Genomic DNA, 55382 nt, shown 5'->3' on the forward strand with positions numbered 1-55382 from the left:
CGCGACCGATACCCGGAACCAGCACCATGACCAACAGGCCGAAGGCACCGAGCAGCATCATCCAGCCCAGGCGTTGCCAGGTGGCGATCGGTATCATCATGGTGACAACACACGCACCCAGGCCGATCACCAGGTAAATCAGGTGTCGGATCATGTGATAAAGGGTGTTGCCCGACTGCACGGCCGCCACTTCCGACGACGCGGAGGTGATCATTACCAGGCCCAGGCCCAGCAGCGCCAGACATCCGGCAAGCATCGGGAAGTCCAGGTCGATGCCACGCCCGGTGATCAACGGCGACGGGTACGGCTTGATGATATTCATGAGGCTCATGCCAAGTCCTCCGTCGCCCGAGCGAACAGTTGCCCGCGCTCTTCGTAGTTCTTGAACATGTCGAAGCTGGCACAGGCCGGCGACAACAGGACGGCATCGCCCGGTTGAGCCAGGGCGCGGCATTGCTGCACGGCTTCGTCCAGCGAAGCCACGCGCACCAGCGGCACGGCATCGCCGAGCGCCTGGGCGATCAATTCGCGGTCACGGCCCATCAGCACCACGGCGCGGCAGTTGGCCGCCACCGGACCACGCAGGTCCTTGAAGTCGGCGCCCTTGCCGTCGCCTCCGGCGATCAAAACGAGTTTGCCCTGAATATCCGCACCCAGGCCTTCGATGGCGGCCAGCGCGGCGCCGACATTGGTGGCCTTGGAATCGTTGTACCAGGCCACGCCATCGAGGTCGCGCACCCACTGGCAGCGGTGTTCAAGACCGGCGAAAGTACGCAGGGCCGAGAGCATGGCGTCGAACGGCAGGCCGACCGCATGCCCCAGGGCCAGGGCCGCCAGGGCATTGGCCTGGTTATGGGCACCGCGGATCTTCAACTCACGCACAGGCATCAGGTTCTGGAATTCGAAAGCCAGGTATTTTTCGCCGTTCTCTTCCCGCAACCCGAAGCCCTTGAAATCCGGTACGCCCAAGCCGAAGGACCAGCACGGCAGACCTTCGCTCAGCAACGGCCGGGTCAGGGCATCCTGACGGTTGAACACCACCTGCCGGGCGCCCCGGAAGATCCGGTGCTTGGCCAGGTGATAAGCCGGCAGGCCGCTGTAGCGGTCCATGTGGTCTTCGCTGATGTTGAGCACGGTCGCCACTTCGGCGCCCAGATGATCGGTGGTTTCAAGCTGGAAGCTGGACAGCTCCATCACATACAGCTCGACGTCGTCGCTGAGCAGGTCCAGTGCCGGAGTCCCCAGGTTGCCACCGACGGCAACCCGCTTACCCGCGGCCGCGGCCATCTCGCCCACCAGGGTGGTAACGGTGCTTTTCGCATTGGAACCGCTGATGGCAACGATCGGGGCCTTGGCGTTGCGGGCGAACAGCTCGACGTCACCGGACAATTTCACGCCGCGGGCCGCGGCCGCCTGCAGGGCCGGCGTCGCCAGGGCCAGGCCGGGGCTCACGTAGAGCTCATCGGCGCGGCACAGGAACTCGACGTCCAGCTCGCCACAACGCACGTCCACCTGCGGATAGTCGCGACGCAGCGTCGCAAGCTCAGGCGGATTTTCCCGCGTATCGGCCACGGCAAACGACACACCCCGGTTCGCCAGGAAGCGAACCAGGGACATGCCGCTCTTGCCGAGGCCGACAACGATGCGGAAGTGGTCAGAAGCGATCAGGGACACTCGTTCTACCTCAGCTTCAGGGTGGCAAGGCCGATCAGCACCAGAATCACGGTGATGATCCAGAATCGGACGATCACACGTGGCTCGGGCCAGCCCTTGAGTTCAAAGTGGTGGTGGATCGGCGCCATGCGGAATACGCGGCGGCCGGTCAATTTAAAGGAAGCAACCTGAATGACGACTGACAGGGTTTCCATCACGAACACGCCGCCCATGATGAACAGGACGATCTCCTGACGAACGATGACGGCGATGGTGCCCAGGGCCGCGCCCAGCGCCAGCGCCCCGACATCGCCCATGAAGACCTGCGCCGGGTAGGTGTTGAACCACAGGAACCCCAGGCCCGCGCCGATCAGTGCGCCGCAGAACACGATCAGCTCACCCGCGCCCGGCACGTAAGGGATCAGCAGGTACTCGGCGAACTTCACGTTACCCGACAGGTAGCAGAAGATCCCCAGTGCGCCGCCAACCATGACCGTCGGCATGATTGCCAGGCCATCGAGGCCGTCGGTGAGGTTGACTGCGTTGCTCGAACCGACGATCACCAGGTAGGTCAATACGATGAAGCCGGCGCCCAACGGGATGCTGTAGTCCTTGAGCATTGGCAGGATCAGGGTGGTCTCTACCGGCGAAGCAGCGGTCTTGTAGAGAAAGATCGCGGCACACAGGCCGAACACCGACTGCCAGAAGTATTTCCAGCGGCTCGGCAGACCTCGCGAATTCTTCTCGATGACCTTGCGGTAATCGTCAACCCAGCCGATGGCACCGAACAGCAGGGTCACCAGCAGCACGACCCAGACGTAGCGGTTCGCCAGATCGGCCCAGAGCAAAGTGCTGATGCCGATGGAAGACAGGATCAGTGCACCGCCCATGGTCGGGGTGCCGGACTTGGACAGGTGCGACTGCGGGCCGTCATTACGCACTGCCTGGCCGATCTGCAGGTTCTGCAGGGTACGAATCATCCACGGGCCCAGGAACAGCGACAACGACAACGCGGTCAGCACACCCAGGATCCCGCGCAGGGTCAGGTACTGGAAGACCGCGAAGCCTTTGTGGAACTGTTGCAGGTACTCCGCTAGCAGCAGCAGCATTAATGTGTCTCCGTACGGGTGCCGCACAGCGCCGCGACGATGTTTTCCATCGCTGCGCTACGAGAGCCCTTGATCAATAAAGTGGTGTTCGGGTCTTGCTCGGCACCCAGGGCCTGGATCAGCTCGGCCTGAGTGGTGAAATGCTGGGCGTGCTCGCCGAACGCGGCGACGGCATGAGCCATCATCGGGCCGACGGCATACAGCGCGTCGACCTTGCCACGGGCATAGGCCCCGACGTCGTGATGCCCCTGTTGCGCCCACTCGCCCAGCTCGCCGATGTCCCCAAGGACCAGCACGGTCCGACCGGAAAAGCCGGCCAGGATATCCACCGCTGCGCACATGGAAGTCGGGTTGGCGTTGTACGTGTCGTCGATCACCCGCATGCCGTTGGTGGCCAGCTGGGCAACACTGCGTCCCTTGACCGGTTGCACCGCGTTCAGCCCGGCGACGATGTTGGCCAACGACACGCCCAGTGCGTGGGCGGCAGCCGCTGCGGCCAGGGCATTGGCGACGTTATGGGTGCCGAGCAGGTTCAATTGGACCCGCTCCGCACCGTCCGGGCTGTGCAGATTGAACGCCGGGCAACCGCGGGCATCGCGATCCAGGTCGCTGGCGTAGAAATTCGCGGCGAGATTGCTCAGGGCGAAGGTCAACACCTTGCGCTCGCCCGCCCGGGCCTTCCAGATATCGAATGCCTTGTCGTCGAGATTCAGCACGGCGATGCCATCGGCATCCAGCCCCTCGATGATCTCGCCCTTGGCCTCGACGATTTTTTCCGGTCCGCCGAACTCGCCGACGTGGGCGGTGCCGGCGTTGTTGAGCACAGCGACGTGAGGTTTGGTCAGGCCCACGGTGTAGGCGATCTCGCCGAGCCGCGACGCACCGAGTTCAATAACGGCAGCGGTGTGTTCCGCAGCCAGCTCCAACAAAGTCAGCGGCACGCCGAGGTCGTTGTTCAGGTTGCCACGGGTTGCCAGAACCGGACCGCGGGTGCGCAGGATGCTGGCGAGCATTTCCTTGACGGTGGTCTTGCCACTGGAGCCGGTGATCGCGGCGACCGGCTTGTCGAACGCCGCACGATTCAATGCGCCCAGCCGGCCGAGGGCCTGGCGGGTGTCATTGACCAGCAACTGCGGCAACGTGCTGTTGCTCACTTCCCGCTCGACCAGCGCAGCGACCGCGCCTTTGGCGGCCACTTCGTTGAGGTAATCGTGGCCATCGAAACGCGGCCCGGCCAGGGCGACGAATAATTGACCCGCAGAAATGGCCCGGCTGTCGATGCTGACCCCGTCGAAACTGGCGTCAGCCGCAACGAGGCGCGCATTCAGGGCGTTGCTCAGCTCGCTGAGTTTCAAGGCCTTAAGCATGAGCCACCTCCCACGCGGTCAGGGCATGATCGGCTTCCACCAGGTCGGAGAACGCATGGCGTTCGCCGTTGATCTCTTGATAGTCCTCGTGGCCCTTGCCAGCCAGGACGATGACATCGTCGGCCGATGCGCCGGCGATCAGCTGGGCAATCGCCTGGCCGCGACCAGCCACGAACGTCACGTTCTCCACGTCGGAGAAACCGGCGCGGATATCGTCGAAAATCCGCAGCGGATCTTCGGTGCGCGGATTGTCGTCGGTGACCAGCACACCGTCGGCCAAGCGCTCCACCACCTCGGCCATGAGCGGACGCTTGCCACGATCGCGATCGCCACCGCAGCCGAACAGGCACAGCAGCTTGCCCTTGGCATGGGGCCGAAGGGCCAACAGGACTTTTTCCAGGGCATCCGGGGTATGGGCGTAATCGACGACCACCAGCGGTTGAGTCCCGCCGCCCAGGCGCTGCATGCGGCCGGACGGACCTTCGAGCTTCGGCAGGACCTTGAGGATTTCATCCAGCGGATAATCCAGGCCGAGCAAGGCGCCGATGGCAGCCAACACGTTGCTCAGGTTGAAGCGGCCCAGCAAAGTGCTGCGCAGATGGTGTTCGCCCTGGGGGGTGACCAGCGTGGCGCGCACGCCTTCGTCATCGAATTGCGCCTGGCGTACATAAAGGTAGGCGCTGGCATCTTCCAGGCTGTAGGTGATCAACCGGGACTCACGTTTATCGGCGGCCAATCGCCGGCCGAATTCGTCATCGAGGTTGATGACCCTGCACTTCAAGTCATTCCAGGCAAACAGCTTGGCCTTGGCTTCGCCATAAGCCTGCATGGTGCCGTGATAATCCAGGTGGTCGCGGGACAGGTTGGTCAACACGGCGACATCGAACGCCAGCGCGCTCACGCGCCCCTGGTCCAGGCCGTGGGAGGAAACTTCCATTGCAACGGCCTTGGCACCGGCCTTCTTCAGATCGGCCAGGGTCGCCTGGACGGCAATCGGGTTCGGCGTCGTGTGCGAGCCGCTTTCCAGCGCGCCATGAAAACCGTTGCCCAGCGTCCCGACAATGCCGCAGTGCTGGCCCAACAGGTCCAGCGCCTGGGCCACAAGCTGGGTGACGCTGGTCTTGCCGTTGGTGCCGGTCACGCCAATCAGGTTCAGGTGGCGACTCGGCTCGCCATAGAAACGCCCGGCAATGTCCGACAACTGCGCCGCAAGCCCCTTGACCGGAATCAGCGGAACATCGGTGATCGGCAACACGGTTGCGCCTTCCACCTCATAGGCCACGGCGGCCGCGCCGCGCTGCAAGGCGTCGGCGATGTGGGCACGGCCATCGAAGCGGCCACCCGGCACGGCCAGGAACAGATCCCCGGCGCGCACATTGCGACTGTCGAGGGCCAGCTCGCGAATCAGCAGATCGTGACCGGCGTGGGCGAATATCTTGTTCAGGCTCAGGGACATCAGCCACGCCCTCCATCGGCTTTCAAGGGGACGACCGGTGCGGTGCTCGCCTGTTGGGTCGGCGGCAGGTTATCCGGCGTAATGTTCATCAGGCGCAGGGTGCCGGACATGACCTTGCTGAAGACCGGCGCCGATACCAGGCCACCGAAATAGCCAGCCTTGCTCGGTTCGTCGATGACCACCACGATGGCGTAGCGCGGATCGCTCATCGGACCGAAGCCGGCAAACAGCGAACGATAGGAATTCTCGGCGTAGCCCTTGGTGCCCACGGAGGTCTTGCGGGCCGTACCCGACTTGCCCGCGACGTGATAGGCCGGCACCTGGGCGCGATAAACCCCACGCGGTGCCTCGATCACCTGCTGCAGCATGCCCTGCATGGTCTTGGCGACATTCTCCGGTATTACTTGGGTCGTCTGCGGCGGTTTGTCGGTTTTGATCAGGGTCAGCGGTGCAATACGACCGTTGTTCGCCAATGCCGAAAACGCGTGTACCAGCTGGATCGCCGTCACGGAAACACCGTAGCCGTAGGACAGCGTGGCCGTTTCAGCCTTGCGCCATTCCCTGTAGTTCGGCAGATTGCCAACCCGTTCGCCCGGGAACCCCAGGCCGGTGTCCTGGCCGAGGCCGATCTTCTGGGCCAGTCGGTAGATCGTTTCGCCGCCGATGTCGAAGGCGATCTTGCTCATGCCGACGTTACTGGAATTGATCAGAATACCGGTCAGGTCGAGCACCGGCCCTTCGGTCTTGGAGACGTCACGAATGGTGTATTTGCCGATCTGCAAAGTCCCCGGATACACCTCGACCGTGTCGCTCGGCTTCCAGCGTCCGGTCTCCAGGGCGGCAGCCATGGACACGGCCTTCATGGTGGAACCGGGCTCGAACACATCGATCATTGCACGGTTACGCATCATCGCCGGTTGCAGGTTGCGACGGTTGTTCGGGTTGTAGGTCGGCTGGTTGACCATGGCGAGGATTTCGCCAGTCTTCACGTCCATGATCACCAGGCTGCCAGCCTTCGCACCGTTCTCGACGATGGCATTGCGCAACTCGCGGTTGGCCAGGTACTGCAGGCGTAGATCAATGGACAACGCCAAGGGCTTTCCGGCCTTGGCGTTTTTGGTGACCTGGACATCCTTGATCAGCCTGCCGCGCCGATCCTTGATGACTTGTCGCTTACCGGCGACCCCGGCGAGCCATTCGTCGTAGGCCAGTTCGACGCCTTCCCTGCCTCGATCGTCAATGTCGGTAAACCCGACCATGTGGGCCGTGACCTCTCCCGCCGGATAGAAACGCCGGAATTCCTCGATGCCATAGACGCCGGGCACCTTCAGGTCGAGCACGCTCTGGCCCTGTTCCGGCGTCAGGCCGCGAACCAGATAGATGAATTCCTTATTGGCCTGAGCTTCGAGGCGCTCGGCCAACGCCTTGGGATCCTGTCCGAGGGCGGCCGCCAAGGCGGGCCACTTGTCCTTGGCCAACTGCATTTCCTTGGCGTTGGCCCACAAAGTGGTCACCGGTGTACTCACGGCCAGGGGTTCACCATTGCGGTCGGTGATCAGGCCACGGTGAGCCGGAATCGGAATATGACGCACACTGCGGGCGTCGCCTTGCCCCTTGAGGAAATCACGGTCGACGACCTGCAGGTCGATGATACGCCACGAAATAGCAGCCACCATGATCCCGAGTAACCCAAGGACCAGACGGAACCGCCACGGGAACAGTGCCCCTTCGAGCTTCATCATGGCGCCACCATCTGCACTTCGGCAGCGCCCGGGATGCGCATTTTCAGCTGTTCGGTGGCCAGCACTTCGATACGACTGTGGGCCGTCCAGGTGCTCTGCTCCAGGATCAGCCGGCCCCATTCGGCCTGCGCCTTGTCGCGCACGCTCAGCTCGTTGTAAAGGGTATTGAGCAACTGCCGGTTCCAGTGGGCGCTGTAAGACACGGCGATAGCCGACACGAGCACGCCGATAAACAGCAACAGCATAAAAAAGCTGCCGCCTGGCAGGGGCTTGGCGAAGAGCCGGCTCACCGCAACTTCTCCGCGACACGCATGACCGCGCTACGGGCGCGCGGATTGGCCTTGAGTTCAGCCTCGGAGGCGAACTGTGCCTTGCCGTGGATCTTGATCTTCGGTACGAAGGCTTCGAACCGCACCGGCAGGTTACGCGGCAGGTTATCGGCTTCCCCCTTGGTCAGCTTGCGCATGAACAGCTTGACGATACGGTCTTCCAGGGAATGGAAGCTGATCACCACCAGGCGACCGCCGATCTCCAGCGCGTCGAGCGCTGCTTCGAGGCCGGTTTCGAGATCGCCCAGTTCGTTATTGACGTGGATACGCAGCCCCTGGAAAGCACGGGTCGCAGGGTTCTTGCCCTTTTCCCATGCCGGGTTGGCGACTTTCAGCACCTCGGCCAGGTCGCCGGTGCGCTCGAATGGCTTGACGTCACGACGCTCGACCACGGCGCGCGCCATGCGCCCGGAGAAACGCTCTTCACCGTATTCCTTGAATACACGGGCAATTTCTTCCACCGGGGCGGTGTTGACGAACTCGGCCGCACTGATACCACGGGACGGGTCCATGCGCATATCCAGCGGGCCATCGTTGAGAAAACTGAAACCACGCTCAGGGTCGTCCAGTTGCGGCGAAGACACGCCCAGGTCGAGCAGGACACCACTGACCTTGCCGGCCAGGCCACGTTCGGCGACTTCAGAACCCAGCTCTGCAAAGCTGCGCTGCACAACGACAAAGCGGCCGTCTTCGGCCGCCAGCGCTTGCCCGGTGGCAATCGCTTGAGGATCCTTGTCGAACCCCAGCAGCCGGCCGTCCGGACCGAGCTGGCTGAGGATGAGCCGGCTGTGGCCGCCGCGCCCGAACGTGCCGTCCAGATAGCAGCCATCAGGACGTACGGCGAGTGCCTCGACGGCCTCGTCAAGCAGTACGGTGATGTGTTTGAAGCCGCTATCAATAGTCACAGGATCAGATCACGCAGTTCATCGGGCATGGCACCCGGTTGTTGAATAGCAGCCAGGTCCGCGGCGGAAACCGCATTCCAGGCATCTTCGTCCCACAGCTGGAACTTGTTCAGTTGGCCCACCAGCATCGCGCGCTTGTCCAGCTTCGCGTACTCGCGCAGGCGCGGCGGAACCAGAAAACGGCCACTGCCGTCGAGCTCCAGGTCAACGGCATTACCGATCAGCAGACGTTGCAAACGACGGTTTTCTTCTCGTAGCGAAGGCAGCGCGCGCAGTTTGGTTTCGATGATCTCCCACTCATCGAGCGGGTAAACACACAGGCATGGGTCAACGGCATCGATCGTGACGATTAATTGACCGGAACTACGCGAAACGAGCTCGTCACGATACCGGCTCGGCATAGCGAGACGGCCCTTAGCATCGAGACTGATGGCGTTAGCTCCGCGAAACACGTCAGCGTTTCTCCAAAATTTAGCGTTTTACGCTCAAAAAACCCACTTCATGCCACTTTCCTCCACTTGCGCACACTATAGGAATGCGCCCACCGCACCGTCAAGGCGCGTATTGAAGGAAAAGCCTTATAGATCGGAGATTTAGGAGCGTTTTTTGGAGACCAACGGGAATCTGGCGTAGGATTTTTCACCACAACTCAAATGAACACAGGAAGCTGCGCTCACAAGTTAAAGTGATTTGTTAAGAGTAAGATTTTTTTGGTCTTAGGAATTGCTGCTGCCAGCGATTCTGGCAAGGAGGGAATAAGGTGGAGAGTCGATCTGTAAGCCGGGTTCTGTCTTGAACAGTCATTCGTCTACGATGGCCATCACTGGACATCTTTAGCAACCTACCCGGTCCCAGCGCGGGCCACGCCTTGGGACCCTATTTGGTCTTGCTCCAAGTGGGGTTTACCTAGCCACGAACTGTTGCCAGCCGTGCGGTGCGCTCTTACCGCACCTTTTCACCCTTACCGGCGCCGAAGCGCTTAGGCGGTTATTTTCTGTGGCACTTTCCGTAGGCTCGCGCCTCCCAGGCATTACCTGGCACTTCGCCCTATGGAGCCCGGACTTTCCTCCCCCTTCCAATTTTCATGGAAGGCAGCGACTGTCCGATCGACTCTCCGCCGCGAAGGTTAACGGCAGAGCGCCCGAAGGACAAGCGCTAAAAGCCTTTGGCCACTTCATCTGTCCGGTTTTACCGGGCCTTCTGTTTGTCCAGCGCGACCTGATACAACACATTCTTGCGCTCGCCGGTGATCTGCGCTGCAAGCGCGGCGGCGCGCTTGAGTGGCATTTCCTCGAGCAGCAGGTCCAGGATGCGCATCGCTTCGCTGCTGACAGCCTCGTCATTTTCCGGCGCCGCCCAGCCCGCCACCAACACGACACACTCGCCGCGCTGCTGGTTGCTGTCGCTCTCGACGAAGGCACGCAACTGCGCCAACGGCAGGCCCTTGAGGGTTTCGAAGGTCTTGGTCAACTCGCGGGCCAGCAGTGCCGGACGCTCCGGGCCGAACACCTGCTCCATGTCCTGCAGGCATTCCAGGATGCGATGCGGCGCCTCATAGAAGATCAATGTGCGAGGCTCTTCCTTTATAGCCTCCAAGCGTGCCCGGCGCCCCACCGCCTTGGCCGGCAGGAAACCTTCGAAAATGAAACGGTCCGATGGCAAGCCGGCCGCAGACAACGCTGCGATCAGGGCGCAAGCCCCCGGCACAGGCACCACGTCGATACCGGCCGCCCGGGCCTGACGCACCAGATGGTAGCCCGGATCGGAAATCAGCGGCGTGCCCGCGTCGGAGATCAGCGCGACGTTTTCGCCCGCCAGCAGGCGAGTGATAAACCGGCTACCCTCGTCCCGCTCGTTATGTTCGTGGCAGGCCGCCAGCGCAGTGGAGATACCGAAATGCTGCAACAAGCGTTGGGAGTGACGGGTGTCTTCGGCGGCGATCAAGGCAACCTCCCGAAGAATCTTCAACGCCCGGGCGCTGATATCGTCCAGGTTGCCGATGGGCGTCGCCACCACATAAAGCGAGCCGGCGGCGGAATTCAAAGCACCTGGAGCAGTCAAAGCGCATACCTCATGATCGGTGAAAACCGCCATTGTAGCGCGTAGCGGACATCGCGGCTGTTTGTAGCGCGGTGTTGCATGCCGGCCTTTTGTGCTGCACCGCAACATTTGAAATACCTAAATCGATCGATTCACGCCACTGACATCGCACCCCGGCCGGTGCTTGGGTACAATTCGACGCTAATTTGATCTCGTATCAGGAACATTTACATGATCGCTTGTCTGCGGCTGTTTTCCGCTCTCTGCCTCGCTGCCCTCCTGGCGGCCTGCGCCAGCTCGCCCTCGTCCAGTCTTGGCGAGCTTCCACGGACCCCGGATGCCAGTATCGAGCAACTGCTCGAACAGGCCGCCCAAAGCAAAACGCCGGAAAAAGCCGCCCTGCTGCGCCTGAGCGCCGCCGACCTGGCCTACCGCCAGGGCAATGCCGGCCAATCCGCACAGATCCTGCAACAGGTGCCGATGGAGCAGCTCAAACCCGGCCAGCAGATCTTCGCCAGCACGCTGTCGGCGGAACTGGCCATGACGCGCAACCAGCCCAAGGCGGCCCTGACCGCCCTGAGCCACCCTAGCCTGCAACACTTGAGCGAGATGCCGGTGGAGCAGCAGGTCCGCACCGGAACCATCCGTGCCCGCGCCCTCGAGGCCGATGGCCAGACGCTGGCGGCTGCCAAGGAGCGAATCTTCATCGCGCCGCTGCTTGAAAAAGAAGCGGCAGCGAAAAACCATGAAGCGATCTGGTCCCTGATCGCCTCCCTGCCTACCGACCAGCTGCAACCGACCACCACCGACGATCTCGGCGGCTGGCTGAGCCTGGCCCGCGCAGTGAAAACCGCCGGCACCCTGGAACAGCAACAGGCCGCCATCGACAGCTGGCGCGAACAGAACCCCAAGCATCCGGCCGCGATCCAACTGCCGACGCCCCTGGTCAAGCTCAAGGAGCTGGCAAGCCAGCCGCTGAGCAAGATCGCCCTGCTGCTGCCTCAGAACGGCCAACTGGCCTCAGTTGCCAAGGCCCTGCGCGAAGGCTTCATTGCCGCGCACTACCAGGCTCAACAGGCCGGGCAGAAGCCGCCGAGCATCCAGTTCTACGACAGCTCCAGCCTGACCTCCATGGACGACTTCTACCGCAAGGCCCAGGCCGATGGCGTGCAGCTGGTGGTCGGACCGCTGGAAAAACCGTTGGTCAAGCAGATCAGCACGCGCCCGCAGCTGCCGATCACCACCCTGGCGCTGAACTACAGCGAAGGTGAACAAGGCCCCCCCCAACTCTTCCAGTTCGGCCTGGCGCCCGAGGACGAAGCCCGCGAAGTCGCTCGTCGCGCACGCGCCGATGGCCTGCATCGCGCAGCCGTCATGGTGCCAAAGGGCGAATGGGGTGATCGCGTCCTGAAAGCCTTCAGCCAGGACTGGCAGGCCAACGGCGGCACGATCATCGCCATCGAGCGTGTCGACCAGCCGGTGCAACTGGCGCAACAAATCGCCGACATGTTCCAACTGCGCCAGAGCGAGGCTCGCGCCAAGAGCCTGCAGAACACCGTAGGCACCACGGTTGCAGCCCAGCCGTCCCGCCGCCAGGACATCGAATTCATCTTCCTGGCGTCGACTCCGCAACAGGCTCAGCAGATCAAGCCGACCCTGAACTTCCAATACGCCGGCGACGTACCGGTCTATGCGACTTCTTCGGTGTTCAGCGCCAGCGGTGACCAGAACCAGTACAACGACATGAACGGGATTCGCTTCTGCGAAACCCCTTGGCTGCTCGATGCCAACGACCCGCTGCGCCAGCAGGTCAGCGCCCAGTGGCCTCAGGCCGGTGGCAGCCTGGGCCGGTTGTACGCGATGGGCGCGGACGCCTACCGCCTGGCCCCCCGCCTGGGTCAGCTCAAGACTTTGCCGGACAGCCGTATCGAAGGCTTGTCGGGCAGCCTGGCCGTATCGCAATCCCAGCGCGTCCAGCGGCAATTGCCTTGGGCCGAGTTCGTCAACGGACAGGTGCAGCGCCTGCCGGACACCCAGCGCTGATGCCCGAGCGATCGCGCCAGCAGAGCGGACGGGATGCCGAGGGCCTGGCCCTCGCGCACCTCCAGCAACAGGGTCTGCGTCTGGTGGCGCAGAACTGGCTGTGTAAACGCGGCGAGCTTGATCTGGTCATGCTTGACGGCGATACAGTAGTATTTGTCGAAGTCCGCTACAGAAAAAATACCCAATGGGGTGGCGCCCTCGACAGCATCGACTCGCGCAAACGCCAGAAGCTGATTTTTGCCGCGCAGTATTTTCTGCAAAGCGAATCTCGCTGGGCCGATCACCCCTGCCGCTTCGATGTAGTTGCCATCGACAGCAACGCCGATCAGTTGAACTGGCTGCAGAACGCCTTCGACGGTTGAACGGCGGGCCGGACCCTTTTACCCAATTTTTGCTCTTTGCTTTGCGCGCCGCACATGCCTGTGCCGATAAGCCGCGCTACTTAAGGTCACACAGATGGACATGCAATCGCGAATCCGCCAGCTTTTCCAGGCCAGTATCGACACCAAGCAGCAGGCGATGGACGTACTTGCACCGCACATCGAGCAAGCCAGCCAAGTGATGGTCAATGCCCTGCTCAACGAGGGCAAGATGCTATCGTGCGGCAACGGCGGCTCCGCCGGCGATGCCCAGCACTTCTCGTCCGAGCTGCTCAACCGCTTCGAGCGCGAGCGTCCGAGCCTGCCCGCCATCGCACTGACCACGGACAGCTCGACGATCACCTCGATCGCCAATGACTACAGCTACAACGAAGTCTTCTCCAAACAGATTCGCGCCCTGGGCCAGCCCGGCGATGTACTGCTGGCGATTTCCACCAGCGGCAACTCGGCCAATATTATTCAGGCGATCCAGGCCGCACATGATCGCGAAATGATTGTCGTAGCATTGACCGGGCGCGATGGCGGCGGCATGGCCTCATTGCTGTTGCCTGAAGACGTCGAGATTCGCGTGCCGGCCAACGTCACCGCACGTATCCAGGAAGTCCACCTGCTGGCGATCCACTGTCTTTGCGACTTGATCGACAGCCAACTGTTCGGGAGTGAAGAATGACCCCTAATCGCGCGGGCCTTCTGGCCCTGACCCTGTGCCTCGGCATCAGCGGCTGCACCTCGGTGGTTAACGCCAGCCGGGAAGCGCCGATCGAAGACGACCGCGGCACCCGCACCTTCGGCAGCAAGATCGACGACTCCCTGATCGAAACCAAGGCCGGCGTGAACATCGCCAAGGCCGACCCGGCCCTGGACAACAACTCTCACATCGTCGTTACCAGCTTCAACGGTGTCGTGCTGCTGGCCGGCCAGACCCCACGGGAAGACCTCAAGGCCAAGGCCGAGCAGGCTGCCAGCGCCGTACAACGGGTCAAGACCGTGCATAACGAATTGCAGGTGTTGCAGCCCTCCTCTCTGCTGGCGCGCCAGAACGATGCCTGGCTGACCACCAAGATCAAGACCCAGATGCTCACCGATCCCAGCATTCCGGGTTCGCGAATCAAGGTTGTGACGGAGAATGGCATCGTCTATCTGCTGGGTCTGCTGACCAAGCAGGAGGCCGCCCAGGCGACCAATCTGGTGCAGGGGGTTTCCGGGGTGCAGAAGATCGTGAAGTTGTTTGAGTATATTGACTGAGGGTAGTTGCGGTTCTTGATGCTGCGCTTGGCTTAGATTGGCTTGGCTTGGCTTGGCTTGGCTTGGCTTGGCTTGGCTTGGCTTGGCTTGGCTTGGCTTGGCTTGGCTTGGCTTGGCTTGGCTTGGCTTGGCTTGGCTGAAAAACGGTACTTCTTCAGATGGGGAAGTGCCGTTTTTTGTGTGCATATCCGTTTCTTTGGTAACGGCTACTTAGGGTTCCGCCCTTACGGCGGGTCACTTTTGGAAAAGCGCCAAAAGTAACCAAAAGCGCTTTGCCCCACCACTGGGCACCTCGCCAAGGCGAGGTGTTCCCTCACTCCGGCATTGCTCCGTGGGCCCGCCGCGAAGGGCCATCCATGGCCCAGCGCGGCTATCCCGGCATCCATGCCGGGATACCCACTACGCAATGCCTGCGTTCGGCCCTTGTGGTTAACGGGGCGTCCAAGATCAAGATCAAGATCAAGATCAAGATCAAAAGCAAAAGCAAAAGCAAAAGCAAAAGCAAAAGCCAGAGCGTAAGCGAGGCGGCCTGACGGCTGGCCTGTATCTCCGGCTGTACTTCAATCCAACTGTGGGAGCGAGCCTGCTCGCGATTGCGGTGTATCAGCCAACATCGATGCTGCTGACTTGACGCCATCGCGAGCAGGCTCGCTCCCACAGAAGGCCGTGGGCTTGGCGCAATTTTCTTTGCCGTTAATGGCTATCGTGGGTCGACGTTATCCAGCATCTGGTTCGTCAGCAATGAACTCAGTTCTATCAGTTGCTGAATACCCAACGCCAAATGACGCCGTGATCCGTCCAGATCAAATGCGAGATCGTTGACCATGGCGTCCGCCGAGGACAGGGTTTCGCTCAGATTGGCGAGCAGGCATTCGTTGTCGAGGCCTTTTACAACGGTGAATACCTGGCCCGGTTTTGGTTCGTCTTGGGATTTAACCGGCTTCGACAGCAAGTAGTGATCGAGCACGCGTTTGGTGGTTTCGTCTTGCGGCTTGTCTTTGAATTTTGCGGATTGTGCGGTGGAGTCTGCTTCTGGGGGATTCGGAGTTATTTTGTACATTTTTACGTTCCCTTAAGTTTAGTAGGCAGCTACCGTCTCGCTACTAAACGAAAGGAGGCAGCTGTGCGCAAGTTAGTAGACCGGTAAGGCAACGGAAAACCCGGCGCGCCCGAAGGCGCCATGCGCACAGCCACCATCAAGTGCAGGCGAAGGCCTGACTGATGAGACTCATGCAACCGTTGCAATTACCGGGCTACTAAACCCGACCACTGATGAGCAGTGGCAGGCAAGACAATAGAAGCCAGGGACAAGGCGCACAAGCGGGCGGATTCTGGCGTAGTTGTAGGCAAAGGCGCAAGGATGTGTGGAGTTGCGCGGGCAAAATGATCAGGTTGAACATTTATCTCAAGGCATAGGGGAACAGCCCTGAGAGATGCGTCAGCTGTTAGGCCGTCATCGCGAGCAGGCTCGCTCCCACAGTTTTATCGGGTCAGGACCGGAAGAGTCAGGTCGGCCGTCAGGCCGCCTCGCTTTGGCTTTGGCTTTGGCTTTGGCTTTGGCTTTGGCTTTGGCTTTTGATCTTGGACGCCCCGTTAACCACAAGGGCCGAACGCAGGCGTTGCGTAGTGGGCAACCCGGCATGGATGCCGGGTTAGCCGCGCTGGGCCATGGATGGCCCTTCGCGGCGGGCCCACGGAGCAATGCCGGAGTGAGGGAACACCTCGCCTTGGCGAGGTGCCCAGTGGTGGGGCACAGACCTTTTGGTTACTTTTGGGGCGTCTGCCAAAAGTAACCCGCCGTCAGGGCGGAACCGTAAGCAGCCGTTACCGCAGGAATGGATATGCCCTCAATCCCTACTTCACTACCTTAAGACTAGGCCGCCCACTAGGCCGCGGCGGCTCGTCATCCGGCGGCAAATCATCATCCACCTCGTACTCATCCTCGCCATCCAACGGAGTTTCAAGCTCGAAAACCATGCCCTGCCCGTTCTCCCGAGCATAGATCCCGAGGATCGAAGCAATAGGCACATACAGCGTATGCGGCACACCACCGAAACGCCCTTCGAAGCTCACGGCATCGTTATCCATGTGCAAATGGCGCACAGCAGCCGGCGAAACGTTCAGGACAATCTGCCCGTCACTGGCAAACCCCTGTGGCACCTGTACCGACGGGTATTCGGCATTGACCAGCATATGCGGGGTGCAATCGTTGTCCACAATCCACTCGTAGAGCGCGCGGACCAGATAAGGTCGACTGGAGTTCATAGCGGCTCCCTAAGCCTTAGCGCATGTCGCGTTCGACACCAGACAGACTCGCCTGGAAAGTCTCACGCGCAAATTGGCGCTCCATATAATCAAGCAGCGGCTTGGCGGGCCGCGGCAGTTCGATACCCAGGATCGGCAAACGCCAGAGTATGGGCAATAGGCAGCAATCCACCAGACTTTGTTCCTCACTGAGGAAAAACGGCTTGTCGATGAACAGCGGCGACACGCCGGTCAGGCTTTCGCGCAACTCCTTGCGTGCGACTGCCCGCTCTGACTCTTTGGTCCGCGGGTCCAGGATCAGGTCAACCAGGCCGCACCAGTCGCGCTGAATGCGATGGATCAGCAAACGACTGTTCGCTCGGGCGACAGGGTACACCGGCAGCAAGGGCGGATGCGGATAGCGCTCATCCAGATATTCCATCACCACGGTCGACTCCCACAATGCCAGGTCGCGGTCGACCAGCGTGGGCAGGCTGCCATAAGGGTTCACTTCGATCAGCTTCGGCGGTTGGCGGCCTGCCTCGACGTAAATGATCTCGGCGCTGACACCTTTCTCTGCCAGTACGATGCGTACCCGGTGGGAATAGTGGTCGGCGGGGTCGGAGTAACAGGCCAACCGATTGGTCACGCCCATGGCGATCCTCCTCGCTTGTAGAATTTTTGGAAAAACGGAAAAACGAGCGCGCCCAGAGGGCGCCTCCCGTAACACCTGGTCGACCAGGCTCGTTACACTTTCAGAGACGCCCTTGGGCGCGCGCGATTAACAGCAACGGCTTACAGCTTTATCAATGGACGTCTTTCCAGTATTCACGCTTGAGCAGGTAAGCGAATACGAAGAAGAACGCCAGGTACAGCAATACATAAGTACCGATGCGCTGATGCTCCAGCTTCACCGGGTTGGCCGAGTAGGCCAGGAAGGTCACCAGGTTCTTGACCTTCTCATCGAACTGCTCGGGCGTCAGGCTGCCGGTATTTGGCACGATGGTCAACTGGTCGCAGGCTTCATGGGTCAAAGCCGTGCCGGTCAGCGGATCGAATTGCTTCTTGCCGTTTTCGACGATCTGAACCTGCTTGCAGCCTACCACCTGGCGACCTTGCAGGTTGGCCAGGACGTTGGGCATGCCGACGTTCGGGAAGACCTTGTTATTCACGCCCCATGGACGCGCAGGGTCTTCATAGAACGAACGCAGGTAACCGTAGAGCCAGTCGGTTCCACGCACACGGGCAACCAGGGTCAGGTCAGGCGGCGCGGCGCCGAACCAGGTCTTGGCATCTGCCGGCTGCATGCCGATGTTCATGTGGTCGCCCAGCTTGGCACCGGTGAACACCAGCTTCTCGAGCATCATGTCAGGGGGAATGCCCAGGTCATTGGCCACGCGCTCGTAACGCTGGAACTTGGCACTGTGGCAACCCATGCAATAGTTGGCGAACGTCCGGGCACCGTCCTGCATGGCGGCTTTATCGGACACGTCGATGTCGACTTTTTCCAGTTCTGGACCACCGTGTTCGGCCGCGAAGGACAGGACAGGCAGAGCAGCAAGAATCAGTGCAGCGAATAGTTTTTTCATCAGCCAGTCACCCTTTCCGGAACCGGTTTTGTCTTCTCGAGCCGGGTATAGAACGGCATCAGAATGAAGTAGGCGAAGTACAGGAAGGTGCAGACCTGCGACAGCAACGTACGACCCGGCGTAGGTGCCAGTACACCCAGCACACCCAGGATCACGAACGAGATGCAGAACACCACCAGCCAGATCCGGCTCAGCCAGCCCTTGTAGCGCATGGACTTGACGGGACTGCGGTCCAGCCATGGCAGCACGAACAGTACGGCGATGGCCGCGCCCATGGCGATGACACCCAGCAGCTTGTCCGGAACCGCACGCAGGATCGCGTAGAACGGTGTGAAGTACCACACTGGGGCGATGTGCTCAGGGGTCTTGAACGCGTTCGCCTGCTCGAAGTTCGGCTTCTCGAGGAAGTAGCCACCCATCTCAGGGAAGAAGAACACGATGGAGCAGAAGATGAACAGGAAGACCACTACGCCAACGATGTCTTTCACGGTGTAGTACGGGTGGAAGGCGATGCCATCCAGCGGTACGCCGTTTTCGTCCTTGAGCTTCTTGATGTCCACGCCGTCCGGGTTGTTCGAACCCACTTCGTGCAACGCCAGGATGTGCAGCACCACCAGGCCGAGGATCACGATCGGCAGGGCCACTACATGCAGGGCGAAGAAGCGGTTCAGGGTAATACCGGAGATCAGGTAGTCACCACGGATCCACTGGGTCAGGTCGTCGCCGATGACGGGAATCGCACCGAACAGCGAGATGATCACCTGGGCACCCCAGTAGGACATCTGGCCCCATGGCAGCAGGTAACCCATGAAGGCTTCGGCCATCAGCGCCAGGTAGATCAGCATCCCGAAGACCCATACCAGCTCGCGGGGTTTCTGATACGAACCGTAGAGCAGGCCACGGAACATATGCAGGTAAACCACGATGAAGAACGCCGAGGCACCGGTGGAGTGCAGCAGGCGCAGGATCGAGCCGTACTCGACGTCGCGCATGATGTACTCGACGGAAGCGAACGCTTCTTCCGCCGACGGGGTGTAGCTCATGGTCAGCCAGACACCGGTTACGATCTGGTTGACCAGAACGAGCAGTGCCAGGGAGCCGAAGAAATAGAAGAAGTTGAAGTTCTTTGGAGCGTAATACTTGCTGAGATGGTCTTCCCACATTTTGGTCGCGGGAAAGCGCGCATCAAACCAGTCCATTAATTTGCTCATCACGCTTTCTCCATATCGACGCCAACGACAATGATATCGTCCGACTCATAGGAATGCGGGGGAACTGGCAGGTTCAGAGGTGCAGGCTGCGACTTGTAGACGCGACCGGCCAGGTCATAGTGGGAGCCGTGGCAAGGGCAGAAATAACCACCGACCCAATCCTTGCCCAGATCGGCAGGGGCCACTTCGGGACGGAACGTCGGCGAGCACCCCAAGTGCGTGCAGATGCCGATCAACAGCAGAACATCTGGCTTGATCGAACGGGTCTTCGGGTCCACGTAGGTTGGTTGCGTCGAGCTCTTGGAGTCGGGGTCGGACAACTGCCCCTCGATCTTTTTCAGATTCCCCAGAATTTCTTCTGTACGGCGGACGATGAACACCGGCTGGCCGCGCCATTCAGCAATCATCTGCTGGCCTGGCTCGATCTTGCTGACATTCACTTTCACCGGTGCACCTGCAGCTTTCGCCTTGGCACTGGGAAACCATGACCCCACGAACGGGACCGCAGCCCCCACCGCCCCTGCAGCACCCACCACGGATGTGGCTGCTACCAGGAAGCGACGCCGGCCTGCATTCACGCCGTCATTGCTCATTCAGTCCTCTCCCATCAGCTTTGTGGCCTGTTGAACCAGGCGTCTACTAAGTAAAAATCTGAACTTATAAAAATTTTGCCGAATGGTAATGAAAACCCCCAATTCTGACAAGGTAATTACCGAGCGGCGATACCGCCAAGCCTTGTAGTATAGGGGCTCCACGGATGTGGCAAGTTGTCACAGTAAATTATTTTGCCCATAAAAAAACGCCCGGTTCCGTGAGGAACTGGGCGTTCTTTTGAACGCGAGAGCGAATTAACGCTTCGAGTACTGTGGACGCTTACGCGCTTTACGCAGACCGACTTTCTTACGTTCAACTTCACGAGCATCGCGAGTCACGAAGCCAGCTTTACGCAGCGGGCTGCGCAGAGTCTCGTCGTAGTCCATCAGGGCGCGAGTGATGCCGTGGCGGATTGCGCCAGCCTGACCACTTACACCACCACCGATAACGGTGACGTAGATGTCGAACTTCTCGACGGTCTCGGTCAGCTCCAGTGGCTGGCGAACAACCATGCGAGCGGTTTCGCGGCCGAAGAAGCTATCCAGGGAACGATTGTTGATGGAGATGTTACCAGTGCCCGGACGCAGGAAAACGCGTGCGGTTGCAGTCTTGCGACGGCCAGTGCCGTAATTTTGAGTCGCCGACATAATGAACTATTCCGTTAAAACTTCAGTTCTTGGGGCTGCTGAGCAGTATGAGGGTGAGCAGCGCCCGCATAAACCTTCAGCTTACGATACATGTCGCGACCCAGCGGGTTCTTAGGCAGCATGCCTTTAACCGCGGTCTCGATCACGCGCTCAGGGGCTTTGGCGATCAGCTTTTCAAAGTTGATCGACTTGATGCCACCAGGAAAACCGGAGTGGGAGTAGTACATCTTGTCAGAGGTCTTGGCACCCGTCACACGTACCTGCTCGGCGTTGATCACAACGATGTAATCACCGGTGTCGACGTGAGGAGTGTACTCAGGCTTGTGCTTGCCACGCAGACGGCTCGCGATTTCGGTGGCCAGACGACCCAGGGTCTGACCAGCAGCGTCGACGACGAACCAGTCGCGCTTTACTGTTTCCGGTTTAGCAGTAAAAGTTTTCATTCTTTATAGCCTCAGGGGCCGCCCTGTAAATTAGACGGCGGATCTTACTGAATAGTGCGTACTTTGACAAGTCAAAGGCAGCCGGATACAGACGCTTTCGGGGGCTCGGGTCGGCGCGTCCGTTCAACGGCAAGATTCTTCGGCGGCGGGGCATCACTTCCACTGCAGAAAGAGGTGCGCAATTATGCAGATTGCGAAAAATAATTCAACCTGCTTTTATGATTGCTTTGCCCAAGGAGTCTCCGATGGACTATCGCCAGCTAGGCCGTACCGATCTCAACGTGAGCGCCCTGTGTCTTGGAACCATGACCTGGGGCGAGCAGAACAGCGAGGCCGAGGCCTTCGCCCAGATCGAACGCGCCAAGGGTGCCGGCATCAATTTCATCGACACCGCCGAAATGTACCCGGTCCCGCCGAAGGCCGAGACCTATGCCACCACCGAACGCTACATCGGCAACTACTTCAAGAGCCGTGGCGACCGCGCCGACTGGATCCTGGCGAGCAAGATCGCAGGCCCCGGCAACACCATCGACTACATTCGCGACAAGAACCTCAAGCACAACCGCCGTCATATCACCGAGGCGCTGGACGCCAGCCTCAAGCGCCTGCAGACCGACTGGATCGATCTCTATCAACTGCATTGGCCGGAGCGCAGCACCAATTTCTTCGGACAGCTGGGCTATCAGCACAAAGCCGATGAAGATTTCACTCCGCTGGAGGAAACCCTCGAAGCCCTGGACGAACAAGTCCGCGCCGGCAAGATCCGCCACATCGGTCTGTCCAACGAGACGCCATGGGGCACCATGAAATTCCTCGCCCTGGCCGAAGCCCGTGGCTGGCCGCGAGCCGTCTCGATCCAGAATCCGTACAACCTGCTCAACCGCAGCTTTGAAATCGGCCTGTCGGAAATCGCGATCCGTGAACAGTGCGGGCTGCTGGCCTACTCCCCCTTGGCGTTCGGCTTCCTGTCGGGCAAATATGAAGGCGGTGCCCGACCTCCCAAGGGCCGCCTGACGCTCTACAGCCGCTTCGCGCGTTACTTCAATCCGCAGTCGGAAGCGGCGTGCAGCCGTTATGTAGCGCTGGCTCGCGAACATGGCCTGGACCCGGCGCAGATGGCCCTGGCGTTCGTCACCCGGCAGCCGTTCGTGACCAGCAACATCATTGGCGCCACGACGCTGGAACAACTGGACAGCAACATCGCCAGCCTCGACCTGAAGCTGTCGAATGAGGTTCTGGCGGGAATCGAGGCGATCCACAAAGATCATCCGAACCCGGCGCCTTGATCGCCTGACAGACCCAATCGCAAGCAGGCTCGCTCCCACGGTAGACCGCGCTCTGTCATTAGACGGCGATCCAATGTGGGAGCGAGCCTGCTCGCGATAGCGATCTCAGGTTCGCGCCGAATTCAAAGCGACCGCGCAACGATCTCCTTCATGATCTCATTGGTCCCGGCATAGATCCGCTGCACCCGCGCATCGGCCCATGCCCGGGCAATCGGGTATTCCCACATGAAGCCATAGCCGCCGTGCAGTTGCACGCACTCGTCGAGCACCTTGCATTGCAAGTCAGTGCCCCAGTACTTCGCCATCGCCGCCGTCGGCACGTCGAGTTTGCCTTGCAGGTGCAGTTCCAGACAGCGGTCGACGAAGACCCGACCGATCTGGATTTCGGTGGCCATCTCCGCCAGCTTGAAGCGGGTGTTCTGGAAGTCCGCGATGGACTTGCCGAATGCCTTGCGATCACGGGTGTAATCCAGCGTCCACTGTAGCGCCGCCTCGGCCGAGGCCAGGCCGCCGATGGCCACAGTCAAGCGTTCCTGAGGCAGCTCCTGCATCAGGTAGGCAAATCCCATTCCGGCCTGCCCCAGAAGATTTTCCTTTGGTACGCGAACATCCTGAAAGAACAACTCCGAGGTGTCCTGGGCTTTCATGCCGACCTTTTCCAGGCGCTTGCCTTTTTCGAAGCCGGGCGTGCCCGATTCCACCAGGAACAGACTGGTGCCCTTGGCGCCGGCCTTCGGGTCGGTCTTGGCCACCACGATGACCAGGTCGGCCAGGTAGCCATTGGTGATGAAGGTCTTCGAACCGTTGATGACATAGTCATCCCCGTCCAGTACCGCCGTGGTCTTCACGCCTTGCAGATCGGAACCGGCACCCGGCTCGGTCATGGCAATGGCTGTGACCATTTCACCGGAGATCAACTTGGGCAGGTACTTGTGCTTCAGTGCTTCGCTGCCGTAATGCAGGATGTAGGGCGCAACAATGTCGGAGTGCAACGAAAAGCCGATACCCGTCAGCCCCAGGCGACCGATTTCCTCGATCACCACGGCGCTGTAGAGAAAGTCTGCTTCCAACCCGCCGTAAGCCTGCGGCAAATGGGAGCACAACATGCCCGCCTCCCCTGCCTTGTTCCAGAGCTGGCGGCCGACATGCCCCTGTTTTTCCCACTGGCTGTGGTACGGCACGGCTTCTTTTTCAAGGAAGGTTCGTACGCTGTCACGGAACAATTCGTGTTCGGGACTGAACAGGGTTCTTGGGATCATGACGCACCATTCATTATTGTTGGGGGTGGTTATCCGACAGAGCCTAAGCTCGGGAGGCGTGACGGGACACTGGACACATCCGACAAAAAATAAGACGATCCAGCCGTCTGGTGACCACTATCCCTTATAAAAATAAAAGTTGAATTATGTCCAAGCACGTCTCCACGCCCTTGCGGCGCGTCAGCATCCTGGCAATCGACCGGGTCTTCGCTTCCACCCTCATGCAAGCCAAGGATTTTTTCCATCTCGCCAGCCTGCGCTATGGCAAACAACTGGGCCATGGCCTGACGCCGGCGTTCGAAACCCGCCTTGTCAGCCCCGATGGCAAACCGGTGAACAGCTTCAGCGACGTGATCATGCCGGTAGACAGCGGTCTGGAAGATACCGATGTGATTATCCTGCCGGCGTTCTGGGATGATTTCCCCGCCCTTTGCCTGCGCTATCCCCAAATCCTGCCCTGGCTGCGAGACCAGCATGCCCGCGGTGCGGTGCTGTGCGGCGAAGCCACCGGTGTGTTCTGGCTGGCCGAGGCCGGATTGCTCGACGGCAAGGAAGCAACCACCTATTGGCGCTTCTTCAACGCGTTCAAGGAGCGTTTTCCGCAGGTTCACCTGAATCAGGACAAGCACCTGACCGACGCCGACAACCTGTTCTGTGCCGGTGGCACCACCTCGGCCTGCGACCTGTACATTTACCTCATCGAACGCTTCTGCGGCGCCAACGTGGCCCAGGCGGTGGCGCGGGACATCCTGTATGAAGTACAGCGCAACTATTCGCCGGGCCGAATCGGCTTCGGCGGCCAGAAGCTGCATCAGGACGTGATCATCCTGCAGATCCAGCAATGGCTCGAAGAGCACTTCGCCGACAAGTTCCGCTTCGAGGACGTCGCCCGGGAACATGGCATGAGCATCCGCAACTTCATGCGCCGCTTCCAGACCGCCACGGGAGACAAGCCCCTGCATTACCTGCAGCGACTGCGCATCGAAACGGCCAAGGGCCTGCTGTCCGGCAGCCGTAAGAGCATCAAGACCATCAGCTATGAAGTCGGCTACGACGATGCGAGCTTTTTCGCACGGCTGTTCCGGCAACATACCGATCTGTCGCCGAACCAGTATCGTCAGCAGTTTCAGCAGGCGGCGTAGGACAGAAAATTACACACAACCCAATGTGGGAGCGGGCTTGCTCGCGAAAGCGGTATATCAGTTAGGCATGTATTGCCTGACAAACCGCTTTCGCGAGCAAGCCCGCTCCCACAAAAAAGCCTGCAATTGCAGGCTCTTTTCAGGTTTGGAAACGCTTACGGCTTGTGCGCCCGCGCCAGGAACTCATGGGACTGCATTTCCAGCAGGCGGCTCAGCGTCCGCTGGAACTCGAAGGTCAGGCGACCACCGGTGTAGAGGTCCTTGAGCTCGACTTCGGCCGAGATGATCAGCTTCACGTTGCGGTCGTAGAACTCGTCCACCATGTTGATGAAGCGGCGAGCGATGTCGTCGGTGGTGACGCTCATCTGTTCGACGCCACTGAGCAACACGGCGTGAAAGATCTTGCCCAGTTCGATGTAGTCGTTCTGGCTGCGAGGGCCGTCGCACAGCTCGCGGAAATCGAACCAGGCCACGTCGTCACAGGTGCGGATGGCACGGATCTCGCGATTTTCGATGATCAGCACGTCGTTCTCGACCGCCTGGGTGCATTCCGGCGTGAGGGCACGGAAGCTCTTGCGCAGGCTTTCTTCGGCGGCAGCGTCGAGCGGAAAATGGAACAGCTCCGCTTGCTCGAGATGACGCAGGCGATAGTCGACGCCACTGTCGACGTTGACGATTTCGGTGTGTTCCTTGATCAACGCGATGGCCGGCAGGAAGCGCGCCCGTTGCAGACCGTCCTTGTACAGGCCGTCCGGCACGATGTTCGAGGTGGCGACCAGGGTCACGCCGTTCCTGAACAACTCTTCCATCAAAGTGCCGAGAATCATGGCATCGGTGATATCGGACACGAAGAACTCATCGAAGCAGATCACCCGCGTCTCGCTGGCGAAACGCTTGGCGATGATCGTCAACGGGTTCTTCTCGCCACCCAGGGTCTTCATCTCTTCATGCACACGCTTCATGAAGCGGTGGAAGTGCGTCCGGGTCTTTTCCTTGAAGGGCAACGCTTCGAAGAAGGTGTCCACCAGGTAGGTCTTGCCACGGCCCACGCCACCCCAGAAGTACAGGCCCTTGACCGGCGCCAGGTCCTTCTTGCCGAACAGTTTGCCCAACAAGCCCGGCTTGTTGTTCGAAGCGGCGATCAGGTCGTCGTACAGGCGCTGCAAATGCCGCACTGCCGTTTCCTGGGCTGCGTCGTGGAAGAACTCCGGGCGTTTCAGATCAGCTTGATATCGTTCTAGGGGTGTCATATTCGTTAGCAAGGCAACAAAAACGGGCGGTCACTGTAGCGACGGCCCAGAGGAATGGCAATCGGCCCTTATTCGGGCCGATGGTCGGGTGAAGCGTCGGATCAATCCTGTGCAGGTCTCAGTGCAACGCGCAACGCCTCGATCGCCGCGTCCCGAGCGGCAGCGTCAGCGAAGTCCGGGCTGTCCGCCACGCATTCGCCTTCGAGCCAGACGCTGAAAGACAGCGCTTCGCTGCGCACATCGAGGGGTTGGCCGGATTGCAATTGCTTGGTCACCTGGCCGGCCGTCTTGCCGTCGGCAAAATGGCGAGACAACAGCAACTGCTCGCCATCGGCGGCCAGCAAACGGAAGCGGAAACTGCCATCGTCTTCGCGGAAGCTGACGAAGCGCGCGGCCTTGGCCGTCTTCTTTTTCGTGCTGGCGGCCACCTGGACCTGGCTCACGAACGAACGCAGGCCAACGGCCTCGCGCAGTTCGTTGAGGAACGGTGTCGCCACGGCCCGGGCTTTTTTCGCGCCCAGTTGCAGCAGATCTTCCAGGTCCGCAGGGCGCTCGATCAATTGGTGGTAGCGTTCGCGGGCTTCACCCAACTGGTTGTCGAGCAACTGGAACAGGCGGTTCTTGGCCTCACCCCAACCCAGGCCTTGCAGCAGTTCGCTACGGAACTCAGCGGACTGCGACGGGGTCGCGAAGGCCTGGAACAGTGTGAACAGGTGCGAATTGTCCGGATCCTTGGCTTCACCCGGCGCACGGGAGTCCGTGACGATCCGCGAAATTGCGTCCTTCATGTCCTTGGCGCTGCTGAACAATGGGATGGTGTTGTCGTAGCTCTTGGACATCTTGCGCCCATCGAGGCCCGGCAGCGTGGCGACGCTTTCTTCGATCAGCGCCTCGGGCAGGGTAAAAAACTCCTTGCCCTGGCCGAACAGATGATTGAAACGCTGGCCGATATCCCGTGCCATTTCCACATGCTGGATCTGGTCGCGACCGACCGGCACTTTGTGGGCGTTGAACATCAGAATATCGGCGGCCATCAGCACCGGGTAGCTGTACAGGCCCATGGTGATGCCGGCGTCCGGGTCTTCGCCGGCCTCGACGTTCTTGTCCACCGAGGCCTTGTAGGCGTGGGCTCGGTTGAGCAGGCCCTTGGCGGCGACACACGTCAGCAGCCAGGTCAACTCTGGAATTTCGGGAATATCGGACTGGCGATAGAACGTCACGCGTTCCACATCCAGGCCGCCGGCCAGCCAGGTCGCGGCGATTTCCAGGCGCGAACGCTGGATGCGCAGCGGATCATCGCACTTGATCAGGGCGTGGTAGTCCGCCAGGAAGTAGAACGAATCGGCGTTGCTGTCGCGGCTGGCGAGGATCGCCGGACGGATGGCGCCGGCGTAGTTACCCAGGTGCGGGGTGCCAGTGGTGGTGATGCCGGTCAGGATGCGGGTACGAGTCGTCATGGGTTATCGCTTGTCAGACTGCTGTCAATTCGAGAGGCGCGGCAGGAGCAGATCCTTGAGATCGGTCAGCTTGCCATGAAAAAAGTGTCCGCATTCTGCCACTTTCAGCAGCTCATGGGGGCGTTGGAGCGCATCGGACCATTCGTAGACAAGCCTTGGCTCGACCACTTCGTCGTTTTCCGGCTGGATCACCGTCAGCGCGCCGCCAGTCGGCAAGGGTGACTGTTCGTTCAGGCGCATCACCGCAGGCGCCACCATGAACAAGTGCTTGAGCGATTGGCCCTGGGCTTGGAGCCGTCCGCCCAGACTGGCAGCGACGAAGCCACCAAACGAGAAACCGAACAGGGTCAGGGGTAACTGCGGATACTTCTCCCGCAACCACGCCGCTGCTGCCTGGGCGTCGTCCACTTCGCCGGAGCCCATGTCATGACTGCCGGCGCTGGCGCCGACGCCACGATAATTGAAACGCAACGTAACCAGGCCGGCGTCCCGGGCGGAGCGCTGCAGGGTCGAAACCACTTTATTGAGCATGGTCCCGCCCTGCACCGGGTTCGGGTGACAGATCAGCGCCAGGCCACGGGGGGCCTCGCTGTCCAGGTACAAGGCTTCCAGTGGGCCCACCGGGCCATCGATGACTACAGGGGTTTCGCGCATAAGCAAGGGAAAGAACTCCGTGACCCCGAATAGGGTCGACTCGTCTAGCTAAAAGTCTGTGCCTGGCATGATTGCGATGTTCTTCGCGGTATACAGCGCAGGTCCGAGCCGTTAACGTAAAGCAAAGCCGTTTATAGAGGAAGGACTCGTGGAACACTCGCTCTTAGTTTGGTTGTTGCCGACTCTTGCCCTGGTCGCCGGTGTCGCCATTGGATTCCTGCTTGCCCGACTGCTGCCCAACGCGGTGCCCAACAGCACGCAACGCCAGCTGGACGACATCCAGGAACGTTTCGACAGCTACCAGAATGAAGTGGTCACTCACTTCAACAGCACTGCCGCTCTGGTGAAAAAACTCACCCAAAGCTACCAGGACGTTCAGGATCACCTGTCCGACGGCGCCAATCGCCTGGCCCTGGATGAGCAGACTCGTCAACGCCTGCTGGCCGCCCTGCACGCCGACGCAGGACAGGCGCCACGGGAACGCCTGACCCCGCCACGGGAGGTCCAGGAACCGCCACGGGACTACGCGCCCAAGGCACCGAATTCTCCCGGCATGCTCGATGAGCATTACGGTTTGAAAAAGTAAACGTTTACAAGCGCTACGAAAAAGCCCGCCCGATCACATGATCCGGCGGGCTTTTTCATGACTGTGGGTATTCCACCCTGTGGGAGCAAGGCTTGCCCGCGATGCCCCTCAGAACATCAACTGCAGGCTTTGCTGGCCTTCAAGGCTCAACAGGAACTGCTTGGCTGCCAGCCCGCCGGCGAAACCGGTGAGGCTGCCGGAAGTACCGATCACACGGTGGCAAGGCGCGATGATCGAGATGGGATTCCGACCGTTGGCCGCGCCCACCGCCCGTACCGCTGTGGGTTGTCCGATCTGGATCGCGATGTCGCGGTAGCTGCGGGTTTCACCGAAGGGAATGCCCAACAGAGCCTGCCAGACCCGGACCTGGAACGCCGTGCCGACAAAATCCAGCTCCAGCTCGAAACGGCGGCGCTTGCCGGCGAAATATTCCATGAGTTGACGTTCGGTCTCGTTGAGAACAGGGTGCCGCGAGTCTTCTTCCAAAGGCCCCAGGCGCACCCGGTTGAGCCGCTCGTTTTCCCACAGGATGGCGGCCAGTTTCGCCTCCCGAGCCACGAGAATCAGTTGGCCCACCGGAGATTGAATGGTCTTGTAGCGGGGTAACATCAGGTCATTCCTCTACTGGCCCTGGCTGGCGATCACCACGGAGCCTTTCGACTCAATTAAACGTCCTCAGCCCAACAACCCCAGCTCCTTCGCCCGCGCCACGGCCTGGGTACGGCGCTCGACACCCAGCTTGCTGTTGATATGGCTGGCGTGGGTCTTGACGGTGTGCAGCGAGATGAACAGCTGTTCACTGATTTCCTGGTTCGAACAGCCTTGGGCAATCAGTTGCAATACAGCGCATTCGCGGCTGCTGAGGGCTTCGAAAGGCGCCTGGGCATCGGCAGGTTGCGCCGTTGTCGACGGCAGGCGTTCGAGCAGATTCTGGCACAAGGGCGTGGCCGGCGCTTGCAGCAGTTGCTCGCGCAGCCATTCCCGATGCGCGTCTCCCAACAACCATTGAAAAGGTTGCAGCACTCCGCCGGCGGCGGCCTCGAAGGCCTGGGCCAGGGCACTGCGAGCAGCCGACTCACGGCCGATACTCAACAGCAGCGCCACCTTCTGGTTGAGCGCCATCACGCTGAGCATCTGCCGGCCGGTTTGCTGCCCGTGTTCAAGCAAGGCATCGAGCCGCCCCTCGGCCAGCATCGGCTGGCCCTGCATGGACTCCAGCACCGCCTGTTGCAACTCGACATGCAGCGGTAATTGCGGGTGGAACTCCGGCGGCGCGGCAGCCTGTTCGCCCGTGTAGGTCCTGCCCAACCGCAGCAACCAGGCTTCGGCCAGATCGGTGCGCCCCTGGGCCAACCAGAGTTCGCATTTGACCAGGGTAATCATCGCCAGGTAATAGACCGGTGGGACGTCCCAGATATGCATCAGGCGTTCGGCTTCGGCCAGTTCGGCGAAGGCTCGGGCAAATTCGTCATTCTGGCCCTCGATGCGCGCGATCACGCAATGGCCAATCAGGACACTGATATCACGACAGGCACGAGCTTCGGTCAGGCCCGCCTGCAACCGCGCCAACCCGGCTTCCGGTTGCAGGCGCAAGGTCAAGAGGAATCCCTCGTAGAGCGTCAATCGCGCCCGCACCGCATAAAGCCGTTGCGGTGACAATTTGTGCAGGCGCTGCTGCCCCAGGTGCACCTCATCCAGCGCCCGCACGATTTCCCCCCGCGCCTGCAGCACCCGGGCGCGATCATAGTGGGCCAGCGCTTCGAACAAGGGATTGCCGACCCGCTGTGCCAACTCCAGGGAATCGCGATTCAGGTTTCGGGCGCGCCACAAGTCACCGTCGGCAATCGCCAGGTTCGACAGCGTGGACAGGCACATCAAGCGCTGGCCATAGCGTTTTTGCGGCAGACTTTCCAGGGCTTCGGTGCAATAACGCACCGTAGCCTCGCGATCACCACGGCCACGGGCAACGATCCCACTCAAGGCCAACCATTGGGCAAGCATGGATTTTTGCGCGGTGGCCGATGGCGCGGGCAGGAAGCGGCTCAAGTGGGCGGCCAGTTCTTCGGCCGCATCCAGTTGGCAGGCCAGCCCCAACGCCCAGCTGTAAAGCACGATCAACCGAGGCGTGCTGATGAGCAGACTGTCCGGCAAGTCCATTTTCCAGCGCAGCAACATGCCGACGTTCTGCTCGGCCAGCAATTGCTCTTCCGAGAGGTTTTGCACCAGGTTCGCTGCCACATCCAGATGCCCCGCCCGCAACGCCTGCTCCACGGCTTCGTCGATCAGGCCCTGGGCGTTGAACCAACGACAGGCACGCAGGTGCAAGGTGGCCGCGGGCACCATGGCCGACTCGTTGGGACGACTGCGCAACAGATCGGAAAACAGGTGGTGATAGCGATACCAGCGACCATGCTCGTCCAGCGGCACCAGGAAGACCTGATGCGCGGCCAGGTAACTCAGGATCTCGGCACTGTCATGGGCTTCACGCACGGCATCGCACAGGTCGATGCAGAAGCGATCCTGTGGGGCGGTGTCGTAGAGAAACGCCTGTACTTCGGCGGGCAGGCAGTCGATGACTTCCTCCAGCAAATAATCCCGAATCAACCCTTCCCCGCCATGAAGGGTCTGGGGCAACCGGCCTTCGGTACCGGCTTCGGAGGCCGCCAGCAGCCAGAAACGCAGCCCGGCCACCCAACCCTCGCTACGCAGGATGAGGTTTTCCAGGGCTTCGCCGCGCAACGAAATACTGTGATGCTCGAGCAGTATCTGGGCTTCGTCATGGGTCAGGCGCAGGTCCTGCTCATTCAGTTCGAGCAGTTGCCGCGACAGGCGCAAACGCGCCAGATGCCAATCCGGCCGCTGACGACTGGTGACCAGCACCAGCAAACCGTCGGGCAGGTGATTGAGGAAAAATTGCAGGCAGCGATCCAGCACCGCGCCCTGGGCCAGGTGGTAATCGTCGAGCACCAGCAGCAGGGGAAAGCGGGGTGACAGGTGTGAGCTCAGTTCATCCAGCAAGCCATCGAGCCATTCTTCGAACGCAAAGGGTTGGTGGCGCTGCCGCATTTTCAGCAACCCCAGCGCCCGGCCTCCCAGCTGGGGATAGAACGCCTGGAGCCCTTCAAGCAATCGCTCCAGGAAACGCCCCGGGTCACTGTCCCGGGTGTTGAGTCCCAGCCAGAGGCTTTGCCAATGCGCCGGCAGGCTCTGGCAGAACTCCACCGCCAGGGAGCTTTTTCCGAACCCCGCGGGCGCACTCACCAGCAGCAAACGACCACCCAGCCCCGCACTCAAACGCTCGCACAAACGAGGCCGCATGACATGGCCGTCAGGCAAAGGCGGTCGGTAGAAGCGCCCGTCCCGTACCGCGATGGCTGCGCGGTCAGGGTGCGCAAGTGCAGACAGATCAGTCATGGCCGGCTCTTGTTGAATGGCAATGGCGGCGTTGCAGATGTCCGCAGACTAGCGTTAAACGGGGAGGTATTGAAGGGAGTGCTACAAATGGCTACAAAAAGACTACAGCTTTGCTTCTATGGGGTGAACCGCCTTCAAATAATAAACGCCCCGAACCAGTCGGGGCGTTTATTCGAGGATGCGGCCTCGGGGTAAGGCGGTTTAGCGGATGCCGTCCTGGCGCAAGGCGTTCGGGGTGAAGTCGGCGGTGCTGGCGGTGAAGCCGAAGTCGTAGGCCTGTTTCTCTTCGTTCTTCATGCCCAGCGCCAGGTAGCGGCCGGATTGCAGGTCATAGAGGGTTTCCAGGGCGTACCACGGCACTTGCTTGTCGTAGTAGTTCTCGGCATGGGCCTCGGCGACACGCCACAGTTGGCCGCGACCGTCGTAGTGATCGATCACTGCAGCTTGCCAGGTGTCTTCATCGATGAAGAAGTCACGCTTGGCGTAGATGTGGCGCTGCCCTTCCTTGAGGGTCGCGGTCACGTGCCAGACACGACGCAACTCGTAGCGAGTCAGGTCCTGGTTGATGTGGCCAGCCTTGAGGATGTCGGCGTACTTGAGTTGTGGCGAATCGATCCTGTAGCTGTTGGCGGCGATGTACAGTTCCTTCTTGCCTTCCAGCTTCCAGTCGTAGCGATCCGGGGCACCGTTGTACATGTCCAGGTTGTCGGACGTACGCAGGCCGTCGGCGGCGGTACCCGGGCCGTCATAGGACACTTGCGGTGCGCGGCGCACACGGCGCTGGCCGGCGTTGTAGACCCAGGCCGAACGTGGCTCCTTCACTTGGTCGAGGGTTTCGTGCACCAGCAGCACGCCACCGGCCAGCCGTGCCGGCGCGGTCACTTGCTGCTTGAAGTAGAACAGGATGTTGCCGGGGTTGGCCGGATCGAAATCCTTCATCTTGTCGCGGAACACGAACTGGTCGCGGAAGTACACCAGGCTGTAGGAGCCATTGGGCTGCGGAGTGGCCTGGGTCACCAGGCGGGTCACACTGCCGCCACGATAGCGGGTGATATGGTTCCAGATCACCTCGACACCGCTCTGGGGAATCGGGAACGGGATGGCCGTTTCGAAGTTTTCCAGACCGTTGCCACCGGACACCAGCTTGGTGTTGACCGCGTTTTTCTTGATGGAGGCGTACACCTCATCCGGTATCGTGGCGCCACGATGGGACGGATAGACCGGCATCTTGAAGGTTTCCGGGTAGCGCTTGAACATCGCGTACTGACCCGGCGCGAGTTTGTCCTTGTACTGGTCGACGTTCTGGGCAGTGATGGTGAACAGCGGTTTTTCACTGGCAAACGGGTCGGACAGGAAACCCTTGCTGTCCACACTACCGGCGTTCTTGGCCATGGGTTTCCAGGCCGGGATCGAACCGTCGGCATTGCCGGCCATCTCGGCGCCCATCGGCGTCAGGCTCTTGCCCAGTTTGTCGGCTTCGGCGGCAGGCACCGCTGCCATGACGCTGGTGGCCAGCAGGGAGAACCCCAGCGCACCGACCTGCAACAGATTCTTTGTTATTTTCATAGTGCTCATCCTGAAATACGGTGCTTAGAAGGTCACGCCGACGCTGAGCGCCAGGAAATCGCGGTCGTCCACGGTGCTGAAGTCGCCACCAAAGAAGTTGGTGTAGGCCAGGCTCGCGTTGTAGGTGTTCTGGTATTCGGCATCCAGCCCGAGGCTGACGGCCTTGCGGCCTTCCTCGAAGTTGCCGCCAGGGCCCGGCGAGTAACCTTTGACGTCATGGGACCAGGCCACGTTGGGCTTGAGGTTCACACCGGCGAAGACATCCGGGTATTCCCAGATGGCCCGTGCGCGGTAGCCCCAGGAGGTAGAGGTGGTGAAGCCGTCGTTGTTGCAGTTGCTGTTCACGTCGTTGATGGTCTGGCCGCCGCCTGCGGCAGTAGAGCCGTTGAGCCTGTTACAGGCTCCGTCGGGCAGTTGACCCGGACCAAAGACAGGGTCACGACCGTAGCGAACGTCCGACTTGCTTTCCAAGCCTCCAACATGAGTAACGCCGACTTCACCTACCAGTGTGAGGCGACTGGCGCCCATGACCTGATCCAAGAAGTGAGTGAAGGTGGTCTGGAACTGAGTGACTTCCTTGCGGCGATAACCATGCAGATCCTGGCCTGGCACTCCCGGGAGCAGCGAAGCATTGCCCAACGTAGTACCACCGAGCGGGCGAACGCCGGCGAATAGGATATCGGTGGTGCTCAACTGCACCGGCGCGTTCGGCCGATAGCTGATCTCGCCGCTCCACGCCGTACCGGTTGGCAGGGTGGTGGAGAAACTCAAGCCGTAGAGACGGATATCTTCCGGATATTCGACGAAATATTGGGAATTACCCGCGACGATCAGTGGCGCCAGCGGCGAGCCATTGACCGCGTCGTAGACTGACTGAGGCGCACCGGTGGCACTGAAGATCGGCGCACGACTGTGGTAGTTCATGAAGTACGCACCGAACTCGGTGTCCAGCGGTTCGAACATGTACTTCAACGACGCGCCCCATTGGCCACTGTCGCGGGCATCGCGGTCCGGGCCACGGCGTACCAGCACGCCTTCTTCGTTGATATCGACACCCTGGCCTTCCAATATCGGAAGAATGAGGCCCGGGAACGGAATGCTCGAACGCTTGTTCAGCACCCGAAGATTGTCGGTGCAACCGTCAGCAATCACATCCGGCTGGGAGAAGAACGTACCGCAGTTATCCACCACGGTCTGGTCCCATTCAATCTGATAGAACGCTTCGGCCGAAAGATTATCGGTCAGGCTCTGGGACACGTAGAACATGTTGACCGGAATCAGGCCTTCCTTGATCTCGGCACCGGGACGGCGGAACGCGGACACGTCGACCGGGTTGATGGAGTTGATGCCGCCCTGGATGAAGGTGCTTTCACCCCAGCTGACCACTTGCTTGCCCAGGCGCACCGAGCCCGGTTGATCGGCGATGGCGTAGTTGTGGTAGACGAACGCATCGAGGATCTGCCCGCCGGAAGACTTGGCGCCTTCCTTGCGGTTGCTGTCACTGATGTCCTTGTACAGGCGGTGTTCGTCCTTCAGCTCGAAGTCGTACCAGTACTTGCCGCGCACGAACACGCCGGTATCGCCATACTTCAGCTCAAGGTCATGGATGCCCTTGAAGATCTTCGAGAAGGTTTCGCCACGCTTGAAATTCAAGTGCCCGTCATCGGAGGTCTGCGACAACCCCTTGCCACCGTTGTTGACGCCGATCAGGTCGCGGTTGGGCTTGGCCGTGGACCAGCTTGCCCCCACCGACAGGGATGAGTCGAACTGGCCTTCGATTTCACCGATATTGAAGCTGACGCCGAATGCCGGCCCGGCGAGCGAAGAGGCGAGACTGACCGCCAGAGGCAATTTTGCCCGGCGCCAGAACGTGGTTGCTGTGGTCATCGACGCTACTCCATGTGCTTATTGTTATGGCAGTGAATGCTCCAGGAACACTTCGACGGCGCGGACGCGGCAACGCCCCGATACTCCGTGGAAGTCGCATCGCTCTTTCGTGCGTGCGCCCCGTTCCTGAAAAATCCGTGAACGGACTATAGCCAGCAGGTAGTACGGCTTGATCCCTCTAAAGTGTGATTTGTAGCCTTCGACCACTCTGGAACAGTCCTTTCGCCAGGCCGACAGATATCGGCACCGCAAGGATGGCTGATTTTTCCGGTTTGACAAGGCAAGCGCTTGCTTGGTGGGGCTGCCGTGCCCTTTCGGGCACGGCAGGAACGCTTCAAAGCGTCGAAAGGAAGGTGCTGTTGTTACTCTGCCATTCGGCGATGTCGACCCGTATACGCTTCTTGTCGAGCTTGCCGACGCTGGTCTTGGGAATTTCCGTAACAAGGGCGATCTGGCTCGGGATCGCCCACTTGCTCAGGTGCCCCTGCTCGACGAACGGCTTGAGGTGATCCTTGAGCTCCCGAGCCCCGATCTGGTGCCCTTCGTGAATCACCAGCAAGGCAAACGGACGCTCGCCCCACTGTGGATCGGGAATACCCACCACTGCTACTTCACGTACCGCCGCGTGACGGCTGATGAGGTCTTCCAGGTCCAGGGAAGAGATCCACTCACCGCCAGTCTTGATCACGTCCTTGATACGGTCGCGGATGTCGATGAAACCCATGCCGTCCAGCGTGGCGACGTCACCGGTGTGCAGCCAGCCACCGGCCCAGAGTTCGGCGCCTTTGTGCGGTTCGTTGAAATAGCCCTCGGTAAGCCAGGGCGCGCGCAGCACCAGCTCCCCCTGGGTCTCGCCGTCGGCGGGCAGGAAGCGGCCCTCGGCATCGACAATCGCTGCCTCCACCAACGGCCCCGGTACGCCGGCCTTGATGCGATAGGTGATGCGTTCGTCTTCACTGCCGGCCATCAGTTCTTCGTTCAGGTGGGCACAGGACACCAGCGGACCGGTTTCCGACATACCGTAGGCGGCGGTGAGCTGGATGCCCTTGGCCTTGGCGGCTTCATACAGGCTACGGTTCAGGGCACTGCCGCCGATGACGATTTTCCAGCCACCGAAATCGGCGCCCTGGGCGCTCTTGGCGTTGAGGACCATTTGCAGGATAGTGGGCACGCAGTGGGAGAACGTGACCTTCTCATTGCGCCACAACTGGACCAGGAACTCCGGATCGTACCGGCCGGGATAGACCTGCTTGAGGCCGAGCATGGTCGCCACGTACGGCAGGCCCCAGGCATGCACATGGAACATCGGCGTGATGGGCATGTACACATCATTGGAGCCCAGCAGCCGCACACTGTCGATGGCCCCCATGATGGTCGCCTCGCCCAGGGTATGCAGCACCAACTGCCGGTGAGTGAAGTACACCCCCTTGGGGTTGCCCGTGGTGCCGGTGGTGTAGAAGGTGGTTGCGACGGAGTTCTCGTCGAAGTCCTGGAAGTCATGGACAGGGCTGGCCGCGGCCAGCAGTTGCTCGTATTCACCCACCAGGTTCGGCAGGTCGGCGGTCTTTTCCGGCAAGTCGGTCAGCAGCAGCGTCTTTTCCACCGTGGTCAGGTGGCCGGCAATGGCCTGGTACAACCCGACGAACTCGCTGTTGACCAGCACGAAGCGGTCCTCGGCATGGTTCATGGTGTAGAGGATCTGCTCCGGCGACAGGCGCACGTTGATCGTATGGATCACCGCACCGATCATGGGTATCGCGAACATGCACTCCAGGTAGCGATGGCTGTCCCAGTCCATCACCGCCACGGTATCGCCCGCCTTGACCCCGGCCTCGGTCAGCACGTTGGCCAACCGAGCGACCCGTTCGATCAGCGTCGGATAGCTGTAGCGCAACTGGTCTCGATAGACGATCTCGCGGGTTTTCTCGTAACGCACGCCGGACATCAACAGTCGCTTGATCAATAGCGGATATTGATAAGCGCCTTCGGCTGGAGGAATAACGCGAGTCTGCAACATAAGAATCCCTTTTTCTGACTGCATGGTCGTGAGTGGAGGTAAGCACTCTAGAGCGCTTATACACGGATCAAATCAGCCAAAGGAATGATTTATTCAGCTTGCAAATACTAGCCATAAGCCACCTGCCGGCGATTGCGTGCCGGACCTTGCCGGCACGTCGTTCCGCCAACCCTGCCGCTGGTGTCAACCACGGCCCTTTGCCGTCAGCGCATCTCCGTGAGCGCCAGCTTCACGCCAATGGCGACCAGTACCGCGCCCATGGTCCGGTCAAACCAGTGCCCCATGCGGGCAAAGCCGGCGCGCACTCGCTGATGACTGAACAACAGGGCCACCATGCAGAACCAGGCGGCCGTCGCGACCGCCAGGTAAACCCCGTAACCGGCCTGGATCGCCAGCGGGGTATGGGGATTGATGACGACGGTGAACAGCGACAGGAAAAACAGCGTTGCCTTGGGGTTCAGGCCGTTGGTGACGAAGCCGGAAACAAACGCGCCGCGGGCAGTACGTTCGCCGGCCTCCTTGTGCAGGTTGTCTTCGGTCGCTTTGGCCGGCTGCGCCCGCAACGCCTTGAAGCCGATGTACAGCAAGTACGCCGCGGCAGCCCACTTCAGTGCGTTGAACAGCACGATCGATTGCGACACGATCAGGCCGATGCCCAACAGCGAATACCCGACGTGCAGGAAAATCGCCGTGCCGACGCCCAGCGCCGTCCAGGTTCCGGCGCGTCGACCATGGGTCACGCTTTCACGCACCACCACGGCAAAATCCGGCCCGGGGCTGGCCACCGCCAGCAGATGGATCAGGACAACGGTGAGGAATTCGGCGAGGTACATGAGGGCTCCTTTTAACTCAATCTCGAAACATCAATTCATGGTGCAAGGGAAGTTATTTGTGGCGAGGGGATTTATCCCCGCTGGGTTGCGAAGCAACCCCGACCACTGCAGGACTGCTGCGCGGTCCAACGGAGATAAATCCCCTCGCCACAGGTTCTGTCCATGAGGACTCACCGAGCCAGGCCACAACCACAGTTCATCTGATAGGCTCGCCACATTACGCCTTCAAGCCCCCATCGAACAGGTACAGCTGATGACGAACACCGGCCGCGCAGTTTTCCTCGATCATCCTTCCCTGGACCTCGGCGACCTCGACCTGGATCCACTGCGCAGCTGTTTCACCGAGCTGCAGTTGTTTGCCCGAACCACACCGGACGTGGTGATCGAGCGACTCAAGGGCGCCACCGTGGCGATCACCAACAAAGTCGTGATCGATGCAGCCGCCATCGCCGCCAGCCCTGACCTCAGGCTCATCCTGATCAGCGCCACCGGCACCAACAATGTCGACCTGCAGGCCGCTCGCCGCCACGGCATCACCGTCTGCAACTGCCAGGGCTACGGCACGCCGTCTGTGGCCCAGCACACCCTCATGCTGTTGCTGAACCTGGCGACAAGACTGACCGATTATCAACGAGCGGTGGGCGAAGGGCGTTGGCAAAAGGCGTCACAGTTCTGCCTGCTGGACTACCCCATCGTCGAGCTGGAGGGCAAGACCCTGGGCTTGCTCGGTCATGGCGAGCTGGGCAGCGCCGTCGGGCGACTGGCCGAAGCCTTTGGCATGCGTGTGTTGCTGGGGCAGATCCCCGGGCGCCCCGCCCGCCCCGACCGTTTGCCACTGGATCGACTGTTGCCGCAAGTCGATGCCCTGACCCTGCACTGCCCGCTCAACGAGCACACCCGCCATTTCATCGGCCCTGGGGAACTGGCGCTGCTCAAGCCCGGCGCCTTCGTGGTCAATACCGCCAGAGGCGGCCTGATCGACGAACAGGCCTTGGCCGATGCACTGCGCAGCGGTCATCTGGGCGGTGCCGCAACCGACGTGCTGAGCGTGGAACCACCCGCCCAGGGCAACCCTCTGCTGGCCGCGGATATTCCCCGCCTGATCGTCACGCCCCACAACGCCTGGGGCAGTCGGGAGGCCCGCCAGCGGATCGTCGGCCAACTGACCGAAAACGCCCGGACCTTTTTCGGTGGTACAGCGCAACGAGTCGTCAATTGATAAACTGCCGCACTTTTTCAAGGAGCAGACCATGGATCCGCGCAGTGAAGTACTGCTTCGTCAGGCCGAATTATTCCAGGGCGAGGTCCTGCTGGCCGGCCTGCCTGCCGACGATCTGCTCGGACGCCTTCCGGCGGCCCATGGCTGGTGCTGGCACGCGGGCGATCAGGCCGCGCTGGAGGCTCGCTTCCCAGGGCGCAGCCATTTTGGCGTGAACGTACCCGAGCGGGCATTCGACACGGCCGTGGTGTTCTTGCCCAAGGCCAAGGACCTCACCGACTACCTCCTCAATGCCGTGGCTTCGCGCCTGGCCGGTCGGGAGGTGTATCTGGTGGGCGAGAAACGCAGCGGCATCGAGGGTGCATCCAAGCAACTCAACCCGTTCGGCAAGCCGCGCAAACTCGACAGCGCCCGGCACTGCCAGCTGTGGCAGGTCACCGTTGCCGAAGCGCCGCAAGTCAAATCCCTGGAAAGCCTGGCCCAGACCTATGAACTGCCCCTGGCCGAAGGCCCATTGAAAATCGTCAGCCTGCCAGGCGTGTTCAGCCACGGTCGACTGGATCGCGGCAGTGCGCTGCTGCTCGAACATCTGGATAAATTGCCCAGTGGGCATCTATTGGACTTCGGCTGCGGTGCCGGCGTGTTGGGCGCAGCCGTCAAGCGTCGCTATCCGCATACCACGGTGACCCTGCTGGACGTGGACGCCTTCGCCGCCGCCAGCAGCCGCCTGACCCTGGCCGCCAACGGCCTGGAAGCCGAGGTGCTGACAGGCGACGGTATCGATGCCGCGCCCACGGGGCTGAACGCGATTTTGAGCAACCCACCGTTCCATACCGGAGTACACACCGATTACCAGGCCACGGAGGACCTGCTGCGAAAAGCAGCCAGACATCTGAAAAATGGCGGTGAATTGCGCTTGGTGGCGAACAGCTTCCTCAAGTACCAACCACTGATCGAAGAGCATCTGGGCGTGTGCGCCATCAAGGCCGAAGGCCAGGGGTTTCGCATCTATCGGGCCAAGCGCGGCTGAAGCTTTTTCAGAGACAGCACTTGCCCTATCGGATTTGCCTAGGCAGAATCCGCTCCGTCCTAGGGGAGTAGTCTCCCGCGAGCGCCCTGCTCGCCCGGCGTACGTCAACATACTTGGTCAGCAGGCCATGGCGTATGCGACCCAAGCGTCCACGTAGAGGGATGCTGGGTTTGACAAGACCTATGACACGCACACCTTACCCGGGGCGGGAAGGCTGTACGTGTCATAGCCGTGTCGACCCGCCCCTTTAGGAACCCTGATGCTGGATTCTTTCCTCGTACCAACCGCCATCGTTGCGCTGGCCGAAATCGGCGACAAGACGCAGTTGCTCGCACTCGTTCTGGCGGCTCGCTTTCGCAAGCCGTGGCCGATCATTGCCGGTATCGTCGCCGCGACCCTCGCCAACCACGCGGCCGCCGGAGCGGTGGGCGCATGGGTCGGCAGCATTTTCTCGGACGCGGTGCTGCATTGGATTCTGGCCGCCAGCTTCGCCGCCACGGCGTTGTGGACCCTGGTCCCGGATAAGCTGGACGATGAAGAAACCACCACCGCCCGCAAGTTCGGGCCGTTCGTGACCACGCTGATCGCGTTCTTCCTGGCAGAAATCGGTGACAAGACCCAGATCGCCACCGTGATGCTCGCCGCTCAATACCCGGAGTTGTGGCTGGTCATCATTGGCACCACCGTGGGCATGCTGATTGCCAACGTGCCGGTGGTACTGGCGGGTAACTTTGCCGCCGAGAAACTGCCCCTGACGCTGATCCGCCGCCTGGCCGCCTCGGCCTTTTTCATCCTGGCGGTCGTGGCGGGGTACAAGGCGATGCAGAGCAGTGGGTGGGTTTAACTGGTAAGCCAGTAATTCCGTCCCATCGTTCACCGCGAGCAGGCTCGCTCCCACAGGGGATTTGCAGTGACCACTTGTTTTGTGAGCACCCGCGGCCAATGTGGGAGCGAGGCCGCTCGCGATAGCGTCAGCAGCCTCACCACATAAGAATGGTTACTTCCTGGCCTGCTGATACAACGGCATCACCTTCGGAATCGCCGCCTGCAACGAGGCGATCCGGCTGGACGACGATGGGTGGGTGCTCATGAACTCCGGCGGCGCGCCTTCCGAGGCCTTGCTCATCTTGTTCCACAAGGTGATCGCGGCATTCGGATCGTAGCCCGCACGGGCGGCCAGCTCGAGGCCGATCAAGTCGGCTTCGTTCTCGTTGCCACGACTGTTGGGCAAGGTCATGCCATAGTTCGCCACGGTGTCGGCCAACGCCAGGCTGTCCTGGCCCAGGCCGAACAACGCACCGGCGCCCTGCTTGGCCATCTCGATACCGTAGGCCTTGGACATCGCTTCACGGCCGTGCTCACGCAGGGCGTGGGCGATTTCATGGCCCATGATCGCGGCGATTTCAGCGTCGGTCAGCTTCAACTGGTCGATCAGCCCGGTGTAGAACATGATCTTGCCGCCGGGGCCACAGTTGGCGTTGAGCTCGTCACTCTTGATGAGGTTCACTTCCCAGTTCCATTGCGCCGCATCCGGGCGGAACACCGGGGCCTGGGCAATCAGCCGGTCGGCAATGACCTGAACGCGCTTGGCATCGGCGCTGGTCTTGTCCAGCACGCCCTTGGCGCTCGCCTCGCCCATGGTCTTCTGATAGGACTGGGCGTACATCTGGTTGACCTCGGCGCTGGACAGCATGCTGAACATGTACTGCTTGCGCTCCACGCCCACGGCTCCGCCGCTGGTGGTATTGACCGATTGGCAACCGGCAAGCAACAGGCCCGCGCTCAGCGCACTTACCATCAATGTCTTGTTCATATGAAAGGAAGCTCCCTGGAATCGTGGGCGTATCCTATTCGGGGTTTTGTATCCGCGCCAGATACACAGCGAGGGATTACAGCTATTTCAGACAGATCTCACCCCGCGTCATTTACGACATCCACAATCGCAAAAAAGCCATCCGACGAGCAGCCTCTCATGCCGGGCCCCGAAGATGCCGATACAAGCTTCAGACGTCATTCCCGCGTCCGGAGCCTTTATGAAATTCAAATCGATCCAATTTTCCGTCGCAGCCCTGGCCGGTGCCATCGTACTCAGCGTGGTCGGTGCCCTGGTGCTGTACGCGCTGTTTGCCGGCGCCCGCACCCAGGAGATGGTGCAGCAGCGTACGAAGGCGCAGTTCGAGCAACTCATCGAGCAACGCCTAAGCGCCCTGGCCCATACCCAGGCCAGCCTGATCCAACGGGAACTGGAAGCGCCACTGCTGCTTGCCAAAGGCGTGGCCACGACGAATGCCTTGATGGGCATGAACGGCACGGACGGCAACCCGCAATTGAAGATTCCCCGTGAGCAGATGATCAGTCTGTTGCGCGAAACCGTGGTGCGCAATCCGAAAGTCCTGGGCGCCTACATCGCCTGGGAACCGAACGCCATCGACCACAACGACGCCAGCTACGTGAACAGCCAGGTGGTGGGCATGGAAACCAACGGCCGTTTCCTGCCGTGGTGGTTCCGCAACCAGGACGGCACCCTGGGCCTGGAAAAACTCGCCGATGTGACCGACCAGAAAATGCTGTCCACGGGTATCCGCGCCAGCGAGTACTACCTGTGCTCCCAGGAAAGCAGGAAAGCCTGCGTCATCGACCCGGCGCCCTATCGCGTCGGCAGCACCATGACCATGCTCGCCTCGTTCATCGAACCGATCATGGTCGATGGCAAGTTTCAGGGCATCGTCGGGGCCGACCTGTCGGTGAACTTCATCCAGGACATGCTCGTTGCCGCTGATGGCAAACTGTACAACGGCGCAGGGGAAATGGCGCTGCTGTCCAGCAATAACCGGCTGGTGGCGTTCACCAAGGATCCGAGCAAACTCGGAGAGAAGGCCAGCGACCTGCTGGACGCCAGTGAGCTGGACAACCTGGCCCGGCTCGGCGTCGGTGAAGTGCGCTACGACATCGATGAAGAACACGGGCACATCGAGGTGTACATGCCGTTCGGCATCGGCGAGACCAGCGCTCGCTGGACGCTGATGCTGCAGCTGCCACTGAATGCAGTGATGGCCGACCTGCAAGCCTTGCAGCATGACCTCGACCAACAACGCGAGACCGACATTTTCGGCATGGCCATGGTGGGGCTGGTGATTGCCGGTATTGGCCTCTTGGTGATCTGGCTGGTGGGTCATGGCATCGCCCGGCCACTCAAGCAGATGGTGGCGATGCTCGATGACATCGCCCAGGGCGAAGGCGACCTGACCCGTCGCCTGGTCAGCGACCGTGCCGATGAACTGGGCGCAATCGCCAGAGGCTTCAACACTTTCCTGAGCAAGTTGCAGGGCATGATCAGCCAAGTGGTGATTTCAGTGCAAAGCGTCAGCGATTCCTCGGAGCACACCGCCGACATCGCGATCCGCACCAACCAGGGCGTGCACAAGCAAATGTCGGAGATCGATCAGGTCGCCACTGCCGTGCAGGAAATGACCGCCACCGCCCAGGACGTGGCGCGCAACGCGACCCAGGCCGCCCAGGCCGCCAGCCACGCGGATCAGGCCGCCAGCCAGGGCATGCAGATCGTGCGGGACACCTCCACCGCCATCGGCGCCCTGGCCGTGGAAATCGGCCGGGCGGTGGGCGTGGTGCAAAACCTGGCCAAGGACAGCGAGAACATCAATGCGATTCTCACCGCGATCCGCGGGATCGCCGAGCAGACCAACCTGCTGGCCCTCAACGCGGCCATCGAGGCAGCCCGGGCCGGCGAACAGGGTCGCGGTTTCGCGGTAGTAGCCGACGAGGTACGCAACCTGGCGCAGAAGACACAACAGGCCACGGAAGAAATCCAGTCGATGATCCAGCAACTGCAACAGGGCACACGAGACGTCGTGCGGGTGATGGAAGACAGCCAGCACCGTACCGATGAGAGTGTGCGACACGCGTCAAAAGCAGCCCAGGCCCTGGAAACCATCACGCAGGCCGTATCGGTGATCAATGACATGAACACCCAGATCGCCAGCGCCGCCGAAGAGCAAAGCGCCGTGGCCGACGACATCAACCGCAACGTGATCAACATCGGGCAGGTGGCGAACGAAGTGGCGGGCGGCGCGGATGAGTCCAGTGAAGCCAGTGCAGGTTTGACCAAGTTGGCGGAACAGCAGCGGCGGTTGATCAATCAGTTCAGGGTCTGATCCAGGGTCCCATCGCGAGCAGGCTCGCGATGGGACCAGCCCAGGCACCGCATACTCAAGCCGGAGTCAGGCACTCCGGCCCGTTGAGCTTCGGATCGTTGACCAGGTTCGCCAGCACCCGCTCGCGCAGTTGCGCCGGCTCGCTCGCCAGCAGCCCTTGCAAGGCATGCAACGGCGTCTCGGGGTCGAGCCATATCCGCTGCCCCTCTTCATTCAGAATCAACGGCCGGCGTTGCCCCGCCGCCGGCTGGGTGATAACCGCGGCACTCAGCCACACCTGTTCCTGCACCGGGTACGCTTCCCAGATTGCGGCAAAAAACAGCGACGAACCTTCTCCGGGCGTCAGCCAGAAAGGCCGCTTGCGCGTGCCACCACGCCACTCATAAAAACCGTTCGCCGGCAACAGGCAGCGGCGCAGGCGCAAGGCTTCACGGAACATTGGTTGCTCGGCCACGGTTTCGGCCCGGGCATGGGCGGGCGTGCGCGACAAGTCGGTCAACCATGGCGGCGTCAGTCCCCAACGCGCCCGCGCCAGTTCGCGCCGGCCTTCGGCGTCGGCCCGCAGCATCAGCACCGAGTCATTGGGCGAAATATTCCATTGGGCCTTCTGGTCGGCGGGAAAGCCGGGCAAGGCCGCGAAAGCGGGGTTCCAGCGAAACAGGGCATAACGTCCACACATGGGGCAACAGGACTCTCGATTGAACGGCCGTCAGCCTAACAGACCAGGGTACCGGGATAGCTGTCCGGTTCATCGCCGGGCAACGGCAGCGCGACATTGTACGCGGCGATCAGCTCGCAGGCGTACTGGGCCTGCTCATCCTCCACCGCCAGCCCCAGCAGCCCCTGCATCGGCAACTCGCCAGCACCGCCCACGAGGTCGCGGCCCACCAGGTGCGCCGTGATGCCTTCGCTGGCGAGCATGCCTTGCAGCAGCTCGCCTTCCATCAGGTTTTCCAGTTCGTAGATTCGCTGCATGGACGCCCCCGTCATTCGTTCTCGCTGTGAACCTCGAGCAACCATTCATGGCCATCGGTTTGCAGGATGAAATAGATCGGGCGGCAACACACCGGACAGTCCTCGATATAGGTCTGGTCGCCACCGGACAGGTCCAGAACCGCTTCAGCCGGTTCCCCGCAATAAGGACATTCGTAGCGCTCGGTTTCCAGCATCGCGGTCTCCCAGGTGACTTGTGCGTATAATCGCCGGTCTATTTGCAGGGCTATTTTCGTCTGGCTTGTTTTCCAGGCCGTGCCCTGTCGTTTTTTTGATCGAACCCTTAACTTACCTTAGCCGTTTCCAACAAGAGAGCATGATGGGCGAATTCGATGCCATCCGACCTTACGACGACAGCGAAGTCCCAGCGGTGCTGGCACGGTTGCTCGGCGACAAGGCGTTTCTAGATATCCTCACCCACTTCCGCTTTCCGCGCCTGGCCGGTGCTTTCGGCTGGATGCTCAAACCTCTTATAGCGCAAAGATTGCGTCGAGAGTTCGCCGGCGTGACCTCGGTCGCCACCTTGCAGGATAAAGTGGAGTTCTACGTCGACCACACCATCGAACGCGCCACCGATGGCGTGACCTACACCGGGGTGGAGCAATTCAAGTCAGGCAGTGCTTACCTGTTCATCGCCAACCACCGCGACATCGTCATGGACCCGGCCTTCGTCAACTACGCCGTCTACCACGCTGGCCTGCCGACCCCACGCATTGCCATTGGCGACAACCTGCTGCAAAAACCCTTCGTCAGCGACCTGATGCGCCTGAACAAGAGCTTCATCGTGCACCGCTCCCTCACCGGGCGGAAGGAGAAGCTGGCGGCGTATCAATTGCTTTCGGCCTACATCAACCACTCGATCCGCAACGACTGCGCTTCGATCTGGATCGCCCAGGCCGAGGGCCGGGCCAAGGACGGCGACGACCGTACCGAGTCGGCGATCCTCAAGATGTTCCATATGAGTCGCAAGGACGAGCCGTTCGGTGAGGTCATCCAATCGCTGAACCTCACTCCCGTGTCCATCAGCTATGAATACGACCCGTGCGACCAGGCCAAGGCGCGGGAGCTGTATATCCGCGCCACCACCGGCACCTACACCAAGGCCCCGGGCGAAGATGACGTGAGCATCGCCAAGGGCATCACCGGCTACAAGGGTCGGGTACACGTGAACTTTGCCGCGCCGATCACCGAGCTGTTCGAAGACACCAAGCAATTGGCCCAGGAAATGGACCGGCAGATTCTCGGTGGCTATCGCCTGTTCCCGGTGCATTACCTGGCTTACGCCCAGTGGGCCGACGCCGACCCGCAACTGGAGGTTCCGAAAGCGGCCGAGGTATTTGGCGCCGAGGAATTGGCCAAGGCCCAGGAAGAATGGCAACGCCGGCTGGACGCCTGCCCGGCGGAACACCGTCCATTCCTGGTGCTGCAATATGCGACACCGGTGCGTAATCAATATCGGGTCAAGGCGGGGTTGGCGCTGTAAGGCGCCAAATGCTGCCTCAACGGATCTGCGTGCTGATCCAGGAAACCAACAACGCCAGCGCCAGGCAGCCGAAACCGAATCGGTAGAAGAATCGGTTCATGCGCTGGGTCGCCAGGTCCAGCAGCGCTTCGAACCGTTCTTCGCCATTGCCATTGCGCGCTTCGAAGCTGGCCCGCGCCCGCAGTTCACGACGGCGCGTGGCGTGCAGCAACCAACCGCCAGGGCAGGCAAACAGCAGGGCGATCAGGTTGATCAGCTTGGCAGGATGATTGGCGAACAGCGAAAGCAGATGCAGCGACATCGAAAACCTCAAAGAGCGCGACCAGACGAACGGGGCGGGGATTCTACCGAAAGCACGCAGCCCTGCCCTGTTTTTTCCGACCTGTGGAGCAAGGCTCGCTTGCCGCTGGACTGAGCCACAGATTAATTTCAGCCGTCACGATTTCGTCATCTGAGCAGGCCACTCTGTCGCCCGTCAAAAACCTGCACGGACCCCACCATGCTCCACGCTGAAAACCAGGATCGTCTCTACCTCATCACCCCGAGCGAGGAACAACAGAACCTTGTCGGAAGCCTGTCCTTCAACGTACAGGATCGGCACTGGCTGGTGTATTGCGCCCTTGGTGGCCATCAACATGCCGACCTGCCCGAGACCGACCTGCTGACCGGCATCAGTGTGCTGGAGTTGTACTCGCAGGCTGCATGAAAACGACTGTGGGAGCGAGCCTGCTCGCGATAGCGATTTATCGGTCACATTGATTTCGAATGTGCCATCGCCATCGCGAGCAGGCTCGCTCCCACCGGGTGGAATTGCCTGGAAGACCGGGAAATCCTACTCGGCCAGCACCTGGCCAATGGTCGGATCCTTGAACAGTCGGGTCAGAGCGTCGCTCAATACGTCGCTGACCAGCTTGGTGTTCGTGTCCTGGTTGGGTGCCATGCCGAAGCGCTGGTCCAGCGAAGCGCCATACCGACCGCTATAGCGACGGTTGGCATTCTGCACATCGGATCGGAAGGTCGCGCCGATGGTGGCTTCGGTCACGTACATACCTTCCTTGGGCGATTGATATTTCAGCTCGGCCAGGGTGACCGTCAGTTGCGGTGCGTTCATCGCATTCGGGGTCGGGGTGAAGCCGAGCAAACGCACCGCCGCTTCGGCCTGGGCCTGCAGCTTGGGCAGGATCTGTGCGCCTTGCACCGTGATCACGCTGGTTTCCGGGTACAGGCCGCCACGGGTGCCAAGGGTCGGCGACGGACGACCGTCCACCACCCGCACCACCACCGGCTGGCCGCGCCCCACAGGCGCCAATTGGGCGTTGAGTTTGGGTTCCGGGTTAAGTTGTTGCGGGCTGTGGGCACAGCCGACGAGGGTCAGACTGGTCACAGCGATCAAACCGAACAACAGGCGTTGCAACATGCTCTTCTCTCCAGAATCGGGCACTGACAGGCCCGCAGTATAGCGGTGCGCCAGGGCGGCGAACTAGCCGACGAATACCGAAATCTATGACATGAACCGCCAATTCCGGTTCCTGTCACTCCATTGTCACGGTCCTTACACCGACATGTCATGGCCCGCTGTCAGGCTGACTCCAAGCTCCCCTATACGGTATTCGATCATGCGTTTTTTCATTTCGCTGTTCACCCCACGCCCGCAACACCGCAGCTTCGCCCTGCTGGACCGCGACGGCCGCTGCCAGGCGTTCAAGCAATGCAGCCTGCAACCCATGGGCGAAGGCTGGGTGGAAATCGACGAAATTCGCCTCAACTGGCTGAACCAGCCGTTGCCTGCCAGCGCTCGGGTACAACCGCTTCGTGCCCGTGCCCGCAACCGCCAACTGTTGGCCATCTGACCGGACGGCTAATAAAAGTCATAAAACACGACCATTTCCCTGCGTTTCTTCGTTACAATCTCCCCCCGATTATAAGGACGTCTCCTGATCGGGCCTCGCAACATCGCTGATGCACTGTCATCGGCACCCCGCATCGCCCACAGAGAGCCGCCCACACAGATCGAGTGAAGCTGGCGCGCCCCCTGTTTCCGGGCAAGTCACCACTTTTCGCGAATCTGCAGAGCTGTCATTACGCTCGGTCACTGAGCTGTCTGCCCGTTTTGCCTGTCATGTACTACATGGGGGCGAGTCAACCGGGCGCGGTGCCAGGCTGGGACAGCCCTTTTTTGAGGTTCACGTCTTCAAAAGAGCGTGAAAAAACGGGTTTTCACAACTTCACAAGAGTGTGGCGAGCAAATGAATAGTTTTGCGTCTGAACAAGCACCATTGGCGTCTGGAACAGCCCAACGACACAGGACCGGATATCGCTCAAGAACCGTCGCCTGAAGCCTGTCCGCTACGGATTTGGTTGCACGAACGGATGTCTCGGCCATAAGTCGAATTGCCCGCCCGGCGCTTAAATGAGTTCATGGGACTCTTGAGGCCAGGCTGCATGCATCCGCAGTGTTGCGAAAAATTGCGAAGATTCGGACATGGCGTAACTGGCCATGGGAACCTGGGGCGCAACCGACCTGCCCCGCCAATCCTGGCCGCCATGCCGACAATTTGGTGCTGCAGATTTTGGAGACGCGTTAAATGGCGCATAACGAAGCAGTCGACGTAGTTCTGGTAGGGGCCGGCATCATGAGTGCCACCCTGGCCGTGCTGCTCAAGGAGCTCGACCCCGCGATTTCGCTGGAAGTCGTCGAGCTGATGGATTCCGGTGCCGCGGAGAGTTCCAACCCGTGGAACAACGCCGGTACCGGCCACGCCGGGCTGTGTGAACTGAACTACACGCCCCAGGCGGCCGACGGCACTGTCGATATCAAGAAAGCTGTGCACATCAACACCCAGTTCGAGGTGTCGAAGCAGTTCTGGACGTACCTGACCAGGAAAAGCACGTTCGGCTCATCCAAATCCTTTATCGCCCCGGTGCCACACCTGAGTTTCGTACAGGGCGAGAAAGGCGTGTCGTTCCTGAAGAAGCGTTTCGAACTGCTGAGCCGGCATCACGCTTTTTCCGAGATGGAATACACCGAAGACAAAGGCAAGATGGCCGAGTGGATGCCGCTGATGATGCCAGGCCGCCCGGCCGATGAAGTCATCGCCGCCACCCGCGTCATGAACGGTACCGACGTCAACTTCGGCGCCCTGACCAATCAATTGCTCAAGCACCTGACCAGCGCCCCGGATACCCAGGTCAAGTACTGCAAGCGCGTCACCGGCCTCAAGCGCAACGGCAGTGGCTGGACCGTGAGCATCAAGGACGTCAACTCCGGCTCCAGCCGTGATGTAGACGCCAAGTTCGTATTCCTGGGTGCCGGCGGCGCGGCATTGCCATTGCTGCAAGCTTCGGGCATCGAGGAGAGCAAGGGCTTCGGCGGCTTCCCGGTCAGCGGCCAGTGGCTGCGTTGTGACAACCCGGACGTGGTCAAGCATCACCAGGCCAAGGTCTACAGCCAGGCCGCGGTGGGCTCGCCGCCCATGTCGGTACCGCACCTGGACACCCGCGTGGTCGATGGCAAGAAATCTCTGCTGTTCGGGCCGTACGCCGGTTTCACCACCAAATTCCTCAAGCACGGCTCGATCATGGACCTGCCGCTGTCGGTACGCGCCGGCAACATCGGCCCGATGCTGGCCGTGGCCCGCGACAACATGGACCTGACCAAATACCTGATCAGCGAAGTGATGCAGTCCATGGAGCAACGCCTGGAATCGCTTCGTCGCTTCTACCCCGAGGCGAAAGCCGAGGACTGGCGCCTGGAAGTGGCCGGCCAACGGGTGCAGATCATCAAGAAAGACCCGAAGAAAGGCGGTGTCCTGCAATTCGGCACCGAACTGGTGGCAGCCAAGGACGGCACCCTCGCCGCCCTGCTCGGCGCATCGCCAGGCGCTTCGGTCACCGTTTCGATCATGCTCGAGCTGATCGAGCGCTGCTTCCCGGACAAGGCCAAGGGTGAATGGGCCGCCAAGCTCGCGGAAATCTTCCCGGCCCGGGAAAAGGTGCTGGAAACCGATGCGGCGCTGTATCGCAAGATCAACGCGCAGAACAACATTGCGCTGGGCCTGGTTGAAGAAAGCAGCGAGACCCCGAGCTACGCTTGATTCGCCCCCCATGAAAAACGCCCCGCTCTTTTCCGAGAGCGGGGCGTTTTTTTATCTGGACATTGCGCCGAGGCGAGGACACTCGCTCCCGCTGGCCTGCTGCACAGGCCCGGGATCAATCAACCACGCGCCTTGTTGAACAGTTCGATGTACTCTTCGGCATTACGCTGGTCCTGGATCAGCGCAACGAAATCGTTACCGTGCTCATCCTTGCCGTTGAGGTCATAGCCGGCTTCGACGAAAAACGTCAGGAACCGTTCGAAATCGTCGACCCGCAGGCCACGGTAGCCCTTGATCAGTTTGTGCAGCGACGGCGAGGTAGCATCGGCCGGTTCGAAATTGAGGAACAGCTTGATCTGTTCATCGCCAATTTCATCGCCAATCACCTGTTTCTTGTCTTTACGCATTGCCGGCTCCAACTCGCACAGTTCACGGGGGCGGGCAGTTTACCCCCGGCAGGGCCCGGGGCTCAACGCGGGCGTACGGCCCCGGTATGCAGGTCGGCCCAGATGTGGCCGTTGGGGTAACTGAGAAACTGCACATACACCGTGTCGTTACGCAATAAATCGATGACTGCCCGGTAATGGGCCTGTGGATAAGACAATGTCAGGGTTTTGCTCGCCTCGTCGAAGACCGGCTTCTTCAGGCTTTTACTTTCACCATCGAAGTTGAGGATCACTTGGCTGATGGTGGCGCCCTTGTTCAGGGGCTTGCCTTTGAGGCGTACCAGCAAAGGCGACGTGACCGGGATCGGTTGCTGGTTGGACTGGCGCTGGTTACCCAGCACCACCGAATATTCGGTGACTTGCAGCAGTTGCTGCTGATCAGGTTGCTCCTGGCGCACCGTCAGGTCATCGGGTGGCAGGAACTGGCTGTGCATCGGCGCGGCTTCGACCGCAAGGGTCAGGCTGGATAGCAACAGCAAAGCGGTGCGGCGGCGGGTCGATACACTCATTGGCAGGCTCCGGAATCTTGGCCTGGCACTCTAGCATGGGCACGGTCGTTGAAAATAAACGATCCGGATCAATACATCCGGGCCCCGAGCGCGGCATACTCAAAGGGCCATCATTGCGCAAGATGTGGTGATGGCTTTTGTGGCAAGGGAGCCTGCTCCCTCGCCACGGGTCAGGCGTTTGCCCAATCCTCTGTGTGGAGTGCCCATGTCCTTCTCCGCCCTGCCTCTGTTCGCCGCCTTTCGCCAATCCTGGCGCGCCGGTTACACCCTGGAACGCCTGCGCGGCGACCTGGTGGCCGGGCTGACCGTCGGCATCATTGCCATTCCCTTGGCCATGGCCCTGGCAATCGCCGTCGGCGTACCGCCGCAGCATGGCTTGTACACGGTGCTGGTGGCCGCGCCGCTGATTGCCCTGACTGGCGGCTCGCGGTTCAACGTGAGTGGGCCGACCGCCGCGTTCGTGGTGATCCTGCTCCCGATTACCCAGCAATATGGAGTGGGCGGCCTGCTGTTGTGCACGATGCTGGCCGGCCTGATCCTGATCGCCCTGGGGCTGATGCGCGCCGGACGGTTGATCCAGTACATCCCCTATCCGGTCATCCTCGGTTTCACCGCCGGCATCGGCGTGGTCATCGCCACATTGCAGTTGAAGGATCTGCTCGGCCTGAGCACCGCGGGCCAGGCCCAGCACTACATCGAACAGTTGGGCGCGTTGATCGTGGCGCTGCCCAGCGCCCGATTGGGCGATGGCGTCGTCGGCATCACTTGCCTGGCGGTGCTGATTGCCTGGCCACGCTGGGTCCCTCGCGTTCCGGGGCATCTGGTCGCGCTGCTCGTCGGGGCTTTGTTGGGTGTAGCGCTGGAGCTCGCTGGCTGGCCGATCGCGACGCTGGGCGAACGCTTCAGCTATATGGTCGATGGCGTCAGCCACCCAGGTATTCCGCCATTCTTGCCGACCTTCGACTGGCCCTGGAACCTGCCGGACAGCAACGGTCGACCGTTGCAGCTTTCCTACGACCTGATTCGCCAGCTGATGGCGCCCGCATTCGCCATCGCCATGCTCGGCGCCATCGAATCGCTGTTGTGCGCCGTGGTGGCGGACGGCATGACCGGCAGCAAGCACGATCCCAATGCCGAGCTGATGGGCCAGGGCCTGGGCAACCTGGTCGCGCCGCTCTTCGGTGGCATTACCGCCACGGCGGCGATTGCCCGTAGCGCCACCAATGTGCGCAGCGGCGCGTCTTCTCCGCTGGCCGCGATCATCCACAGCCTCGTGGTGCTGCTGGCGATGTTGCTGCTGGCGCCGCTCTTCAGCTACCTGCCCATGGCCGCGCTGGCCGCATTGCTGGTGATGGTGGCCTGGAACATGAGCGAGGCCGGGCATGTGCTGCACACCCTGCGCATTGCCCCACGCAGCGACGTACTGGTGTTGCTGACCTGCCTGAGCCTGACGGTATTGTTCGACATGGTCCTGGCCGTTGCTGTCGGCCTGCTGCTGGCCGCCGGGTTGTTCATCAAGCGCATGAGCGAACTGACCGACAGTGCCGAATTGCCGCGCCAGTTTCATCAAGCGTTGCTGGACATGCCAGAACATGTACGCTGCTACGCCATTCGCGGCCCGCTGTTTTTCGGCGCGGCGGAAAAAGCCTTGGACGTACTACGCAAGTTCGATCCAGGTGTCCGGGTGGTGGTCGTGGAAATGAGTGCCGTGCCGATGCTGGACATGACCGCATTGGCCGCATTTGACAACATCCTCAAGGATTACCGCAGGCAGGGCATCGGCCTGATCCTGGTGGCGACCGCCCCACGGGTGCGCCTGAAACTGCGCCGCGCCGGTGTCCATCGCGAGCAGCGCCAATTAGCGTATGTGCAGACGTTGGAACAGGCACGGGTCAAGAGTGAGCAGTGGCTTGAGGCTTGAGGCTTGAGAGCAAGGCTGTAGGAGCAAAGCTTGCTCGCGATGAAAACACCTCGCTCGGTTAGAAGATCGCGTAATCATTCATCGCGAGCAAGCTTTGCTCCCACGGGATGAACCGCACCTTTAGTCGAACTGGGCGCGCATCCAGGCGTGGTATTCGGCCACGCCCGCTTCGCCTTCGCGAGGCGCCCAATGAGCCAGTTCACCCTCGCCCACAGGCCGGTAAGGACCGGCCTTGCATTCGAACATCAGGCTATCGGCCTCCAGCACCACCAGACCGTGATACACGCCCGCCGGCAAGTCGACACCGAGGCAATCGCCCCCGGCTTGCAGAACGCGCTTGTCGATCACGGCACCCGCCTCGTCGAAGATCAACACACCGAGACGCCCCCGCAGGACCAGCAGGGTTTCAGCCTTGTCGGCGCTCAGATGTCGATGAGGCGGGATGTACGTGGACGGCTGCAACCCCACCGCCATGCGGTGGCACGGCTCGTCCATCTGGTGGAAATTGTGGTGTTGTCGCCCGCGGGGATTGGCCGCCGCTTTCTCGGCTAACGCACCGAACAGCGCCTCATCCAGAAAGCTCGGCTGGTTCATCGATTACATCCCCTTGACGGCGAAAATACCGTTGGCGTTGCGCCAGTAGCCCTTGTAGTCCATGCCATAGCCGAAGATGTAACGGTCCTCGCAGGGCAGGCCCACGAAATCGGCCTTCAGGTCTGGACGGGCCTTGCGGTCATGATCCTTGTCGATCAGTACGGCGGTGTGCACCGCGCGGGCACCGGCATGCCGGCAGAAGTCAATGATCGCGCCCAGGGTGTGACCTTCATCCAGGATGTCGTCGATGATCAAGACATCGCGGTCGATGAACGAGACTTCCGGCTTGGCTTTCCAGAACAGGTCGCCACCGCTGGTTTCGTTGCGGTAGCGGGTGGCGTGAAGGTAAGACGCTTCCAGCGGGAAGTTCAGATAAGTCAGCAGCTTGCCAGAGAAAATCAGCCCGCCGTTCATGACACAGAACACCACAGGGTTGCTATCGGCCAATTGGTCGTTGATTTGCGCACCGACACGGGCGATGGCCGCTTCGACTTCGGCTTCGGTGTACAGGCAGTCAGCCTCTCGCATGATTTGACGGATATGCTCGAGATCAGCGGACATGGCGCTCTCCAG

The 55382-nt window shown here is 60.9% G+C and carries 55 protein-coding genes, 1 other RNA gene, 1 pseudogene and 1 riboswitch; of the genes and pseudogenes, 18 read left to right on the forward strand and 39 right to left on the reverse strand.

What is annotated here, in order from left to right; all coding sequences use genetic code 11:
• From AD666_RS00420 to rsmI, 11 genes are all read right to left on the reverse strand, one after another.
• Window positions 1-331, reverse strand: a 331-nt coding sequence (locus AD666_RS00420) for an FtsW/RodA/SpoVE family cell cycle protein (protein ID WP_172679571.1), incomplete at its 3' end; no start/stop codon positions are given.
• The gene (gene murD / locus AD666_RS00425; protein ID WP_053146428.1) at window positions 328-1674 is read right to left on the reverse strand and encodes a UDP-N-acetylmuramoyl-L-alanine--D-glutamate ligase; all 1347 of its coding nucleotides are present in this window, start codon (window positions 1672-1674) and stop codon (window positions 328-330) included. The genes AD666_RS00420 and murD, both read right to left, overlap by 4 nt.
• 5 nt (window positions 1675-1679) lie before the next feature.
• Complete coding sequence (mraY, locus tag AD666_RS00430; RefSeq protein ID WP_053146432.1) at window positions 1680-2762, reverse strand: phospho-N-acetylmuramoyl-pentapeptide-transferase; 1083 nt, start codon at window positions 2760-2762, stop codon at window positions 1680-1682.
• Complete coding sequence (gene murF, locus AD666_RS00435) at window positions 2762-4129, reverse strand: UDP-N-acetylmuramoyl-tripeptide--D-alanyl-D-alanine ligase (RefSeq protein WP_053146435.1); 1368 nt, start codon at window positions 4127-4129, stop codon at window positions 2762-2764. The genes mraY and murF overlap by 1 nt, the downstream gene beginning before the upstream one ends.
• Window positions 4122-5585 (reverse strand): UDP-N-acetylmuramoyl-L-alanyl-D-glutamate--2,6-diaminopimelate ligase, encoded by a 1464-nt coding sequence (locus AD666_RS00440; RefSeq protein ID WP_053146438.1) that lies wholly within the window; start codon window positions 5583-5585, stop codon window positions 4122-4124. The genes murF and AD666_RS00440 overlap by 8 nt, the downstream gene beginning before the upstream one ends.
• Window positions 5585-7324, reverse strand: coding sequence for a penicillin-binding protein 2 (locus AD666_RS00445; RefSeq protein ID WP_172679573.1), 1740 nt, complete (start codon window positions 7322-7324; stop codon window positions 5585-5587). Before AD666_RS00445 ends, AD666_RS00440 begins: the two co-directional genes overlap by 1 nt.
• A complete protein-coding gene (gene ftsL, locus AD666_RS00450; protein ID WP_053146444.1) occupies window positions 7324-7617 on the reverse strand; it encodes a cell division protein FtsL in 294 nt (97 codons plus the stop codon). Before ftsL ends, AD666_RS00445 begins: the two co-directional genes overlap by 1 nt.
• Window positions 7614-8561: a 16S rRNA (cytosine(1402)-N(4))-methyltransferase RsmH gene (gene rsmH / locus AD666_RS00455; RefSeq protein ID WP_053146448.1), complete on the reverse strand. Its 948-nt coding sequence runs from the start codon at window positions 8559-8561 to the stop codon at window positions 7614-7616. The genes ftsL and rsmH overlap by 4 nt, the downstream gene beginning before the upstream one ends.
• On the reverse strand, window positions 8558-9013 hold the full coding sequence (gene mraZ, locus AD666_RS00460) for a division/cell wall cluster transcriptional repressor MraZ (RefSeq protein WP_003205355.1): 456 nt from the start codon (window positions 9011-9013) through the stop codon (window positions 8558-8560). The genes rsmH and mraZ overlap by 4 nt, the downstream gene beginning before the upstream one ends.
• 308 nt (window positions 9014-9321) lie before the next feature.
• An RNA gene (rnpB, locus tag AD666_RS00935) (RNase P RNA component class A) lies at window positions 9322-9675 on the reverse strand.
• Window positions 9676-9749: 74 nt separating this feature from the next.
• Window positions 9750-10655 (reverse strand): 16S rRNA (cytidine(1402)-2'-O)-methyltransferase, encoded by a 906-nt coding sequence (rsmI, locus tag AD666_RS00465; protein ID WP_082339616.1) that lies wholly within the window; start codon window positions 10653-10655, stop codon window positions 9750-9752.
• A gap of 177 nt (window positions 10656-10832) precedes the next feature.
• On the opposite strand from rsmI, the gene AD666_RS00470 reads away from it, so the two are divergent.
• From AD666_RS00470 to AD666_RS26565, 5 genes are all read left to right on the forward strand, one after another.
• Window positions 10833-12644 (forward strand): penicillin-binding protein activator, encoded by a 1812-nt coding sequence (locus AD666_RS00470; RefSeq protein ID WP_053146451.1) that lies wholly within the window; start codon window positions 10833-10835, stop codon window positions 12642-12644.
• Window positions 12644-13006: a YraN family protein gene (locus tag AD666_RS00475; RefSeq protein WP_053146454.1), complete on the forward strand. Its 363-nt coding sequence runs from the start codon at window positions 12644-12646 to the stop codon at window positions 13004-13006. Before AD666_RS00470 ends, AD666_RS00475 begins: the two co-directional genes overlap by 1 nt.
• 94 nt (window positions 13007-13100) lie before the next feature.
• Window positions 13101-13694 (forward strand): phosphoheptose isomerase, encoded by a 594-nt coding sequence (locus AD666_RS00480; protein ID WP_007928463.1) that lies wholly within the window; start codon window positions 13101-13103, stop codon window positions 13692-13694.
• A complete protein-coding gene (locus AD666_RS00485) occupies window positions 13691-14269 on the forward strand; it encodes a BON domain-containing protein (RefSeq protein WP_053146456.1) in 579 nt (192 codons plus the stop codon). The genes AD666_RS00480 and AD666_RS00485 overlap by 4 nt, the downstream gene beginning before the upstream one ends.
• 356 nt (window positions 14270-14625) lie before the next feature.
• Window positions 14626-14802 (forward strand): hypothetical protein, encoded by a 177-nt coding sequence (locus AD666_RS26565; RefSeq protein WP_172679572.1) that lies wholly within the window; start codon window positions 14626-14628, stop codon window positions 14800-14802.
• A 167-nt stretch (window positions 14803-14969) separates the two neighbouring features.
• Here AD666_RS26565 and AD666_RS00490 read toward each other — a convergent pair whose 3' ends face one another.
• From AD666_RS00490 to rplM, 8 genes are all read right to left on the reverse strand, one after another.
• Entirely contained in the window at window positions 14970-15329 is a 360-nt protein-coding gene (locus tag AD666_RS00490; RefSeq protein ID WP_053146459.1) for a DUF6124 family protein, read from the reverse strand.
• A 794-nt stretch (window positions 15330-16123) separates the two neighbouring features.
• Window positions 16124-16534, reverse strand: coding sequence for a ClpXP protease specificity-enhancing factor (locus tag AD666_RS00495; protein ID WP_053146462.1), 411 nt, complete (start codon window positions 16532-16534; stop codon window positions 16124-16126).
• A 16-nt stretch (window positions 16535-16550) separates the two neighbouring features.
• Complete coding sequence (locus AD666_RS00500) at window positions 16551-17168, reverse strand: glutathione S-transferase N-terminal domain-containing protein (protein ID WP_053146464.1); 618 nt, start codon at window positions 17166-17168, stop codon at window positions 16551-16553.
• Window positions 17169-17319: 151 nt separating this feature from the next.
• Window positions 17320-18102, reverse strand: coding sequence for a cytochrome c1 (locus tag AD666_RS00505; protein ID WP_053146466.1), 783 nt, complete (start codon window positions 18100-18102; stop codon window positions 17320-17322).
• On the reverse strand, window positions 18102-19313 hold the full coding sequence (locus AD666_RS00510) for a cytochrome bc complex cytochrome b subunit (protein ID WP_053146468.1): 1212 nt from the start codon (window positions 19311-19313) through the stop codon (window positions 18102-18104). The genes AD666_RS00505 and AD666_RS00510 overlap by 1 nt, the downstream gene beginning before the upstream one ends.
• Window positions 19313-19906, reverse strand: a complete 594-nt coding sequence (gene petA, locus AD666_RS00515; protein ID WP_053146470.1) for a ubiquinol-cytochrome c reductase iron-sulfur subunit — start codon at window positions 19904-19906, stop codon at window positions 19313-19315. Before petA ends, AD666_RS00510 begins: the two co-directional genes overlap by 1 nt.
• A 255-nt stretch (window positions 19907-20161) precedes the next feature.
• Window positions 20162-20554: a 30S ribosomal protein S9 gene (rpsI, locus tag AD666_RS00520; RefSeq protein WP_053146472.1), complete on the reverse strand. Its 393-nt coding sequence runs from the start codon at window positions 20552-20554 to the stop codon at window positions 20162-20164.
• Between the two features lie 14 nt (window positions 20555-20568).
• A complete protein-coding gene (rplM, locus tag AD666_RS00525) occupies window positions 20569-20997 on the reverse strand; it encodes a 50S ribosomal protein L13 (protein ID WP_053146474.1) in 429 nt (142 codons plus the stop codon).
• Between the two features lie 245 nt (window positions 20998-21242).
• On the opposite strand from rplM, the gene AD666_RS00530 reads away from it, so the two are divergent.
• The gene (locus AD666_RS00530; RefSeq protein WP_053146476.1) at window positions 21243-22283 is read left to right on the forward strand and encodes an NADP(H)-dependent aldo-keto reductase; all 1041 of its coding nucleotides are present in this window, start codon (window positions 21243-21245) and stop codon (window positions 22281-22283) included.
• 122 nt (window positions 22284-22405) lie between these two features.
• Here the strand turns inward: AD666_RS00530 and AD666_RS00535 are convergent, their stop codons facing one another.
• Window positions 22406-23542, reverse strand: a complete 1137-nt coding sequence (locus AD666_RS00535; RefSeq protein WP_053146478.1) for an acyl-CoA dehydrogenase family protein — start codon at window positions 23540-23542, stop codon at window positions 22406-22408.
• 221 nt (window positions 23543-23763) lie between these two features.
• On the opposite strand from AD666_RS00535, the gene AD666_RS00540 reads away from it, so the two are divergent.
• Window positions 23764-24684, forward strand: a complete 921-nt coding sequence (locus tag AD666_RS00540) for a GlxA family transcriptional regulator (protein WP_172679574.1) — start codon at window positions 23764-23766, stop codon at window positions 24682-24684.
• 155 nt (window positions 24685-24839) lie between these two features.
• Here AD666_RS00540 and zapE read toward each other — a convergent pair whose 3' ends face one another.
• The 3 genes from zapE to AD666_RS00555 all read right to left on the reverse strand — a co-directional run bounded on the left by zapE (window position 24840) and on the right by AD666_RS00555 (window position 28045).
• On the reverse strand, window positions 24840-25934 hold the full coding sequence (gene zapE / locus AD666_RS00545) for a cell division protein ZapE (RefSeq protein WP_053146481.1): 1095 nt from the start codon (window positions 25932-25934) through the stop codon (window positions 24840-24842).
• Window positions 25935-26035: 101 nt separating this feature from the next.
• Window positions 26036-27391: a tryptophan--tRNA ligase gene (locus AD666_RS00550; RefSeq protein WP_053146484.1), complete on the reverse strand. Its 1356-nt coding sequence runs from the start codon at window positions 27389-27391 to the stop codon at window positions 26036-26038.
• A 24-nt stretch (window positions 27392-27415) separates the two neighbouring features.
• Window positions 27416-28045 (reverse strand): alpha/beta hydrolase, encoded by a 630-nt coding sequence (locus tag AD666_RS00555; RefSeq protein WP_053146486.1) that lies wholly within the window; start codon window positions 28043-28045, stop codon window positions 27416-27418.
• 148 nt (window positions 28046-28193) lie between these two features.
• On the opposite strand from AD666_RS00555, the gene AD666_RS00560 reads away from it, so the two are divergent.
• On the forward strand, window positions 28194-28631 hold the full coding sequence (locus AD666_RS00560) for a YhcB family protein (protein WP_053146487.1): 438 nt from the start codon (window positions 28194-28196) through the stop codon (window positions 28629-28631).
• A 108-nt stretch (window positions 28632-28739) separates the two neighbouring features.
• Here the strand turns inward: AD666_RS00560 and AD666_RS00565 are convergent, their stop codons facing one another.
• From AD666_RS00565 to AD666_RS00590, 6 genes are all read right to left on the reverse strand, one after another.
• On the reverse strand, window positions 28740-29240 hold the full coding sequence (locus tag AD666_RS00565; protein ID WP_053146489.1) for a methylated-DNA--[protein]-cysteine S-methyltransferase: 501 nt from the start codon (window positions 29238-29240) through the stop codon (window positions 28740-28742).
• Window positions 29241-29306: 66 nt separating this feature from the next.
• Window positions 29307-32045 carry a LuxR C-terminal-related transcriptional regulator gene (locus tag AD666_RS00570; RefSeq protein WP_053146491.1) on the reverse strand — a complete coding sequence of 913 codons (2739 nt, stop codon included), beginning with the start codon at window positions 32043-32045 and terminating at the stop codon, window positions 29307-29309.
• A gap of 201 nt (window positions 32046-32246) precedes the next feature.
• Window positions 32247-33611, reverse strand: coding sequence for a DUF1329 domain-containing protein (locus AD666_RS00575; RefSeq protein WP_053146493.1), 1365 nt, complete (start codon window positions 33609-33611; stop codon window positions 32247-32249).
• A 24-nt stretch (window positions 33612-33635) separates the two neighbouring features.
• Entirely contained in the window at window positions 33636-35498 is a 1863-nt protein-coding gene (locus AD666_RS00580; protein WP_053146494.1) for a DUF1302 domain-containing protein, read from the reverse strand.
• Window positions 35499-35832: 334 nt separating this feature from the next.
• Window positions 35833-37515, reverse strand: a complete 1683-nt coding sequence (locus AD666_RS00585; RefSeq protein WP_053146497.1) for a fatty acid--CoA ligase — start codon at window positions 37513-37515, stop codon at window positions 35833-35835.
• Between the two features lie 203 nt (window positions 37516-37718).
• Window positions 37719-38348: a LysE family translocator gene (locus tag AD666_RS00590; RefSeq protein ID WP_053146498.1), complete on the reverse strand. Its 630-nt coding sequence runs from the start codon at window positions 38346-38348 to the stop codon at window positions 37719-37721.
• Between the two features lie 253 nt (window positions 38349-38601).
• Between AD666_RS00590 and AD666_RS00595 the strand changes: the two genes are divergently transcribed.
• The 3 genes from AD666_RS00595 (at window position 38602) to AD666_RS00605 (ending at window position 41441) form a co-directional block, all read left to right on the forward strand.
• Window positions 38602-39567 (forward strand): 2-hydroxyacid dehydrogenase, encoded by a 966-nt coding sequence (locus tag AD666_RS00595; protein ID WP_053146501.1) that lies wholly within the window; start codon window positions 38602-38604, stop codon window positions 39565-39567.
• Between the two features lie 31 nt (window positions 39568-39598).
• Entirely contained in the window at window positions 39599-40597 is a 999-nt protein-coding gene (locus tag AD666_RS00600; RefSeq protein WP_053146503.1) for a class I SAM-dependent methyltransferase, read from the forward strand.
• Window positions 40598-40647: 50 nt separating this feature from the next.
• A riboswitch (yybP-ykoY riboswitch) is annotated at window positions 40648-40760 on the forward strand.
• Between the two features lie 96 nt (window positions 40761-40856).
• Window positions 40857-41441, forward strand: coding sequence for a TMEM165/GDT1 family protein (locus AD666_RS00605; RefSeq protein WP_053146505.1), 585 nt, complete (start codon window positions 40857-40859; stop codon window positions 41439-41441).
• A gap of 153 nt (window positions 41442-41594) precedes the next feature.
• Here AD666_RS00605 and AD666_RS00610 read toward each other — a convergent pair whose 3' ends face one another.
• Window positions 41595-42410, reverse strand: coding sequence for a M48 family metallopeptidase (locus AD666_RS00610; protein ID WP_053146507.1), 816 nt, complete (start codon window positions 42408-42410; stop codon window positions 41595-41597).
• 1306 nt (window positions 42411-43716) lie between these two features.
• Between AD666_RS00610 and AD666_RS26905 the strand changes: the two are divergent.
• Window positions 43717-43911: pseudogene (locus tag AD666_RS26905) on the forward strand (HAMP domain-containing protein); the annotation flags it as partial.
• A 114-nt stretch (window positions 43912-44025) separates the two neighbouring features.
• The gene (locus AD666_RS26910; RefSeq protein ID WP_371259556.1) at window positions 44026-44769 is read left to right on the forward strand and encodes a methyl-accepting chemotaxis protein; all 744 of its coding nucleotides are present in this window, start codon (window positions 44026-44028) and stop codon (window positions 44767-44769) included.
• A gap of 55 nt (window positions 44770-44824) precedes the next feature.
• Here AD666_RS26910 and AD666_RS00620 read toward each other — a convergent pair whose 3' ends face one another.
• The 3 genes from AD666_RS00620 to AD666_RS00630 are packed head-to-tail and all read right to left on the reverse strand — an operon-like array spanning window position 44825 to window position 45938.
• Window positions 44825-45448: an SOS response-associated peptidase gene (locus AD666_RS00620; RefSeq protein WP_053146510.1), complete on the reverse strand. Its 624-nt coding sequence runs from the start codon at window positions 45446-45448 to the stop codon at window positions 44825-44827.
• Between the two features lie 35 nt (window positions 45449-45483).
• A complete protein-coding gene (locus AD666_RS00625) occupies window positions 45484-45744 on the reverse strand; it encodes a putative signal transducing protein (protein ID WP_053146512.1) in 261 nt (86 codons plus the stop codon).
• A gap of 11 nt (window positions 45745-45755) precedes the next feature.
• Complete coding sequence (locus AD666_RS00630) at window positions 45756-45938, reverse strand: CPXCG motif-containing cysteine-rich protein (RefSeq protein WP_053146513.1); 183 nt, start codon at window positions 45936-45938, stop codon at window positions 45756-45758.
• 140 nt (window positions 45939-46078) lie between these two features.
• On the opposite strand from AD666_RS00630, the gene AD666_RS00635 reads away from it, so the two are divergent.
• Window positions 46079-47245 carry a 1-acyl-sn-glycerol-3-phosphate acyltransferase gene (locus tag AD666_RS00635; RefSeq protein WP_053146515.1) on the forward strand — a complete coding sequence of 389 codons (1167 nt, stop codon included), beginning with the start codon at window positions 46079-46081 and terminating at the stop codon, window positions 47243-47245.
• A 16-nt stretch (window positions 47246-47261) separates the two neighbouring features.
• On the opposite strand, the gene AD666_RS00640 is transcribed toward AD666_RS00635, so the two are convergent.
• Window positions 47262-47546, reverse strand: coding sequence for a hypothetical protein (locus AD666_RS00640; RefSeq protein WP_053146517.1), 285 nt, complete (start codon window positions 47544-47546; stop codon window positions 47262-47264).
• 198 nt (window positions 47547-47744) lie between these two features.
• Here AD666_RS00640 and AD666_RS00645 point away from each other — a divergent pair, with 198 nt between their 5' ends.
• Window positions 47745-47951, forward strand: a complete 207-nt coding sequence (locus tag AD666_RS00645; RefSeq protein WP_053146519.1) for a hypothetical protein — start codon at window positions 47745-47747, stop codon at window positions 47949-47951.
• A 126-nt stretch (window positions 47952-48077) separates the two neighbouring features.
• On the opposite strand, the gene AD666_RS00650 is transcribed toward AD666_RS00645, so the two are convergent.
• Complete coding sequence (locus tag AD666_RS00650) at window positions 48078-48662, reverse strand: YajG family lipoprotein (RefSeq protein ID WP_053146523.1); 585 nt, start codon at window positions 48660-48662, stop codon at window positions 48078-48080.
• 199 nt (window positions 48663-48861) lie between these two features.
• On the opposite strand from AD666_RS00650, the gene AD666_RS00655 reads away from it, so the two are divergent.
• Both AD666_RS00655 and mqo read left to right on the forward strand, forming a co-directional pair.
• Window positions 48862-49095, forward strand: coding sequence for a hypothetical protein (locus AD666_RS00655; protein WP_053146525.1), 234 nt, complete (start codon window positions 48862-48864; stop codon window positions 49093-49095).
• 735 nt (window positions 49096-49830) lie between these two features.
• Window positions 49831-51339, forward strand: a complete 1509-nt coding sequence (gene mqo / locus AD666_RS00660) for a malate dehydrogenase (quinone) (protein ID WP_053146528.1) — start codon at window positions 49831-49833, stop codon at window positions 51337-51339.
• Between the two features lie 119 nt (window positions 51340-51458).
• On the opposite strand, the gene AD666_RS00665 is transcribed toward mqo, so the two are convergent.
• Complete coding sequence (locus AD666_RS00665) at window positions 51459-51746, reverse strand: PA4642 family protein (protein ID WP_053146530.1); 288 nt, start codon at window positions 51744-51746, stop codon at window positions 51459-51461.
• Between the two features lie 62 nt (window positions 51747-51808).
• Window positions 51809-52294 carry a hypothetical protein gene (locus AD666_RS00670; RefSeq protein ID WP_053146532.1) on the reverse strand — a complete coding sequence of 162 codons (486 nt, stop codon included), beginning with the start codon at window positions 52292-52294 and terminating at the stop codon, window positions 51809-51811.
• A gap of 205 nt (window positions 52295-52499) precedes the next feature.
• On the opposite strand from AD666_RS00670, the gene dauA reads away from it, so the two are divergent.
• Entirely contained in the window at window positions 52500-54215 is a 1716-nt protein-coding gene (dauA, locus tag AD666_RS00675; RefSeq protein ID WP_053146534.1) for a C4-dicarboxylic acid transporter DauA, read from the forward strand.
• A gap of 120 nt (window positions 54216-54335) precedes the next feature.
• Here dauA and AD666_RS00680 read toward each other — a convergent pair whose 3' ends face one another.
• Both AD666_RS00680 and AD666_RS00685 read right to left on the reverse strand, forming a co-directional pair.
• A complete protein-coding gene (locus AD666_RS00680) occupies window positions 54336-54809 on the reverse strand; it encodes a WbuC family cupin fold metalloprotein (RefSeq protein WP_053146537.1) in 474 nt (157 codons plus the stop codon).
• 3 nt (window positions 54810-54812) lie between these two features.
• Window positions 54813-55370 carry a hypoxanthine-guanine phosphoribosyltransferase gene (locus AD666_RS00685; protein WP_053146539.1) on the reverse strand — a complete coding sequence of 186 codons (558 nt, stop codon included), beginning with the start codon at window positions 55368-55370 and terminating at the stop codon, window positions 54813-54815.
• Between the last annotated feature and the right edge of the window lie 12 nt (window positions 55371-55382).

Source organism: Pseudomonas sp. Pf153, assembly GCF_001269775.1.
GTDB classification, from domain to species: Bacteria; Pseudomonadota; Gammaproteobacteria; order Pseudomonadales; family Pseudomonadaceae; genus Aquipseudomonas; species Aquipseudomonas uvaldensis.

Bases quoted from the DNA above. Each gene is read 5' to 3' on its own strand.
- mraY (WP_053146432.1), bottom strand. From the start codon at position 2,762: ATGCTGCTGCTGCTAGCGGAGTACCTGCAACAGTTCCACAAAGGCTTC.
- murF (WP_053146435.1), bottom strand. From the start codon at position 4,129: ATGCTTAAGGCCTTGAAACTCAGCGAGCTGAGCAACGCCCTGAATGCG.
- AD666_RS00440 (WP_053146438.1), bottom strand. From the start codon at position 5,585: ATGTCCCTGAGCCTGAACAAGATATTCGCCCACGCCGGTCACGATCTG.
- AD666_RS00445 (WP_172679573.1), bottom strand. From the start codon at position 7,324: ATGAAGCTCGAAGGGGCACTGTTCCCGTGGCGGTTCCGTCTGGTCCTT.
- rsmI (WP_082339616.1), bottom strand. From the start codon at position 10,655: ATGGCGGTTTTCACCGATCATGAGGTATGCGCTTTGACTGCTCCAGGT.
- AD666_RS00470 (WP_053146451.1), top strand. From the start codon at position 10,833: ATGATCGCTTGTCTGCGGCTGTTTTCCGCTCTCTGCCTCGCTGCCCTC.
- AD666_RS00475 (WP_053146454.1), top strand. From the start codon at position 12,644: ATGCCCGAGCGATCGCGCCAGCAGAGCGGACGGGATGCCGAGGGCCTG.
- AD666_RS00480 (WP_007928463.1), top strand. From the start codon at position 13,101: ATGGACATGCAATCGCGAATCCGCCAGCTTTTCCAGGCCAGTATCGAC.
- AD666_RS00485 (WP_053146456.1), top strand. From the start codon at position 13,691: ATGACCCCTAATCGCGCGGGCCTTCTGGCCCTGACCCTGTGCCTCGGC.
- AD666_RS26565 (WP_172679572.1), top strand. From the start codon at position 14,626: ATGGCCCAGCGCGGCTATCCCGGCATCCATGCCGGGATACCCACTACG.
- AD666_RS00490 (WP_053146459.1), bottom strand. From the start codon at position 15,329: ATGTACAAAATAACTCCGAATCCCCCAGAAGCAGACTCCACCGCACAA.
- AD666_RS00495 (WP_053146462.1), bottom strand. From the start codon at position 16,534: ATGAACTCCAGTCGACCTTATCTGGTCCGCGCGCTCTACGAGTGGATT.
- AD666_RS00500 (WP_053146464.1), bottom strand. From the start codon at position 17,168: ATGGGCGTGACCAATCGGTTGGCCTGTTACTCCGACCCCGCCGACCAC.
- AD666_RS00505 (WP_053146466.1), bottom strand. From the start codon at position 18,102: ATGAAAAAACTATTCGCTGCACTGATTCTTGCTGCTCTGCCTGTCCTG.
- AD666_RS00510 (WP_053146468.1), bottom strand. From the start codon at position 19,313: ATGAGCAAATTAATGGACTGGTTTGATGCGCGCTTTCCCGCGACCAAA.
- petA (WP_053146470.1), bottom strand. From the start codon at position 19,906: ATGAGCAATGACGGCGTGAATGCAGGCCGGCGTCGCTTCCTGGTAGCA.
- rpsI (WP_053146472.1), bottom strand. From the start codon at position 20,554: ATGTCGGCGACTCAAAATTACGGCACTGGCCGTCGCAAGACTGCAACC.
- rplM (WP_053146474.1), bottom strand. From the start codon at position 20,997: ATGAAAACTTTTACTGCTAAACCGGAAACAGTAAAGCGCGACTGGTTC.
- AD666_RS00530 (WP_053146476.1), top strand. From the start codon at position 21,243: ATGGACTATCGCCAGCTAGGCCGTACCGATCTCAACGTGAGCGCCCTG.
- AD666_RS00535 (WP_053146478.1), bottom strand. From the start codon at position 23,542: ATGATCCCAAGAACCCTGTTCAGTCCCGAACACGAATTGTTCCGTGAC.
- AD666_RS00540 (WP_172679574.1), top strand. From the start codon at position 23,764: ATGCAAGCCAAGGATTTTTTCCATCTCGCCAGCCTGCGCTATGGCAAA.
- zapE (WP_053146481.1), bottom strand. From the start codon at position 25,934: ATGACACCCCTAGAACGATATCAAGCTGATCTGAAACGCCCGGAGTTC.
- AD666_RS00550 (WP_053146484.1), bottom strand. From the start codon at position 27,391: ATGACGACTCGTACCCGCATCCTGACCGGCATCACCACCACTGGCACC.
- AD666_RS00555 (WP_053146486.1), bottom strand. From the start codon at position 28,045: ATGCGCGAAACCCCTGTAGTCATCGATGGCCCGGTGGGCCCACTGGAA.
- AD666_RS00565 (WP_053146489.1), bottom strand. From the start codon at position 29,240: ATGTTACCCCGCTACAAGACCATTCAATCTCCGGTGGGCCAACTGATT.
- AD666_RS00570 (WP_053146491.1), bottom strand. From the start codon at position 32,045: ATGACTGATCTGTCTGCACTTGCGCACCCTGACCGCGCAGCCATCGCG.
- AD666_RS00575 (WP_053146493.1), bottom strand. From the start codon at position 33,611: ATGAAAATAACAAAGAATCTGTTGCAGGTCGGTGCGCTGGGGTTCTCC.
- AD666_RS00580 (WP_053146494.1), bottom strand. From the start codon at position 35,498: ATGACCACAGCAACCACGTTCTGGCGCCGGGCAAAATTGCCTCTGGCG.
- AD666_RS00585 (WP_053146497.1), bottom strand. From the start codon at position 37,515: ATGTTGCAGACTCGCGTTATTCCTCCAGCCGAAGGCGCTTATCAATAT.
- AD666_RS00590 (WP_053146498.1), bottom strand. From the start codon at position 38,348: ATGTACCTCGCCGAATTCCTCACCGTTGTCCTGATCCATCTGCTGGCG.
- AD666_RS00595 (WP_053146501.1), top strand. From the start codon at position 38,602: ATGACGAACACCGGCCGCGCAGTTTTCCTCGATCATCCTTCCCTGGAC.
- AD666_RS00600 (WP_053146503.1), top strand. From the start codon at position 39,599: ATGGATCCGCGCAGTGAAGTACTGCTTCGTCAGGCCGAATTATTCCAG.
- AD666_RS00605 (WP_053146505.1), top strand. From the start codon at position 40,857: ATGCTGGATTCTTTCCTCGTACCAACCGCCATCGTTGCGCTGGCCGAA.
- AD666_RS00610 (WP_053146507.1), bottom strand. From the start codon at position 42,410: ATGAACAAGACATTGATGGTAAGTGCGCTGAGCGCGGGCCTGTTGCTT.
- AD666_RS26910 (WP_371259556.1), top strand. From the start codon at position 44,026: ATGTCGGAGATCGATCAGGTCGCCACTGCCGTGCAGGAAATGACCGCC.
- AD666_RS00620 (WP_053146510.1), bottom strand. From the start codon at position 45,448: ATGTGTGGACGTTATGCCCTGTTTCGCTGGAACCCCGCTTTCGCGGCC.
- AD666_RS00625 (WP_053146512.1), bottom strand. From the start codon at position 45,744: ATGCAGCGAATCTACGAACTGGAAAACCTGATGGAAGGCGAGCTGCTG.
- AD666_RS00630 (WP_053146513.1), bottom strand. From the start codon at position 45,938: ATGCTGGAAACCGAGCGCTACGAATGTCCTTATTGCGGGGAACCGGCT.
- AD666_RS00635 (WP_053146515.1), top strand. From the start codon at position 46,079: ATGATGGGCGAATTCGATGCCATCCGACCTTACGACGACAGCGAAGTC.
- AD666_RS00640 (WP_053146517.1), bottom strand. From the start codon at position 47,546: ATGTCGCTGCATCTGCTTTCGCTGTTCGCCAATCATCCTGCCAAGCTG.
- AD666_RS00645 (WP_053146519.1), top strand. From the start codon at position 47,745: ATGCTCCACGCTGAAAACCAGGATCGTCTCTACCTCATCACCCCGAGC.
- AD666_RS00650 (WP_053146523.1), bottom strand. From the start codon at position 48,662: ATGTTGCAACGCCTGTTGTTCGGTTTGATCGCTGTGACCAGTCTGACC.
- AD666_RS00655 (WP_053146525.1), top strand. From the start codon at position 48,862: ATGCGTTTTTTCATTTCGCTGTTCACCCCACGCCCGCAACACCGCAGC.
- mqo (WP_053146528.1), top strand. From the start codon at position 49,831: ATGGCGCATAACGAAGCAGTCGACGTAGTTCTGGTAGGGGCCGGCATC.
- AD666_RS00665 (WP_053146530.1), bottom strand. From the start codon at position 51,746: ATGCGTAAAGACAAGAAACAGGTGATTGGCGATGAAATTGGCGATGAA.
- AD666_RS00670 (WP_053146532.1), bottom strand. From the start codon at position 52,294: ATGAGTGTATCGACCCGCCGCCGCACCGCTTTGCTGTTGCTATCCAGC.
- dauA (WP_053146534.1), top strand. From the start codon at position 52,500: ATGTCCTTCTCCGCCCTGCCTCTGTTCGCCGCCTTTCGCCAATCCTGG.
- AD666_RS00680 (WP_053146537.1), bottom strand. From the start codon at position 54,809: ATGAACCAGCCGAGCTTTCTGGATGAGGCGCTGTTCGGTGCGTTAGCC.
- AD666_RS00685 (WP_053146539.1), bottom strand. From the start codon at position 55,370: ATGTCCGCTGATCTCGAGCATATCCGTCAAATCATGCGAGAGGCTGAC.